The organism is Shinella sp. HZN7, from assembly GCF_001652565.1.
Lineage (GTDB): Bacteria > Pseudomonadota > Alphaproteobacteria > Rhizobiales > Rhizobiaceae > Shinella > Shinella granuli.
Genome location: NZ_CP015741.1, coordinates 57,672 through 114,403 on the forward strand (window position 1 = coordinate 57,672; position 56,732 = coordinate 114,403).

Consider the following 56,732-nt stretch of genomic DNA (forward strand, 5'->3'; position numbering starts at 1 on the left):
AGCCGCCTTGGCCGCCAGGCGCGTGACAGCCTGCTCGGCCTGATGAAGACCTGCCAGAAGCTCGGCCTGTCGTTCTGGCACTATCTCGGGGACCGGTTGGGCATCGGTGATCATCCTATTGCGCCCCTCCCCTCCATCGTTGTGGCACGCGCATAGCGGCTCCTCGCCTTTGCACCAAAGCGCACGCCCTTGATCCTGCTCGCTTTGTCAGCACTGCCACCAAATCTGCCCCGCGTACCCCGCATCAGGGCTGTCGTGCTGATTTTCACGAGATCGTAAGCTATTGAAATCGTGGTAAACGATTTGCTAAACGAACTCTATATTAACGTTACTATTCCTCACTGAGTATGATTGCAGGTTGAGGCCATCACTTCCGATAAGTAACCCTTATCGGAAGTGATTGATCTGACGGCGTTCGACGCCTAAAGTCGTCGCAAATCACGGCGAAAACCACAGCTGGACGAGCAGAACTAGAGGGCTAACAACAGGATGAAGAGCTCAGTCGCTACGAATGGTCGCTTTGTGCCGTTGGCTTCTGGCAAGCTCGACAAACCGGCGCTTCACCTCTTCGAAGAGTGCTGGAGGCAGTGGCCCGTGATATCCGCTCTCGCTGTCAACAGAGCGAACGTCAGGCCCTGGCCAGACGAAGCGGTTGCTTTCAGTCAGTACGATCCACGACCGTTCGTCGTCGAGACCGAGGCGGCGCTTGGTAGCCGGCAGTATTTCGATTGCGTCGTTGGGATCGGACGGCGGGGAATGCGTGATCGGCAGGACACGAACTGCGGGCGCCCCGTCTTCAAGCATAGCAACAATGGCCAGCACGACAGCGGGGCGGTCCTTGTCCCCCTCTTCTCGTCCGTCCAGATGCTGCCAGTGCCAGAGATAGGAATAGCGAAAGACCCAGCCGACCTTGGGTTCAATCGGCAGCATTCTTATCGATCAGCAGTTCGGTATTGAGATGATCCAAGCCAGGCTCCATCGTCGAAGCCCCGATCGCGTCAAGCTCGTCGTCACTGATCGCAGCTGTCAGATCGACCCGCCGATCGCGCTTGGCCAAGCGGACATAATCTTCATAGGCCATGAGCACCGTGCGCGGCCGGCCGTTCTTGGTAATGATGACCGGCTCTCGCACGGCTGCATCCTGGTAGGCGCCGAAATTCTTCGAAACCGCAGCTGCTGTCACAATCGACGTCATGGCAGATCTCCTTTGTTCCGGAATATACGGGCTTTCCGGAACTTTTGCAAACTCCTCAAAGAACCTGGACGTGCAAGATGACGCGGAAAGCTCCAAACGTCCTTCCCAGCAGCGACACACTCGCGCGCCGCGTGGAAGAACTCGATACCATCGCGTCCGTCTTGCCGATGGAGCGGCGTGACGAACTCGCTGAGCTGCTGACGGATCAGGATGTCGAGACGCTGCGCCATCTGGTCAACCAGGGAATGGGAGAAAATACCCTTCGAGCCCTGACGTCAGATCTTGCCTATCTGCAGGCCTGGTCGCTGGCTGCGACTGGCCGTTCCCTTTCCTGGCCTGCACCCGAAGCCCTGCTTTTGAAGTTTGTGGCGCATCATCTTTGGGATCCAGGAAAACGTCTGACGGATCCGGAACACGGGATGCCACTAGATGTCGAGAATAAGCTTCGGCTCCAGGGTTTGCTGCGATCGATCGGCCCTCATGCGCCTGATACCGCGCGCCGGCGTCTTGCAACCTGGTCGACGCTGACGAAATGGCGCGGCCTCGATGGCTTTTTCGGTTCTCCTGCCCTCAGGTCCGCAATCCGGCTGGCCGTGCGTGCGACGCCGCGACCAAGGAAGCGGAAAAGCGCCAAGGCCGTCACAGGGGATATTCTGTCCAGACTGCTCGCAACCTGCACGACGGGAAACCTGCGTGATGTCAGAGACCGTGCGATCCTGATGGTTGCCTTTGCCTCGGGCGGCCGTCGCCGCAGCGAAATCGCGGGCCTCAGGATCGAGCAGCTGCAGCAGGAAGAGCCGATCCAGATTGACGGGGCCCCTCCCCTGCTCTCTCTTTCCATTCATCTCGGCCGTACGAAGACCAGCGGCGCCGACAATGATGAAGTTGTCTTCCTCAGCGGTCGGCCGGTCGAGGCGCTAAACGCGTGGCTTGCGGCTGCAAAAATCGACAAGGGTAGCGTCTTCCGGGCGATCGATCGCTGGGGCAATGTTTCGCGTCGACCGCTGGACCCAAAGGCTATTAACGATATCGTTAAGCAACGTGCCCAAATGGCTGGGTTAGATCCAGGAGAGTTTTCGGCTCACGGGCTGCGATCCGGCTACCTGACAGAAGCCGCCAATCGTGGCATTCCTCTTCCCGAAGCGATGGAGCAGTCAAGGCATCGATCCGTTCAGCAGGCATCGCAATACTACAACAGTGCCCAACGGCGCAGCGGCCGCGCTGCTCGGTTGATGGACTAGCCATGTGGATGAGGGAGCATAGATGAGTGAATTGCAAAACCGCATCGTAGAACGCTTGGGAGCGCTGAACCCTTTGCGGCAGGTGGCGCTCACCCCGGACAAGCGGGAGAGGCTTATGACGGCAGCAATCGGCCTGTTCTACGCCGCAGGAGGAGATAGTGATGAACTGAGGGAAATCGTCCTTAAGGCGAATGAACACAAACGCAGCAACGTGGCAGATGCCGTGGCCCAAGTGGTCGTCGCAACTGCTGCAGTCAGTTACGCATCCGATCTCGACCTGGTCCAGGCGGCCTATAACTGGATTGACAACACACCGGTCTCGCTCTCCGACTGAGCTGTCTGGATTTCCGTTGATCTTTATGTTCCGTCTCGTTAGCTGTCTTCACAATTCATCAACCGGGCCACATCGGGAGGATGGGAGGTGACAACAGGCGAATCTACCCGATCTGTGTCGAAGGTCGCAGCGGTTGCCACCGCGGCGGCTCTAATCGCGCTATTGTCCATACTCGGCACATGGGCCGCACAATCCTATTTTGCAACGATCAACCGGGCCGAAGAGCGCGCCGTTGCATCTGTAAAAATCGTCGTGCGTATTCCGATGATGCCGGACGGTTATTCCGACGCGAAGCCGGACAGGCATTCCAATTTGATGCCGGACACTGTTCCGATCTGAAGCCGGACGCGGCAAGTTGCCTTTGGGTCTGATTGATGATTGCCGTTGAGGCAGTGGTGGGTCAAGCGACGGTTGTGTCGGATATGGACACGGCGCGCTGTTTGCGCAGGCTCTCCCCAGATAATTCGATGCGATAGGCATTGTGCACGAGGCGGTCGAGAATGGCGTCGGCGATGGTGGCGTTGCCGATCATGTCATACCAGTGGTCGACGGGAATCTGGCTGGTGATGATGGTTGAGCGCCGCTCGTATCGATCCTCGACGATCTCCAGAAGATCACGGCGCTGTTCGTCGTTGAGCTTCTCCGGCCCCCAGTCATCGAGGATGAGCAGATCGGTTCTGGCCAGCGACTTGATCAGTCTGGTGTATCGTCCGTCCCCGCGGGCCAGCGCGAGGGCGGCGAAGAGCCGGGGAACGCGGTGGTAGGCGACGGAAAGATCCTCGCGGCAGGCCTTATGCCCGAGAGCACAGGCCAGCCAACTCTTCCCGACGCCGGCCGGCCCGATGAGGAGCAGGCTATGGTGCTGCCTGATCCAGTCGCAACCGGACAGCTTGAGGAAGAGATTGCGGTCGAGGCCGCGGGCAGCGCGGAAGTCGATGTTCTCGACCTGGGCGTCATGGCGCAATTTTGCGGCGCGCGCCCTGGCCTCGAAGCGCTTCTGGCGGCGCGTCGTCATCTCCCGCTCGAGCAGAAGGGTGAGCCACTCTCCATGCTGGAGGCTTTGGGCCTCCGGCTGCTGATCGAGTTCCTGGAAAGCGGACGCCATACCGGAAAGGCCGAGGGCGCGCAGGGTGTCGAGGGTGGGATTGGTCAGCATGGTCGATTGTCTCCTTAGTGAAAGTAGCCGGGGCCGCGAAGATTGGCGTGTTCGCCGACGGCGGCCGGTTCAGCGGAATGGCGGGGTGTTTTGTAGCTTTTGATGAGCGCGCCGATGCTTTTGCAGGTCAGCCCGCCGATCTCGACGGCGCGGGCCGAGACGGCCTCGGCCTGGGCGGCGCTGATGGCGCGGTAGAGCCCGAGAACCCCGAGGCAGGTTCGGAACCCCTGTTCTGGATGCGGCCGGCTGGCAAGGATCGCGACGATCAGGCCCTCGGTGTGCGGGCCGATCGATGCGGCCCAGCGTCGGAAGCGTTCCGGCGACCATTCGGCATATCGGCGATGCGAACTGGGCATGTGATCCGGATCGGTCCCGAAGCGTGAACCGCCGTATCGGCGCTGATGAGCCGCAATCCGCTGGCCTTTGAGGAATATCTCGATGGTGCGGCTCGTGGCCCTGACATCCACCTGCTGGCGGATAAGATGGTGGGGCACGGAATAGAAGTAACGCTCGAACTCGACATGGTAGTCCGTCGAGACCCGCGCCAGACGCCATTCGGCGAACTCGTAATCCTGCGCCGGAAGTGCTGCCAGCGCGGTGCGCTCCATCGCCTCGAACATGTCCCGGCGGCTTTGGCCGAGCCGGCGCATGACATGGGTGTTGATCCGCTCGACGGCTCCGACGATGGCGGCATTGGCCTCGGCCAGCGAGAAGAAGGTCTGGTTGCGCAAGCGGCCGAGAATGCAGGTTTGGGCGAAACGCACGCCACTTTCGACCTTTGCCTTGTCTTTGGGGCGCTTCGGGCGGGCAGGCAGAACGCCGACGCCATAATGCGCCGCCATCATGCCGTAGGTGCGGTTGATCTCGGGATCGTAGAAGCTGGCCTTGTTCACGCCGGACTTCAGATTGTCGGGAACGAGGAGCCGCGGGACGCCGCCGAAGAAGCGGAACATGCGCACATGCGAGCCGATCCAGTCCGGCAGGGCCTGGCTCCAGGTTACCTCCGCGAAGGTGTAGCTCGACGCACCCAGCACGCCGAGGAAGATCTCCGCCTCGCGGATCTCGCCGGTCTTGCCGTCGACGATCGGCAGCGTCTTGCCGGAATAGTCGACGAACACCTTGTCGCCGGCAACATGTTCCTGGCGCATCGTGGGCGAAAGCCGCTGCTCGAAACTGCGGAACAGCTCGCAGAACCGGCTGTAGCCGTAGCCATCAGGATGAATCGCGCGATATTCCTCCCAAAGGATCTGTAGGGTCACGGCCGGCTTCTTCAGCTCGACCGCCAGCGCGCTCCAATCGGGTTCCACCCGCCGGCGCAGGCCCTGCTTGACGCCCTGTCGGGAGAATAGCCGGCGCTCGATGACGTCGTCCGTCAGGTCTCCGGACAAGGGCCAGCTCAGTCCGGCCGCTCTCGCACGCTCAAGGTTATCCTGCACCGTGCTGCGGGCAAGCCCCAGCATCATGGCAATATCGCGCACGCTCACGTCGTCCGAGCAAAGCCGAAGCATTTGTCGTAGTTGTCTCATGGTCAGCCTTCTCTTCGCCGGCATCAGCATCTCCTCGTTCGTCACGAGGAAACACATGCCAAGGTTGCTGACCCAAAGGCATCGGTGGACCGCCTAAACTGTCCGGTTATTTATCGGAATCGCGTCCGGCTTCATGTCGGAATGGCGTCCGGTTTTTGATCGGAACACCGTCCGGTTAATTCCCGGAATCCGCATCGTCGCAAGCCATGTGTCTTGGATCCATCAGATGGGTACGCAGACGGCTCGCCGGATTGACGATGCACTTCGCCTAACGGATCTGAGGTTCGACGGAAATATCCGTGATATGGACGTGGCGACCCAAGGATTGCCGAGCGGCGTTCAGGCCTATGTTGTCGATGCTGAAGGCCGAACGCTTTATTCGACCGACCCCGAGATCAAGCCCGTCGACATCACGGATCGGGACTACTTCACAGCCGTCAGGGATGGACAGACAGAGTATGTTTCCTCCCTCCTCATCAGCCGTCTCAACGGCGACCAAATTTTTGTATTCAGTCGACGCATCGTGCGAGAAGGTAGATTCATGGGCGCCATCATGGTGTCCGTTCCTGCGGGCATCACGCGGCCAATATGGGAAACAGTGGATCTCGGCGGCGACTATGCCATCAGTTTTGTCCGCGATGACGGCATGCTGGTGGCGCGCTACCCTCTGCCCGCAACGACTTTGGACATGTCCGGCTACATCCTCTTCACAAAGTATCTGAAGGAAGCGCCGGCAGGGACGTATCGTGCAGAGACGTCACCAATGGACGGAGTGAGGCGCGTAGTTGCATATCGTCGGGTGGAAGGGACACCCTTCATAGCCGTAGCCGCAGCAGACTACGAGTTCCTCATTCAACCGTTTCGGCAGACGCTGCTGATGCTCGGTGTAGTCGCGTTCATAATCATCGGCGGTGCTGCCATTGCTGGGTGGTGGATCCTGCACCTCCTGAGGGCTCAAGAACTGCAATCTGCGCAACTTGCCAAAGCGCTCGAAACCAACGAGATGCTTCTGCGCGAAATCCATCACCGAGTGAAGAACAACCTGCAATCCGTGATGTCACTGGTCCGACTCCAAATGCGGGGAACAGAAGGGTTTGAAGCGCTCAGCAGCCGGATCAAGTCGATGATCGCGGTTCACGAGCAGATCTACAAGCACGACGCATATGCTGAGATCGATGCCGCAGAGCTCATCCGCGCTGTGGTCTGCAGCGCGATTTCGGCCCATGATGCAAAGTTTCATGTCGATTTTGAACTGCAGTCTGCGCCAGTTTCAGCAGACAAGGCGACAGCACTGGCCTTGCTGGTGAACGAAGTTGTGACGAATGCGATCAAGTACGCCTACCCTGAGAGTGATGAGGGTCGTTTGTTGGTTGCTCTAACCCCATCAGAGGAACCTGGAAAAAGTCTCCTGACCATAAGTGACGAGGGTGTGGGCTTCGACGCCAGCGCGGTTTCGTCTGGAACGGGCACGCGCCTGATAGACGGATCAGTTCGCCAACTAGATGGGACCTATAAATTTCAGTCTCAGGCCGGTACGCAGTTCTCGGCGACCGTGACACTGGTTTGAAGAGGAACTTCAAAAGATGGGTGTGTGGCAGGCCCTATTCGTGGTCGACAAGGTTTTAAGCCGGCTTCTTCACGCGCTCTTCAGCTAGCCTCTGAAACCCGACGCGGTCTCGCCCGGCATCCTTCGCCTGATAGAGTGCAAGATCAGCCCGTGCTACGAGTTCGGCGGGGTTACTCACCCTCGAATCCGACGTAAAGACGGTAGCACCAAGGCTGGCGGTCACGATGCCATACTCGCTGCCTTCGTGCACCAAGCCGAGGTCCCGGATGGACGATCTGACCTTCTCAGCAATCGTGATCGCCGTGTCGCCGTCGGTATCGGGTAACACGATTGCAAACTCCTCGCCACCGAACCGAGCTGCGATGTCGCCAGAGCGCCGGACTGCAGCCGCGATGGCCCCCGCGACTGATTTGAGGCAGCTGTCACCTTCAAGATGACCGTAACGGTCGTTATACGCCTTGAACCTGTCGACATCGACCAGAAGCACAGACAAAGGTCGGTCGGTCTGCCTGGCTGCCTCGAATTCACGTAGCAGGCCGTCATCGAAGGACCGCCGATTTGCAAGGCTTGTCAACGCGTCTGTTTCGGCCAGGCCTTTCATCCGCTCCGCAAAGTTCTTGAGCGAAAGCTCAGACTCCTTCATCGCAGTGATGTCGGACACAAGTGCCAGCACGTGTTGGTCCTCAGTCACCCGCGTTCTCAAGGACAACCAGCGACCATCTGCGAGTGGGATGACTTCGTCCTTATTGATGAAGAGCGTTTGGCCAGCAGCTTGGATGCTATCTTCGTCGAGATCGATGGGCATATCCTGGCGCTCACCATTGCGCACGCTTGCTCTGACGATTTCGGTGATGTGTGCACCTTCCTTGCGGGCGTAAGCTGATCTCGGGAACAGTGCGCGGTAGTGATCGTTGCAGAACACCACTCTCCCATCCGGTCCGAACATCGCGAGCCCATCGGACATTTCGGCCATGGCTTGAGCCATGATGTTTCTGCTGGATCGCAGTTCCTGCTCGAGCAACTTTTTCTCAGTGATGTCGACTGTGACGCCGGCCAGACCGACCATGTCGCCTTGTCGGTTTCTCAAGGGGACTTTCGAGGTCGAGTACCATCGGGGCGGCTTACCTTCTTCGACGAGGAACTCCTCGAAATGGTTCAGCGGCTGGCCGGTTTGCAGGATACCGGCCTCTGCTGCGATCAACTGCTCGGCTCTCGTTCTCGGCGCGAGGTCATAGTCCGTCAGCCCGACCATCTCGGAAGACCGCGATCGCCCATTGTGGCGAGCAACATTAAGGTTCGCGACGACGAAACGGTGGTTGAGGTCTTTGACGTAATGGTAATCAGGAGCCTGCGTAAGCGCCGCATGCAGAATGTCGCGCTCGAGCGTGAACCGACGGAAATACGCCAGAAAAAAGCCAATAGCAGCGGTCGTCGTAAAATTCAGGACGACGATTGGCAGACCGACTTGTGCTGCCGCCCTCTGGAAGTCCGCCTGAGGAAGCAACGCAAGGACCGCAATCGAAAGACAGCCTGCAAGCACAGCGGCACTCAGGATCGACGGCGCATGGCTCAGCGGCTTGCGGCCGCCGAAGAACCAGAGCGAGCTTCCTAGAACGAAAACAATGGCGATCGCGGTCAGCCCAGGCGCTACCCCTGCCCCACCAAGGTAGAAGCGGAAACCCGCTGCCATTATGGCTGTGATCAGTGCAGCTCCAGGTCCACCGAATACCGCGGCCGATTCGATAATCGCAAGCCGAAGGTCGAATATGACCCCGACTCCGAAGCGCACCGAGAGTAGCATTGAGGCTATCGCTGCGAGGCCCATCGTGACCCCGAGGCCGGCGCAGCGCAGCTTGGGAGGCAATTGGTAGAAGCGATAGGAAAGATGTGTCCAGATCGAGACGATCAATGCCACTGCAGCGAGATTGCCAGCAAGAACTTTCCAGACGTCATCCATTCTCAATCACCGTCACGCCACGCCTCGAACACTCAACCGGAAGAGACGACGCTACGCTTTCGATCGCCCGGGGGGACGCAGTGACAAGCCCAAACCGCCAACACAGTTGATTCTCACTATCTGCCAAAAACCTAAAGCAGCGGTTTATGGACAGCGATCTTCGCCTAAAGTCTCAGTCCGTCCGATCAGAGGATACAGCAGCCTGTCGCCAATGGCCTGACAGGATGCAGCTTGTTGCTCGGACGCATGGCGATTAAGGTCGGCGTCTCAATCACCAACAGAGGTACACATGGCGACCGGAACAAGAAAATTCTTTGCTCAGGACAAGGGCTTCGGCTTCATCACCCCGGATGATGGCGGTCAGGACGTCTTTGTGCACATCTCCGCGGTCGGCTTCGGCGAGGCACTTAAAGACGGTCAGAAGGTTCGCTATGAAGTAGGTCAGGACCGCAAGACGGGTAAATCCAAGGCCGAGAACGTTTCAGTGATCTGAGCCGTCGCTTACAACATCCAGCGCTTCGATTCGGTGATACATCAGTCGCCGCGCTTGCTTTATTTGTCAGCACGACAAACAATATTGCCATTTATGTCATGGCAGTGCCGTCTGGATTTCCGGTCTCGCTCAATCGGCAGCGCACTCTGTTCAACACTGAGTCAACGCTTTCTACGGAAACCTCTGCCCCGTTAGCATCGCCACCAGTTGGAACCGGTTTCGAATTCCGCTTTGATATAGGTTTATCAGAACTTTAGCGCTTTCCTGCGCCGGCGGCGATGTTTGAGAGACGCCGCGCAGTTCGCACACACGCGCAAAGGCCGTCTCCAGCAGTGCCAGATCTTCAGGTGTAAGAACTGAATTGAGTTTTTTGGCAACGTCGTGGATCATGAGCCGGAAATAGTAGCTCCTGCGTTCCCATCAAGTCCTTTGTTTTCAATCATGCTGATGGCTCTCGATTGTCATGCCCCTGGCCATTGCTTTCAACTCTTCCTCGCTTCGAAAGCCCGACTTGAAAAGGGCGACCAGTTCCTTTGCCAAGCCAAGCTCTTGATCCGCATTCGAGTCGCCCGATTGATCTCGAAACAGGTCCGCGAGCACCTTGCGTAGCAATGCCAAACCCTGTGGGCCTATCTCCTGCTCGTCATCAAAATAGGTTCCCCCCATCAGCCGGTCCTCTCCCCAAGCTATGCCTGATCACATAGTGACATGACATCACGTCCATAAGCTTCGCAACACATTCTCTACCGAGCTACACGTCTTTCCCGCATCTTTTCGATGAATCAAATGTTTGGTCCCTCATCCCCATAAGCGATTAGCTCGCCGATGCCTCAATCGGCGACCGACCACAGGTGCTTTAGGGTATACCCCCTGAGACAATCTCCATGAGACACAAATTAGCGTCTCATTTGGGTCGGTTTTCGATTTTTGGTGCAGCATCCGGGGCAGGTCTAGAAGCTATTGAGACGTTCCTCGTGTGCTCGGACTCCTAGCAAATCAAGAAACCGTGGAACGAATGCTGCATGAAAAGTGGCACGACTGCCGTACGACTATACCCCCTACCCGTTGCGCCGTTACAACCGCTCACCCCGTTTTCCGATGGCCGTCTACATTGGCACGCATCAGCGACATAAGCATCGGCCCAAGCCCGAACTCCCCTGCCCTCGCTCGACGCGTGAGATCGCGGAGATATCCACCTGCCGAGTTTATATGCCCTGCCCTCTCCAGGATTGCAGCCATGGCAACCGCGGCGTTCTCAGGACCCATAACCTCGCAAGCCTCCTGGTAGGCCGACGGGCTGACGCCAAGCATTGATCGAACCACCACCGCGGCCCCCATCAGCTCGCGCCAATGGGAGATCGCCCCCCCGGGCCCGTAGTCCGAAATCTGCGGGCAGGCTTTCAGGACCATCGACAGCGGGAACGCCTTCATCTGTTCCGGCTTTGCCAACGGCTGAGCAACCGCTTTGGGTGCTACATCCAGCTCGACGGCTCCGCCCTGCTCTTTTCTAGAGCTAGGTTCAAGTTCATAGATGGATTCGGGTTTTGAATTCTGTATGTGGCAGCCATTTTGAACAGCATTGCCGTCCATATTTTGAGAATCTAACTGATTTTCCAGAAGGTTGAGGATTTCGGTACGCAAAAGCTGCATCTCGTCGAGGATTGCCCCCACCTGGTGACGGTCAGGATTGCGGGGAAGTCGGCTGACAATGCCGACATACATGTCTTCGATGGCTTCCCAGTCGCCGTCGGCCCCCTCCTCCATCGCTGCTGAAATCAGCTTGCGCACATCACGCCGGCAGATAGTCAGTGCCTCTTTGGCTCGCCTGAACTGCAGGCGTTCGGCAGCGACTTCCTGTGCCAGAATTGCAAGTTCCGCAGCACGAGCCAAAAGTGGAGAAAGATCGAACCCAAAGGCTTGCTCGATATCGCCACCCTTGTCCCGGTGAGCGTAGCGCTTGCCGTTCGGACTATCCTTGCGCTGAATGAGCCCGGCTTCGACCAAGGCAGCCAAATGGCGCCGCAAGGTTGTTCCTGTGATGCCGTGCGCTCTGACGGAAAGCTGGGTGTTCGAAGGGAAGACCACCAATCCACTATCGCAGTTGAGCTCGCTCTCGGGATAAAACGTCAGCAATGCGTCCAGCACAGTGAGCGACCTGTCCTGGAGGCCAAGGCGTTCGCGGGCCTCACAAGCGTCTCGAAACACTTTCCATTTGTCGACAGGGCGGTTTGGTTTCGTCTCAGACGTCTGGAGCTGCCTCTTTACAAGAGCAAGCACAGCAGGCCGCCGCCCAAAGGGCGTCGTCACATTTCCAGTCTGCATATTCCTTCACCTTTCTTCAGGCAAAAGAAGTCCGCTCACCAAAACGATGCCAATGACTCTTGACTGCGATTCATGAAAATGCGATTCTCAGGCTGCTTAGACCAATGAGAGAGGCTTCCATGACGGCAACGTTTGGGGGCCTTTTTCTTTTGCTATCTCCCTTCAGTCTCTTTGCTCGGAGATTGTGCTTGGTCTTGGAAACTCGAATAGAGTTCCGGAAGCTGCTGCATCACGAATGATGCGAAGTCCTCATCCCGAGTTCGATCAATCTGAATTTTGCAAGATTTGCCAGAAACGGCCAGTCTTGCGATTTCAGTGCCGTCGGACAGTTTCGCGACCAATGCGCGATTTTTGGATGCCGAACTGGCCTCATTCTTCGCCTTCGCAGCACGAAGGACGACCGCGAATCGCTCATCGCTGTCCTTATGCCGAAAAGTGGCGTGCTCGGTGGCTTTCCGGATTTTTGTTTCCGTACCTGCTTCCTTCAATAGTTCGGCCAGCTCCTGCCATCTCGGACGACCAATCTTCGGAGCTCGACCGATCGCAGTGACTATCCACTGAGGAACGGCCCGGGCCACCGTTACAAGCTTCGAGGCTTCCTGGCGATCAACAGAGAGTGCTGTTTGTATTAGAGCCCGTTGGAAACCTCCGTCTTCAAGCCTCAAAGCAAACGTTGCACGTTCGATGAACGTCAGATCTTCACGAGCTGAGTTCTCCACGCCTTGTGCAACGATGAGCCGATCATCGTCCAGCTCCCGGACGTAGGCTTTAACTTTGAGACCAAGATCCGCGGCCGCTTTTACTCGCCGATGGCCATAGGCAATTTGATAGCGACCGGGAGAGGTTGGATGAACTCGAACAAGGATCGGGATTTCCTGACCATGCTCCCGAAAAGACGTTTTCAGCGCCTCGACGGCCGCTAGATCCTGGTCAGCGAATCTGTCTGCGAAAGGGGAGGGGTCGAGCAATTCGGTATCAAGCTCGACAGGAACCGCGCCGCTTGAAACCTGCCGCTTCAGCTCTTCGTAGTCCCTTTCGACCTCGGAAAATGTATCCTTCAACGAGCGAACCGCTCCGGATGCGACCCGCTCAACCGGAGGCCTGGCACCCTCTGCGGACGTGGAGCCGGAATCTGCTGCGAAAAGAGATCGGATCGATTGTGTGCGTTTACTCATCTTATCCTCTCGGGGCCATCAATCCAGAATGCCGTCATCTGTAGTCAGCTGACAACAGCTTAAGCCATTGAAAAATAATGACCCAAACTAAATTCACCGCTGCCATACCTGGTTCAGGAGCCCAACGACTTCTTCGTTTACTGCGTTGATTGACTCCATGGCTCGATCATAAGTGGACCGCCCAACTGCACCTCTGGTCAACTCGTAGAGCGACTGCTTTGTAAGCCCGGCATTGGCAATAGCAGTCGACTTCCATGCGGTCGCAGACATCACGTCGGCACCAAATACGTCTCGCATCAAACCAACAATTTCTTGCTCCGGAACATCACGAGGATCATGCCGCGTGACCAGGAAGCGAAGGAAGTCGTAATCTAGGCGACCGCCGGCTTCCTCGATCACGGAAACCAGATCGGAGGTCATCAACAAGAACTGACTCATGGAAGCGACATCGACCATCTGCGGATGCACGGTGACGATCATGCCAGTAGCGGCGTTCAAGGCCCCCATGGTGAGGAAACCCAATTGCGGTGGGCAATCGACGACGACAACGTCAAAGTCGTCCTCCACCTGAGCGATAGCCCCTGCCACGCGACGGAAGAAGAGATCCTCTGCTTTCCCCCTATTTTGCAGCATGAATCTTGGAGTCTGATGCTCAAATTCCATGAGCTCCAGGTTACCGGGTACGATGCTAATACCGGTGAAATAGGTCGGACGGACCACGTCTTTCATCAGTACTCGTTCTTCATCGTACCGGATGGCACCGTACAGTGTGGTGTTCTCGGCAACGTCAAACTCGGGCTGATAACCAAACATCGCTGAGAGGGATGCCTGCGGATCCAAGTCGATCGCGAGAACTCGGTAACCCTGCAGAGCGAGCCCCTGTGCAAGGTAGACGGAAGTGGTCGTTTTGGCCGACCCTCCCTTGAAGTTTGCGACCGTGATCACCTGCAACTTTTCACCGCTGCGCCGCTGCGGGAAAAATCTTACAGCTTCCTTCGGCCGGGCGGTGGCGAGATAGCGCCTGAGTTCATTGATCTGTTCAAGAGAGTAAGATCGGCGCCCGCCGTTGCCCAAATCCGGTGTTGGCCCCAATCCGTCAATCGAGAGCTGTCGCAGATAGCCGTCCGACACGCCAACAATCTCTGCTACTTCCCCGGAGGTAAATGATCGCAGGGACTTTTGTGCCGTTGGTGGAAATGCGCGCTCTCCTACGGCTCGGAGCCTCGCTGAAAGCGCTTCAGCGCGCTGAGTAATGTTGGCTGAAGTTGATGGTTTTCCGATGTTGCGATCGATCACGTTCACTTCTGCCTCTGTCCTCAGACGGTTTTTTAGCGTCAGACGCGCTATTTCCGTCTCAAGGATAAGTCACGATTCCCGTTGGTCTGCAAGAGAAATAGGGTTAACAAAACCCTAACGGCTCAGGAAGGAGCTCACACCCATATCGTTGGGGTCGGCCATTACCCTTTGCGACCAATAGCTTACGGGATTTTGCGACTTCGCGGTTAAAGCGTCTTACTAACACTTTTGTTAGTCACTGAGGCATCCCGCCGAACCCGAAACGTTAGGCCGGCAGCCGACTGAGCTAGAATCAGCAGCTGACACTTTTGGCAGTAGATCAAAGCTGGATACCCCGGCAAAGCTCCTCGCACCGCCAGAGCAGGGGAGATTTGCCCGATGCGCATCGTTGCGATCAGTAATCCAGAGAACGAAGCAGAACACCGCCTCATTCACGACATGCACCGTCTCCGCGCCCGCATCTTCCGCGGCAGACTAGCCTGGAACGTCCGTTGCACGTCCGGCCTCGAGGTAGACAGCTTCGATGAGCTAAGGCCGACGTACATCCTGTGCATTGACCGTTCCGATGCTGTGATCGCCTGCGCGCGGCTCCTACCCGCAAAAAGCGGCACGATGTTGGAGAGGGTATTTCCGCAGCTTCTAGAATCGGCTCATCTGCGAGTTCATCCCCGCATGATCGAAAGTTCTCGATTTTGTGTGGATACGGAAGCCGCTGGAAGGCAACAGCAGTCTGGCCTTCACACTGCGACGCTCGCGATGTTCGCCGGTATCGTCGAGTGGAGCATACTTAATGGTTACTCCGAGATCGTCACCGCAACGGACGTTCGGTTGGAGCGTATCCTTCGTCGCGCCGGCTGGCCGCTCAAGCGCCTAGGCTCACCCGTCCAAATCAATGAGACGCGAAGTATCGCCGGAGTGCTTCCAGCAGATTGGGTGAGCTTCGATCGCCTTCGCCCCGGCACCTATTCATCAAACTTCGCAACCCCAAAAAAGGAAGCGGCCTGATCATGCTCGGCACACAAAACCGCTCACTACCCCGCCTCGTCAGCAAACTGCAGAACGCGCTGGGAGACCATCTTTGCATAGCTCTCGAAGACCCTGGTGTCGTTGAGATCATGTTGAATCCTGACGGTCGGCTGTTCATCGAAAGGCTTGGTCACGGGATGGCCGCAGCAGGAGAGATGACACGGACTGCGGCAGAAACCGTCATCGGCAGCGTCGCTCATGTTCTAAACTCCGAGGTCGATGATGATCGCCCGATCGTTTCAGGCGAACTGCCAATCGGCGGGCATCGCTTTGAAGGACTACTCCCTCCCGTCGTTTCAGGCCCGTCGTTCACCATCCGCCGTCGTGCGTCGCGCCTCATACCGCTTGACGACTATGTGTCCAGTAAGGTGATGACCGCAAAGCATGCCGACGTCATTCGAAGCGCAATTGCTTCGAAGCTCAATATCCTGGTTGCTGGTGGTACGGGTTCCGGTAAGACCACGCTGACAAATGCCATAATCGCGGAGATCGTTGCGAGTTCCCCCGATGACCGCTTGGTCATTCTGGAAGACACTGCTGAGATTCAATGCGCAGCTCACAATGCAGTCAGTCTGCACACCAGCGATGCCGTCGACATGTCGCGTCTCCTGAAGAGCACGATGCGCTTGAGACCAGATCGGATCATCGTCGGCGAGGTCCGCGACGGCGCAGCACTGACTATGCTCAAGGCTTGGAACACCGGACACCCCGGAGGGGTCGCAACGATCCACTCCAACAGCGCACGATCAGCGTTGCAGCGCTTGGAACAGCTAACAGCCGAGGCCAGTCATCAACCTATGCAGGCAGTCATCGGAGATGCGGTCGATCTTATCATCTCAATCGAACGAACGGCCAAAGGACGCAAGCTCAATGAGATCCTTCATGTGACCCGCTTTGCCGGGGGGCAGTACCTTACTGAAGCTTATGCCGAGGACAGCCGCGATGCAGCTTGAAAAGTCAGCCCCCACCATTGCGGCTATCGCTATCGCAGCAATCGCCGTTGCATCACCGACTTTTGCCAGTTCCGGCGGAAGCCTTCCCTGGGAAGGACCGCTTGAGCAGATCCAGGAGTCCATCACTGGTCCGGTTGCGGGGTATATCGCACTTGCCGCAGTCGCTATCGCCGGAGGTATGCTGATTTTCGGTGGCGAGCTCAACGACTTCGCTCGCAGACTGGTCTATGTCGTGCTGGTCGCCGGAATCCTGCTTGGTGCCACGACGATTGTCGGCCTCTTCGGCGCGACAGGCGCCTCGATTGGCGTCACGGCCGAGCAGATGATTGGGCCTGATCAGAACAGAGAAGGTGAGGGGGGGCTGTGAGCCTCCACCGCAATCGTATCCATCGTGCGCTGTCCCGACCGAACCTCTTGATGGGTGCAGACCGCGAGCTGGTGCTGATCACCGGACTTGCGGCCGTGATCCTGATCTTCGTGGTGCTGACGATCTATTCGGCGCTCTTCGGCGTGGCAGTATGGATCGTCATCGTTGGTTTGCTTCGCATGATGGCCAAATCTGACCCGCTGATGCGGCAGGTCTATGCCCGTCACATTTCCTACAAGCCCCACTACCGGCCAACGGCCGCGCCGTGGCGAAGATACTAGAGGTGTGCTGATGGCTGCCCTCAAACGTTTCCGCGTGACCGGTCCGTCTTTCGCTGATCTCCTTCCCTATGCCGGCCTGGTCGACAACGGCGTCCTCCTCTTGAAGGACGGTAGCCTGATGGCTGGCTGGTACTTCGCGGGTCCGGACGCCGAAAGCGCCACCGACCTCGAACGAAACGAGCTGTCCCGGCAGATCAATGCGATCCTGTCGCGTCTGGGGACGGGGTGGATGATCCAGGTCGAGGCCATCCGGATACCGACGATTGACTATCCTACGCCAGACCAGAGCTATTTTCCGGACCCTGTAACCCGCGCGATAGACGCCGAGCGCAGAACTCATTTCCGGCGTGAGCAGGGGCATTTCGAGAGCAAGCATGCCATCATTCTCACCTACCGGCCGCTCGAGTCAAAGAAGACGGCGCTCACCAAATACATCTATTCGGACGAGGAGAGCCGGAAGAAGTCCTACGCCGACACTGTCCTGTTCGTGTTTCGAAACGCGATCCGGGAAATCGAACAGTACCTGGCCAACACCCTGTCGATCGCACGCATGCAGACACGCGAGGTCCGCGAGAGGGGAGGGGAGCGGGTCGCACGCTATGACGACCTCATGCAGTTTGTTCGATTTTGCATTACGGGGGAGAGCCATCCGGTTCGCTTGCCGGAGGTCCCTATGTATCTCGACTGGCTGGCGACGGCGGAGCTGGAGCATGGCCTGACGCCGAAGGTCGAGAACCGGTTCCTCGCGGTTGTCGCCATCGATGGCCTGCCGGCGGAGAGCTGGCCCGGCATCCTCAACAATCTCGACCTGATGCCGCTGACCTACCGCTGGTCGTCGCGCTTCATCTTCCTTGATGCGGAAGAGGCACGCAAGAAGCTCGAACGGACCCGGAAGAAATGGCAGCAGAAGGTTCGCCCCTTCTTCGATCAGCTCTTCCAGACGCAGAGCAGATCGGTCGATCAGGATGCCTTGACGATGGTGGCCGAGACCGAGGACGCAATCGCCCAAGCATCGTCCCAGCTTGTCGCCTACGGTTATTACACTCCCGTTATCATCTTGTTTGATGGGGACCGCGACGCCCTGCAGGAAAAGGCGGAAGCCATACGCCGGCTGGTCCAAGCCGAAGGCTTCGGGGCGCGCGTCGAGACCCTGAACGCGACAGATGCGTTTCTCGGCAGCCTCCCCGGTAACTGGTACGCCAACATCCGTGAACCGCTGATCAATACGAGCAATCTCGCGGACCTCGTTCCGTTGAACTCGGTATGGTCGGGCAATCCGGTGGCGCCTTGCCCATTCTATCCGCCGAACTCACCGCCGCTGATGCAGGTTGCCTCGGGCTCAACGCCGTTCCGCCTGAACCTGCATGTCGACGATGTCGGCCACACCCTGATCTTCGGACCGACGGGCTCGGGCAAGTCGACCCTTCTCGCTCTGATCGCGGCGCAATTCCGTCGTTACGAGTTCGCCCAGATCTTTGCCTTCGACAAAGGCAATTCGCTCCTTCCCCTGACGCTCGCTGCTGGCGGCAATCACCATGAGATCGGCAATGACCAAAACGGGGAGGGGAGAGCACTGGCGTTCTGCCCGCTGTTCGATCTTTCGACAGACGGAGATCGAGCCTGGGCGACCGAATGGGTCGAGATGCTTGTCGCGCTGCAAGGCGTCACCATTACTCCTGACCATCGCAATGCGATCTCACGCCAGATCGGACTGATGGCGACAGCGCCTGGGAAATCGCTGTCGGACTTCGTCAGCGGCGTGCAGATGCGCGAGATCAAGGATGCCCTCCATCACTATACCGTCGATGGCCCTATGGGTCAGCTTCTCGACGCGGAAGAGGACGGCCTGACACTCCGGGCGTTTCAATGCTTTGAGATCGAGCAGCTTATGAATATGGGCGAACGCAATCTGGTGCCCGTCCTCACCTACCTCTTCCACCGGATCGAGAAGCGACTGGACGGTTCACCTAGCCTCATCCTCCTCGACGAGGCATGGCTGATGCTCGGTCATCCCGTGTTCCGCGACAAGATCCGGGAATGGCTGAAGGTGCTGCGCAAGGCTAATTGCGCCGTTGTACTGGCGACACAATCCATCTCCGACGCCGAACGGTCTGGGATTGTCGACGTGTTGAAAGAATCCTGCCCGACCAAGATCTGCTTGCCAAACGGCGCTGCACGCGAGCCGGGCACACGCGAGTTCTATGAGCGGATCGGCTTCAACGAGCGGCAGATCGAGATTGTCTCGGGCGCCATCCCCAAGCGCGAATACTACGTCGCCACTCCAGACGGAAGGCGGCTCTTCGACATGTCGCTTGGGCCGGTGGCGCTGAGCTTTGTCGGCGCATCCGGAAAGGAAGACCTGAAGCGGATACGCGCGCTGAAGGCGGAACACGGCCAGGACTGGCCTACCCATTGGCTTCAATCGAGAGGGGTCCACGATGCCACGTCGCACTTCAACGTCCAATAACTGGATCGTCGCAACGATGTCAGTGGCAATCGCGCTGTCGCCGATTACATCCGCCCACGCGGGATCTGCAACAGGCGCTGCTACCGAATGGACGCAGCTTGCCAACAATGCTCAGCTCGTCGACCTGCTGAAAAGCTCCGGCCTGCAGGTCGATAACCAACTGACCCAGATCACTCAACTGGCCGAGCAGATCCAGAACCAGCTGAAGATCTACGAAAACATGCTGCAGAACACGACGCAGCTCCCTGAACATATCTGGGGTCAGGTCGAAAACGATCTCAACCGTCTGCGCAACATTGTCGATCAGGGGCAAAGCATCTCGTTCTCGATGGGCAATGCCGACGACGTCCTTCAGCAGCGGTTCAAAAGCTATGCGGACCTGAAGACCAATCTACCCAATGCTGAATCCTTTTCTAACACTTACCAATCCTGGTCGGACACGAACCGAGACACAATCGGCAGCACGCTCAAGGCTGCGAGCCTGACAGCAGACCAGTTCGACACGGAGGAAGGCACAATGAGTTCGCTGCGGTCCATGTCGGAGTCGGCCGACGGCCAGATGAAGGCCCTTCAGGTCGGACACCAGATCGCTGCTCAGCAGGTTTCCCAGATGCAGAAGCTGCGCGGCCTGGTTTCCCAACAAATGACGATGATGGGGACATGGCTTCAGACCGAGCAGACGGACAAGGATCTCGCGCAGGCCCGGCGTGAGAAATTCTTCAATGCCGACGTTTCCACGATCCCGAGCGGTCAGAAGATGGAGCCACGCTGGTGAGCCGCCCGGTCCTGGTCGCAGTGGTGCTGGCCATAGTAACTGTGGCGGCTTCCGGCACCGCTTTCTATCTCGTTCAGGTGAACGCCCTGGCATCCTCCCAGATGAGCGAAGAGCAACGGATCACCCGGGAGAAGTTTTTCGGTACCGCTAAGGAGCTACCGCCGATCGAAAAAGGTCAGGAGATGCGGCCGCGATGGTGAAGCGAAATCTTGAACAGGCTCTCCTACTCGGGGGAATAGCCTGCCTGATCCTGGCTACTCCAGCGTTCGCACAACAGGGACAGGTCCTGACGGAGCTTGAGAACCAGGTCTCTGCTGCCGCGAAGGGATGGGAGACCACCATCATGGACGCGGCAAGGTCGCTGTTCTGGATCCTCGCCGGGATCGAGGTCGGCATCGCCGCCGTCTGGCTCGCTATACAGGCAGCATCCCTTGAAAGTTGGTTCGCCGAACTCGTCCGACGGATTATGTTCATAGGCTTCTTCGCGTTCGTTCTCACCCAGGGACCAACGCTTGCGAGGGATGTCGTCAACAGTCTCTACCAGATCGGTGCGGGGGGCGGCTCCGCCTCACCAGCCGAAGTGTTCGATGCTGGTATCCGGGTCGCATCGCAGATGTCCGAGCAGGCCAAGTTCGGCGTGTTCGAGGACAACGCGCTTGCGATTGCCGCCGTCCTTGCCATGGGCGTAGTCGTCATATGCTTTTCCTTGGTCGCGGCAATCTTCGTCGCGGTGATGGTCGAGATGTATGTCGGACTACTCGCAGGCATGATCATGCTCGGCTTGGGCGGCTCGTCCTTCACAAAGGATTTTGCCGTTCGCTATCTCGTCTATGCCTTTGGCGTCGGCATGAAGCTCATGGCGCTGGTCATGATTGCGAAAATCGGCTCGGAGGTCCTTCTCGGCCTGGCGCAAGCGCCGACAGCGGAGAGCGATCAGTTCATTACCACATTGGCGATCGCCGGCATATCAGTCGTGGTGTTTATCATCTCGATGTACGTGCCAACGATTATCCAGGGGGTCGTTCAAGGCGCGTCTGTCTCTGGCGGCATGGAAGCCATCCGTCACGGTGGTCAGGCCACCTCATTTGCACTTGGCGCAGCGTCGCTCGCGGCAGGCGCCGTCGGAGCCGGGGCTGCTGCAGCCCAATCCGCCCGAGCCGCGGGCTCCTCTGTGGCAGGCGCGACACTGCGCGGTATGGGCGCCGGGATCGGATCAGCTGGGAAGGCGGCCGGCTCGGCCGCCAAGGAAAAGGCGATCGGTTCGCCCGGCGCCTATGCCGGTTCGATTATGGGGCTTGCCAACGCCAAGCTCGACCAGAGCCGCACCGGTCAAGCCGGCCCAAAGACCCCACCCGAACGAAACGACAAATAAACATCAGGAAGGCAAAAAAGCGATGGCAGCAAACCGGCCGCCCGACAGCCCTTACCTTGCCGCACGGCAGGAATGGACGGAACGATATGGATCTTATGTCCAGGCCGCGCGCGCATGGCGGATCGTCGGCATTCTCGGACTATCGATGGCCGTGATCGGCTTTACCTATGCCATGTATCTCAGCACGCAGGTCAAGCTGGTGCCCTACATCGTCGAGGTCGACAAGCTCGGCACCTCGGTGACGGCAGGGTTCCCTCAGCAGATCGAGTATGCCGATGCCCGCGTCGTCCGCGCGACACTCGGCAATTTCATCACCAGCCTGAAGTCGATAACGCCGGATGCGGTGGTGCAAAAGCAATATATCGATCGGACCTATGCGCTTCTCAGGACATCCGATCCTTCGACCCAGAAGATCAATGCCTGGTTCCGCGGCAACTCGCCGTTTGAGAAGGCGAAGACATCGACCGTCGCCATCGAGGTCAACAATATCGTCGCGCTCTCCAACCAGACCTATCAGATTGACTGGACCGAATATGAGCGCGACCGCAAGGGCAAGGAGACCGGTACGCGCCGGTTTCGCGGGATCGCGACGGTCGCGCTCACCGCGCCACAGGACGAGGCGATCATCCGCCTCAACCCGATCGGTCTTTATGTCCAGGACTTCGACTGGACCGCACAGCTTTAAGGGCAGGGGATTTTACATGCACATAACAGGATTGATAGCGGCCGCCGGCTGCATGGCCGGGCTCGCCCTTGCGGATTGCACGATGGCGCAAAGCATGACGTCAAACGAGGTGAAGGGGACCAATATCTCGCGAAAGTGGAGGGGAACGTCCGGTCTCGTCACGACAGGGCCAGATGGGAAAGTCATCTTTCTGTTCGGCGAAACCCAGCCCTCCGTCGTCTGCTCGCCGCTTCAGGTCTGCGACATCGAGCTGCAGGGCGGCGAGATCGTGCGTGATGTGCTCGTCGGTGACACGGTCCGTTGGAAAGTCGAGCCGGCGACGTCGGGTGCGACCGGCGGGCAGGCGATCCACCTGATCGTCAAGCCCTCGGAGGCCGGCCTCGTCACGTCTATGGTCGTCACGACCTCCCGGCGAACCTATCACATCCAGCTCAAATCCCATCCCAGCCAGTACATGGCCCGGATCGGCTTCGAGTATCCGGAGGACGTGTCGACGAAACTCGCAGACGTCAATGCCCGACTTGAGACCGGCGGCATCCCTGGAGCCGCACCGGACAAGCTAAATTTCTCCTATTCCATCAGTGGTGGCGCCTCGTGGCGGCCGAAGCGCGTCTATTCCGACGGCGCCAAGACCTACATCCAGTTCCCCCGATCAATCTCCGGTCAGGACGCGCCTGTCCTTTTCGTCGTCAGTGGCGGCCAGAACCGCATCGTCAACTACCGGATGAAGAACGACATGATGATCGTCGACTACGCCGTCGACAAGGCTGTGCTCGTGTCCGGGGTCGGCTGGCGCCAGCAAAAGATCATGATCCGGCGGGGAGGCTGACCGATGAACAAGACCATCGCCGCCATCATCATCACCGCCGTTCTTTCCGGTTGCCAGACTGCGGATGAAACGCTGGCCACAAGTTCCACTCCGACTTCTGTCACAGGGGCCACCGCAAGCGCAATCGCCGGCGACATGGCAAGCCGGCTTGCAGAACAAGTTGGACCTGCCGGCACCACGACGCTGAAAATGGAAAAAGATAACTCCGAATACGCCGCCGCTCTTGAGGCCGCGCTAAAGGGATGGGGGTACACGGTCGTTACCGATAAGAAGGTCAGTGATGATCAGAAGCCTGTCGAATTTGCTTGGTCAATCGACAGTTTCGACGGTCAAGTACTGGCGCAAGTCAGCACACCAGCCGTTGCGCTTGGTCGGGTCTATACGGCGACGTCATCGGGCGCGACGCCCGCCAGTCCACTTTCGATCATGCAGCGAAATTGAGGGGAGGGGATAGCATGGTTCAATCGCTCCAACTCGGCACGACGGGCAACGCTGACGATCAACAAAGCATGCGGCGCCTCAATCGCCTGCCGATCATCGTCGCAATCGTCATCATCGTTCTGTTCTTCGGCGTCGTGATCATCGGCCTGTCCTGGCGTGGTCTCTCCTTCAACCGTGGGAACGAGCTCGACACCACCTCCGCGTCGCCGGCGACAACGTTTGGCGATCAGCTGAAAAGAGGCGTGTCGGACGGCATCATAGGTGAACCGGAGCAACGCGAAGTGTTTCAGCCAACGCCCGTCGTTGTCGAACGCGAGCCGGTGAGAGAGGCCGGTATGGAGCAACAGAAGGAGGTCCAGACGGAACGGCGATCGCAACTCGAACCGGAAGCCGAGTGGAAGGCTCGGCTGAAGCGGGAACAGGACGAGCAGATCCTTCGCGAAGGGCAGCGTCAGAGGATGGCGAGCCTCCAGGCACGGGCGACAGCGCTCGATTCTCCACTCAAGGTAGACGTCTCTGAGGTCCAGAAGAGCGCTTCCGAAACGAGGGCCGACGCGCGCCAACCGTTCAATTCCGCGACGAACAGCGCATCCGATCTCTACAGCGCCGCAATGAAGTCCGGACTACTCGGACAGAACGCCGATCAAAACGGCCAGACCTCAAAGGAAGACTTCTTCAACCAGGACATCAAGGATCTTGGCTATCTGCCAAACCAGGTGGTCCCGCAGCTCTCGCCCTACGAGCTGAAGCGTGGATCTGTCATCCCTGCGACCATGATCACGGGCCTGAGCTCCGACCTTCCGGGACGGATCTCGGCGCAGGTTAGCCAGAATGTCTATGACAGTGCCACGGGCTACCGGCTGCTCATCCCGCAGGGGGCGAAACTCTTTGGGCGGTACGATTCCAAGGTATCGTTCGGGCAGGAGCGCGTGTTGGTCGTCTGGACGGACCTCATATTCCCGAATGGATCGACACTTCAAATCGGCGGCATGGCCGGCACGGATGCCGAGGGCTATGGCGGCTTCAAGGACAAGGTCGATCGCCACCTCTGGCGTACGTTTGGCTCTGCCGCGCTCGTTGCCATTATCGGCACAGGCATAGATATGTCGATGCCTGAAAGCTCGACTCTCGCGACGCAGGATACCGCGTCTGACGCGGCCCGTCGGAATTTTGCCGAGAGCTTCGGCCGAGTGGCCGAGCAAAGCATCTCAAAAAATCTGAACGTCCAGCCGACTGTCAGAATACGGCCGGGCTACAAATTCAACGTGTTGGTAGATCAGGACATCGTCTTTCCAGCCGCGTATCGCGATTAGCCGACCAGTCATGCCCTGCAAATGCCGCAGTCAGATTGAATCGTTATGACCTAATGCAATCTTGCATGGCTAAAAACTATCATTTAATGGTCAACTTTAACGCCGCATGCTTCTGTGCGGCGACTTACCTCGGAGCCATCACGCCCTCAGCCAAGGGCATCTCTGGATGACTGCAACTGTGCTGCAGTCACACCCTCAGTCGAAGGAGGCTGTAAATTGAATCAATGGTTTGAGCGTTTGACCGAGCAGGTCGCCCTGGCTCACGACGAAGCTGCAGTGAGGGCCACCCTGGAAAAACTCAGTCAGGAGGCAGGTTTTGGCGCCTATGCGTATCTGAGCCTTCAGGCAGAAACCCACACGGCAATCTCAAACTATGACATTGAGTGGCAGCAGCGATATCTCGAAAGAGCATATGCCTTGATTGATCCAGTCGTGCGAAACGCCCGCGACAAGCTTGAGGCCTTCGCGTGGACCAATGCAGCATCGCTGCGAATGAGCAAGGAGCGCAGGGCCTTCTACGGAGAGGCCGGTGAGTTCGGAATCCGATCAGGGATTACCATTCCGATCAAGGCGGGCTTTGGGCGCATGGCGATGCTTACACTTGCTTCCGAAGATACGGCCTTCGCCCTAGGACAACAGCTGAACCCGGTCCTTGCGGCTTCGGCAGTCGCGCAACTGCATACGAGGCTCGAAGGCTTGGGAGCCAAGCCAACCTTTCGAACGCCAATTCGATTGAAGGCGGATGAATTAACCTGCCTGCGATGGTCGGCCGAGGGCAAATCGATGCGTGCGATCGCGATCATCGAGAACACCACCTATGCCAATGTCGCGTTCTTCGTTCGCAATGCCAAGGCGGCATTGGGCGCGACGACCTTGCCGCAGGCGACAGCCATGGCCACAAAGTTCGGCCTTATCTGAATTAGTGTCCCTTTGATCTCGGCATGTCTGGAATATAGCCCAGAATGTCGAGAAGCGTGGACACGACCGTCTGCTGGGCATGCACCGCAATCATCGCCTGTATATAATCTTGGTTTGCCTCGCGCGCCGTGGCTGAGTCGGTTGCGGCAGAAACTTTCGCTTCGAGCATCACTGCATCGCTGCGCAAGCGGCGATGTTTCTCAATCTCCCGCACAACGTGGCGTTCGATCTCCTCAGGCGGTTGATCACTCATTAAACCGATGAGTGGACGCAATATGAGTTTATTGTCAGACACAGGCCCGGCTGCACTTGTTTTTAACATTATCGATCCAGTTACTGCCCTTATGCGGTCTGTGTAAACCGTCTTGAAAATCTGACATGCAGCGGGGCAAGCCGATATAGAAATCAATTACATACTATAGTTGATAAACTTAAAGTATGTAAACGGTGATCTTCCGCGCATGGATATGCGCAAGCTGGTCGGCCGAAATTTCGCCCGCCTTCGTCGGGAAAAAGGCCTGACGCAGGAGGATGTCGAAGCGCGCTCGGGCTTCAGCCAGCAATATCTGAGCGGTCTCGAACGGGGGAAGCGAAACCCGTCCATCGTCACGCTTTATGAAATCGCCCAGGCGCTCGGAGTGAGTCATGTTGAACTGGTCACGCCCGACAGCGAGACTTGAAGCAAATGCCCTGAGCCCACTCGCTTTTCGGGACCACTGGCTGGCCTCTTCACTTCCCGCCGCAAAACTATTATATATTCTCCACAAGGAGAATGATTATGGCTCAGATGACACGCGCTTATACTCCGGCAGAAGCGGCTGCCGTCAGCGAAATTGCCGTCAAGTCGGTGCATAACGCAATCGACAAACGGATCATCGCCCGACGTCTTGCTGAAGATGAAGGGCGAGCGCTGTCCGACGATGACTTGTTGCGGCTCAAGCTCTGGTACGGGGTCGGCTCGATCCTATCGGCTGAACGCCGCCAGCGGCTCTTCGACACCATAGACCAGAATCCAGATGCCGATACTGTTCGAGCAGACGATTATCTGATCGTGGATGTTGCCCGCGCCCGCGAGCAGCTTGCTGCGCGCGCGGAGGCGCTACGGGAAGCAGAACGGGTTATCGAAAGCGTCAAGGGTGTTCTCGGCGGCGAACCAGTTTTCAGCAAAACCCGCGTTCCAGTCAGGACGATTGCTGCCATGAAGGCTCAGGGTGCGACCACCGAGGAAATTGTCGAGGGGTATCCTTCGCTCACCGCACATATGGTCGAACTTGCGGAGATCTGGACTGCTGCTCACCCGGCCCGGGGTCGGCCTCGCAAACTTTCCGACCTTGGCGCGACCGTGAAATCTTCAAAGCGTCTCTCGCTGCCGAGGGCCAACAGATCGCCCGGCAGCTGATAGCGTGAAGTTTCTGATTGATGAATGCCTGCACACATCTCTCGTGGCCGTTGCTCAGGATAACGGCCACGACGGGTTCCATGTGAGCTGGTTAGGCTTGAGCGGCGAAAAGGACTGGGACCTGATGCCGCGCATCGTTGCGGAGGACTACACCTTCGTTACCAACAACGCGCGCGACTTCAGAAAACTCTACGGCAATGAAGAGATCCATGCCGGATTGGTCATCATCGTGCCTCAAGTCGTTCCGGCATTGCAGCGCGACCTGTTCACACTCATCCTGGAGGAAATGGCCGGCGACGAAGAGCTTCTGAACGAGGTGATCGAGGTCAGCATCGAGGGCGATGAGGCAGTTCTCACACGGTACTCTCTGCCGGCAATCTGAGAACATCCCAAACTCGCCCATTCCAGAAGCGGAAGTCCGGTCCGGCCGCTATTTCTGGCCTCCGATCCTCGTCAGATCGATCCGGATACCAGCGTCGTCGGGTTTGATCGGAGTCTCCTTCGGCATCTCCGGGGATCCGTCCTCCTCAACTTCTCCAGCATCGTCTGCCTCCACCACCGAACGCTGCACGACCGCGCCACCCGGATCCTCAGCCTGAAACACGCTCTCACCCTCGAACTTGCCGGTCCGCCAGGCGTGGATCGCATCATCGAACAGCTGCGGGAACACCTCCTCGCTCGTTGGATTTCCATACCACTTCGCAACGATGCGAAGGATCTTGCCGAACATTGCCGTACCCGTCCGCAAATTGTTGCAGGGATCGACGAGATCGACCTTCAGCTCCGACACGTCGTTCAACCCGATGCCCGCGGGGATCTGGGTGAGGCCAACCCGCACGACAGAGCCGCCGATGCTCTCACGGACGATATCGATCGCTTCTTCAGGCGTCTTCGGTTTGGGAACGAGGATCAGTCGGCTGCCGGATCTCACTGAGATCGCAAGCGGGTCCTCCGAGCCGACGGCCTGGACGAACTGCTCGACGATCGCCGGCTTCAACGATGGGTCGGCACATTCCTTGATCAGCGCAGCATCCAGCATGCGAGCTCCATGTTTCAGATGTTGAATGAGATGACGAGAGGAAGATCGAACAGGCGTGCCCAGGCCTCGCTGCTCGCCCGCTGAATGTCGATGATCGACGTCCCCGCAGTCCACCAGCCGTTCCCGACTGTGACGATGGCCTTGGGCCGGTGGAACGCCGATTGTAGCACCGGCCAGAGGAGGAGCTGCTCGTAGCAGATCAGTGGCGCGACTTTCGCAGTGCCGACCTCGACGACGGGGTTGGCGAAGAAATGCGCCCGTGCGCCGCCTTGTTCGCCGATCAAGCCCCGCCAGGGTTGCCACATCGATCCGGGGACAGGCATCCGCTCCCGATAGAGAACCTGGCTCCCATCAGCCGACAGTTTTACCAGCACATTGTCGTAGCCTTGGCTGTCGACGATTGCCGCTCCCGCGATGACAGTGATGCCCGTTCCAGTTAGAGATCGCTGCCAGACGCGGCCAACCGTCGGCGTCCAGAAGCCGAGAGCGCTTTCTGGCAGCACGACCGTTGTGCCCGCCGGGTGGGCGCGAGCGATGTCGATCAGTTCTTGTTGCCGCTGGAGGCCCACTTCGCGGCCGAGGGATGCACCCATTTCCAGATCGACACCCATCCACGACGAAGGTAGAATCGGCGTCGTCCACTCAGCGGCGGACCAGAGCCAGAAGCCTGCCAAGACCATGGCTGTAGCCGGCCGAAATGGCGTCGTTATCACGGCCAGGCCGGCTGCCATCGCTGCCAGACCCCACCATCCCCAGCCAGGGAAAAGAACGCCCGCAGCCGTGATCGGATGCGCCCATCCAAGAATGCCGAAGGGCGGAACCGCCATCGCAAAACATGCAGCCATGTATCGGAGCGGCCTCTGCCATCCTGTCCGATCCGTCCAAAGCACAGAATGGACTGCCACGAATGCGGAGGAAGCGACCAGCCATAGCAGAAGACCTGGCCAGATATCCTGACCATAAAAATTCGCCACGCCCTGTGGCAAACCACGCGATGCGGCGAGGAAGTAGGCAGCAGAGACCCCCGCCGCCTGCAGGCGCGTCCGTGCTAGGGACCAGAGCAGCGTGAAGGTTACTGCGACCGGAAGAAGGAGCACATGACCGCTCCAGCTGATCCAGCCAGCGCAGGTCGACAGTGCGACTAGCATGCCCCCTCGGAAAAATTCACGGCGCATAGGTCAAGACCTCCTGCGCCAATCCGAGGATCCCATCCATCGGCAGAGGACCGAAATATCGACTATCGAACGATCCCGGAAACTGGGAATGCACGAAGACCATGCCCGGCGGAACAACACCACCGTCGTAATGCCCCATCTCACGTCCCTGACCATCCAGCCGTGCGACACGCGAATGAGGCAGCGTGCGGCCCTCAACATGCACCTCATCTTGGATCTCGATCGCTTGTCCGGATGATGCCACAACCGTCTTGATCAGCGGCGCGACGTGGCCGGCGCAGAGTCCAAAGCGCAGATATCCACGCGCACGCGCCTCACGCATTGCGTCGGTGGACGGTGGGCAAATGAAGATCAGATCGCCAACCAGTATCGGACGATCGGGTTCGACGATCCGCCACAAGCCCAGCGGCTCGCTCGGCGTCAGATTGATCCGGAAACCTGCATCTCCGAGCAGCACAATGAAGCCAAGCGTGAACAGGCTGACACTGCTGATCCTATAGAACCAGACGAGCCGTTTCATGCGCCGCAACACTCTATGTCGAAGACTCATCTTCATTTGAGGGTGAGCCCTTGAGATCTGGTCTGACGCAGTGCTTCAGTCTGTTTGAGTGCCGTCACACTGCGCTCGTGGGCGGACAACTGCTGCACCGTCCGCATCGTGGTCCAGCCCTGTTGCACTTCGCTCTTCTGGGCGGCATTCATTCCTGACGTGACCCGCTGGAACGCCTCGCCATTGGCGTCCTTCGCAGCGAGGGGCAGGAAGGTCCTTTCTCCGAAACGTTCGGAGACGGCCTTGGCGAAACCCTCGAGTTCTGCCTTCACCATTTTGTCGGCGAGCGCATATTCGAGACCCGAGGGAAGGTCGTTACGGTCGATGGAATCGCGGACGCGTTCCAGCACGCTTTTCGCATTGGACGAGAGAGCGGGGATTTCCAGCGCAACCTGCCTGCGCACCGCCAGCTCCTCGGCGTGATTTCGCCGCTCCGCATCGCCGCGCTGGCGGAGATAGTCGCTAATGCTGTCGGCGAGCGGCGTCACGTTCTTCAGCGCCCGGTCCCGCTCCGATTTGTCAGCGCGGCTCGCGAAGACACCCGTCTTACCCTTGAGGGCACCGAAGGTTTCAGGCTCGCTGGCAATCCTGGCGATCGTCTTCGCCGCGGCCGCCTGATCGCGCAACATCGCGGCAACATCGACTGCTTTGAACGCTGCTTCCGGCCTTGCATAGACATGGTGGAAGCGCATCGAGACTTCTTCCCATTGCTTCTTCAATGCCGGATCGGATGCAAGCTTGTCCTCCACTGCCTGATCGATCGATTTCGGGAATGTGGTGATACCGGCCACCATGGGGTTGGCCTCCTTTGCTGAAGTTTGAATTGTACTGGCCGCCGACGTTGCGAAACCGAGCCTGGCGCCGAGGACTGCAAGCCGGCCGGCGAGATCGACAAGCTTTTGCTTCTGCCGAGCCGTCCATTCGAGACGATCGCGCGCAACCGTTCTGGCGACGTTGACGACGTGCATCCCGCGCGCTTCGGCAAAGCGGAGGGCTTGGCCGTAGATGCTGCCGCCGGCATAATCGAGGGTTGTTTCCTTGGAATTCCTGCGCGACAGGATCTCGACCAGACCGCCGGCCTTGGCGAAGGATCGGCTGCCGTAGTAGACGCCGAGATCCTCGCGGTGGCGGGTCATCGCGACATAGGTCAAGTGACGATCGAGGGAGACGGATGCCAGCACCTTGACTCGGTCAACGGTCGCACCCTGGCTCTTGTGCACTGTGGTGGCGTAGCCGTGATCGACATTGGTATAGAAGCGTTGCTCCACCGAAACCTGGCGCAGATGTTCGCCCTCGCCGATCACTGCCACGATGCGACCGGACGCTGCTTCCACCACTTTGCCCAGCATGCCGTTCTTGACGCCGATCGAGCCTTCGTTCTTCAGGAAGACGATCTGGTCGCCGGCAGCAAAACTTCTGACACCGTCGGCGGTCTTGAACGGCGAACCGTGTTCGATGATGCCGCGCTCGATCAGCTTTTTGCGCGCCAGCTCATTCAGCATGCGGACGTCACGGCGCAGGTGTGCGAGGATTAATGTGGACTTGGCAGGATCGTAGTCGCGGTTCCAGTCAGCGATGAGGTTGGTGACAGCATCGGCCTTCAGCTCCGAGCCGATCATCTTGCCATTCGACTGATAGGCTGAGACGGCTTTGCCGACATTGCCGCGCGCGAGATCGAGCGATGCGTCGCGCATCCATTGCTCGCGCTGGCGATAGATGGTTTCGAGCTCCACATAGCCGATGCGATCGGCGATCGCCCGGAACGCAGCGCCCGCCTCAATCGGCTGAAGCTGCTCCGGATCACCGACGAGCACGAGCTTGGCACCGGCTCGGGTGACGGTTTCCACGAACAAGGCCATCTGACGCGACGACACCATGCCGGCCTCGTCCAGCACGAAAACCGTCTTGTCGTTGAGCTTCCCGCGACCTTGGTTCCAGCGGAGTTCCCAGGACGACAGCGTGCGTGAGACGATGCCGGCTTCCTTCTCCAGACCTTCAGCCGCCTTGCCGGCGAGCGCGCCACCAACAACGCGATAGCCGGCCGCTTCCCAAGCCTCGCGCGCCGCCTTCATCATTGTGGTTTTGCCGGCGCCGGCGAGACCGATAACAGCGGCGATCCGCTCACCACTGGCAACATGTTCGATTGCGGCGCGCTGCTCATCCGACAGCCGTTCGTGGCGCGCGAACGTTGCTTCGAGCACTGTCTTGCGGACGCCATACGAAGACCGCTGCGAGAGCCAGATCGCGCGGTTCGCCATCTCAGCCTCGAGCCGGATCAGCTCGCGTGTGGTGTATTTTGCCGGCGCCCGCATCCCGGTTACGAAGTCAAGCCGCTCGCAATCGAGACGCAGGGTATCCGGGCTCTGGAGGATGCGCGCCATCAGGTTTTGGAAGAGACCCGCATCATCGATATTCCGATGCAGGATCTTGGCGACGTCGCGTTCGTCGAAGACGCTCTTCTCCCGCATGATCAGGTCGAGCACGATCTCCGGATCGCGCTGGATCCGGCGGGCGTTCTCAGCTCGCCGCTCTTCCTGCAGCTCCAGCCGTTCGAGCGCAGCCTTCTCTTCAGCACCCTCTGCCTTCCGCTCGATCGCCTTCGTGCCGACGCCGAGATGGATAGTCGGCGTGAGCTCGATGCCCTGCTTCTCGAAGGACCGGCCATCAATCCTGATATCGAGGCAGGCAAGCGCCAGATGCCGGTTCTGGCAGGCGAACCAGCCGTCTCGAAACGCATTGAAATCATCGAGGCCACCGGCCCAAAGCTCATAGACGATCTTGCCGCTATCGTTGCGCAGAGCTTTGCCGTCCGGTCCCACGACGGCCACCTTTTTCGAACCGAAACCGTCTTCGGTCAGCGGCCGCAAGGTAGTCATCAGATGGATATGCGGATTGCCCGGCGCATCGTGGAAGACCCAGTCGGCCACCATGCCCTCGGCCGTGATGTGCCTCGCTACGAAGTCCCGCACGAGCTCGATATTTTTGTCGGCCGACAGCTCTATCGGCAGGGCAATGGTGACATCCTTGGCGAGTTGCGCATCCGACCGTTTCTCAAATTTCTCGACCTTGTTCCAGAAGGCTTCCGACGCTCCCGAGACAGACCGATCGGCAATCATCGATTGCAGCCATTCAGGCGCGTCGACCGGAATGACAAACTCCTCGTGCAACAGATCCTGCTTGCGGGTGTAGTCGATCGTGCGGGCTTCCCGCTCATAGTCCATCTTGGCGCAGTGCCGATACGCCGCCGACAGTACCGCACTGCGGCCGGAGCCGCGAGCAACGATACTGACTGAGAAATGCGGGACGGCCATAACCAGGTAAGCACCTTCGATTGAACAAAATCAATGTGTTCGTCAGGATCGGAAGGCCCCGCCAGGGGGCAAAAGCAGAGCGTCGCATCAGCGACGTATAATTGCGCCCTTCGGATCCGTCCTTGCGAACGGACGGGATGATGCTCAAAAGCGTAGGCTCCGCCTACTCGCATTTCTGTTAGTAGATCGGCACGCCGATCTGAACGACTCTGGCTGCGTGAACGACGATATGCAGCAGCAGAGGACAATCCAGAGATGAAGAAGCCATCCTCCAAGATCCGCGAAGAAATCGCCAGGCTCCAGGAACAGCTCAAGCACGCGGAGACGAGAGAGGCCGAGCGCATTGGCCGCGTCGCGCTTCGGGCAGGCCTTGGCGAAATCGAAATCGAGGAAACCGCGCTTCAGGCGGCTTTCGAGGAACTGGTGAAACGGGTTCGCGGAGGCAAGCCCGGCACGAGCGGAAGGAAAGGGGCTGGGGAAAGCAGCACGCTCAGTGGCCAATCCGAGGCGGTCGCGAATGGCGCGGCTTCGGGCGGCAATACTGAGGCTTGAGCGCATGAGCAGGAGCGTAACGTCCGACGCCCGGAAGAAGGACACGCGAGACAAGATCGAACTTGGTGGCCTGATCGTCAAAGCCGGCCTTCGCTTCGAGAAGCGGGCGCTTCTGCTCGGCGCGTTGATGGACTTGCAGCAGCGGCTGAAGTCAGACGACAGCGAACGGACACGGTTGACGGCAATCGGGACGAAGGCGTTCGGCAATGAAGGCGAATAGGATAGTTCTCGTCTTTTTGCCCGTGGCCATGATGGGTGCGACCATGTTCGCGATGACCGGGATCGAGTCCTGGCTTGCCGGGTTCGGAAAGTCCGAAGCGGCAAAGCTTGCTCTGGGACGGGCAGGGCTCGCAGCACCCTACATGACGGCGGCTGCGCTCGGCCTGATTTTCCTGTTTGCGACGGCTGGATCGGCAAGCATTCGCGCCGCAGGCGTTGGTGCTGCAATCGGAAGCGCTGCGGTGATCTTGATGGCTTGCTTGCGGGAAGGCATCCGGCTTGCTGCGCTATCGTCCCAGGTGCCGGCGGGGAAATCCGCGCTATCCTATCTCGATCCTTCGACCATGATCGGCGCGGGGGCAGCACTGATGTCTGGCTGCTTCGCACTTCGCGTGGCGATCATCGGCAACGCCGCCTTCGCTCGGACAACGCCGAAACGCATCACTGGCAAACGCGCCTTGCACGGCGAGGCTGATTGGATGACGCTCACCGAAGCCGACAAGCTGTTCCCTGGTACCGGCGGCATCGTAGTCGGTGAACGGTATCGCGTCGATCGCGACAGTGTTGCCGGCGTCTCGTTCCGTGCCGACACCAGCGAGACATGGGGCACTGGGGGCAAATCCCCGCTTCTCTGCTTCGACGGATCGTTCGGTTCTTCGCACGGCATCGTCTTCGCTGGATCGGGCGGTTACAAGACGACGTCGGTGACGATCCCGACAGCACTGAAATGGGGTGGCTCACTCATCTTGCTCGATCCCTCGAACGAGGTCGCGCCCATGGTCTCGAGACATCGCGAGGCCGCAGGCAGGCGGGTCAGGATTCTCGATCCGCGCAAACCCGCGACGGGCTTCAATGCCCTCGACTGGGTCGGCCAGTATGGCGGGACGAAGGAGGAGGATATCGCCTCGGTTGCCTCTTGGATCATGAGCGATAGCGGTCGCGCGAGCGGCGTCCGTGACGACTTCTTCCGTGCCTCAGGTCTGCAACTCCTGACCGCGATCATCGCCGATGTCTGCCTGTCCGGCCACACGCCGAAGGAGCGGCAAACGCTCCGCCAGGTCCGCGAAAACTTGTCTGAACCCGAGCCGAAGCTGCGACAGCGTCTGCAGGACATATACGACAATTCGGGATCGGACTTCGTGAAGGAAAACGTCGCCGCCTTCGTCAACATGACGCCGGAAACCTTTTCCGGTGTCTATGCCAATGCGATCAAGGAGACGCATTGGCTGTCATACCAAAACTATGCAGCGCTCGTGTCCGGTTCAACGTTCCGGACGGAGGATATTGCTTCCGGCAAAACCGACGTGTTCATCAACATCGACCTGAAGACGCTGGAGACCCATGCCGGGCTGGCACGGGTCGTAATCGGCTCGTTCCTCAACGCGATCTACAATCGCGATGGCACCATGGACGGTCGGGCCCTGTTCCTGCTCGATGAGGTCGCTCGTCTCGGCTACATGCGCATTCTGGAGACCGCGCGGGACGCGGGTCGGAAACACGGTATCACGCTAACGATGATCTATCAGTCGATCGGCCAGCTACGCGAAACCTATGGCGGGCGCGACGCCTCTAGCAAATGGTTCGAAAGCGCGAGCTGGATCAGCTTTGCAGCCATCAACGATCCGGAAACAGCAGACTACATCTCGCGTCGTTGCGGCATGACGACGGTCGAGATCGAGCAGGTCAGTCGTAGCTTCCAGTCGCGCGGCTCGTCGCGGACCCGGTCGAAACAGTTGGCCGCCCGGCCGCTCATCCAGCCGTACGAAGTGTTGCGCATGAGGGCGGACGAGCAGATTGTGTTCACTGCGGGTAACCCGCCGCTGAGGTGCGGTCGCGCCATCTGGTTCCGGCGAAACGATATGAAAGCTTGCGTTGAGCAGGGCAGGTTCTCACGGCGCGAAGCGTCCGCCCATGAACAATGAAGAGCATCGGAGAAATCAAGCGACGACCGCCAGGGCGTGATTTCGGGAATTCTCGTCATGCTTCGGTCGGATACCGGGCAGCCGCAGGAGGCTTAGCATAGATGTCCGCCGAGACATCACGAAATTGAATCGATTGCGTCTGAACGATTCAAAACTCTCGTTGGACGGGAAGCGTGGGAGACAGGATCATGCCGGCATGATCACCCAGCCTTACCATCTCTACGTCGAGAGAACGGACGCCACAAAAAACATGGCCCGTTTCTATGCGATGGCCATCGAGCCCAACCTGTTCGGCGAAGCGTGCCTGACACGATGTTGGGGACGTATCGGAACGAACGGCCAGACCATGAGTCATCATTTCGAAACCGAGGGAGAGGCCGTGGCCCTCTTCCTCGATCTCCTCCGGCAGAAGAAGCGCCGCGGCTACTCAGCAACTGTCCGTCGATCATGCCCCGATGTGCGGTAGATGGCGCCGGAATTGGAGTGACAGGCATGGAAAACGCATCAGATAATGTTGTGCATGGGCAAATGCGGAGCGTCATAAATTAATTCTGTCGCTGATGTTCGCAGTTCCTCCAGCTGTCTCTGTTTCGGCTGAGGACAACGTTTATGCGTCCGGGGCCACATCGAAGGTGAGCGGGGTCTTCCAAAAATGTGCCACTGGCACGCGCCAAGCATGCGTCGTCGACGGAGACACGATCTGGTTAAGTGGCCAGAATGTTCGTGTCGCGGATATCGACACACCAGAGGTGAGTGAGCCGAAATGCTCGTCTGAGCTGGTTCTTGGGAAACGCGCCATGGACAGAATGCTTGAACTCATCAACGAAGGTTCGTTCGACCTCAAAGGATGGCCGGCTCGGGACACCGACCGTTATGGGCGCAAGCTTCGCGTGCTGGTTCGCGACGGTCGGAGCCTCGGCGATGTCATGGTTTCAGAAGGTCTCGCCAGGGCATGGAGCGGGCAGCGAGAACCTTGGTGTTGAGTTGTAGATACCGGCCCGGCGAACCGGGCCGGTATGGCGTTTAACGCCGTCGGTTCCAGTCGGTCACGAATTTGATCTCGACCTCGACGAAGAACGGGATCTTGATCGCGATTTTCAAACCGAGCTTGCCCTTGCGGAAGAAGTGAAAGATCACCCTGGCGAGGATGCGAAGGCGGCGGCCGGTCGCCTTGAGGAATTTGGCGAGTTGTTGCATTTGGTTTCTCCTGTCGATTGCGTTTCGTCGCGGGGATGAAATGCGGATCGGGAAGGAGTGCTGCACCGGTCACGGCCGAAGCGCAGCGCAGGACCTGAGGGCGGCTGAATTTTGCTGCGCGAGGAGCCAAAGGCGGGGAAAATTCGGACGGCATCCGGTTGCGGCGGGACGCACGATCCGCATCATTCCCAATGTCGATGGAACGGGATCGACCGGAGCAGTGGAACAGATCGACGTCAAAGTGAAGCGGGCGATAACAGCCTCCTCAAAAGGGCGGCTCGGCTTCTAGAAGGCCATCCATCTCGGCAGCCGCGATCGCCAGTTCCGCTTGGGCGATTTCGAGCTCGGCCAGGATCTGACGGCGCTCGGCGCCATCGACAGCATTGCGCAGCTCGGCCCGCAGTTCTTCGATCTGGATTTCGATTTCATAGGTCATCTTCGTCTCCTGACGCTTGTGAAGGATGACCGGCGGGTCCGAGAGGGGATGGCGGGGTCAAAGATCGCGCCAGCGACCGGCAGAGCCGGGGAGTGGGGGAGCCGATTTGCGCAATCTGCCCTTGAGGGTAGGTGGAGCAAATTGATGATGTGGACGGCCCTCCGAACCCGTCGCGCGAGATGCTAAGATCATTCTGCGCAACTCAGAGAAGGAACCGTGTCATGACTTTCGAGAAGATCACTGTCGTCGGCCTGGATCTGGCCAAGAACGTGTTTCAAGTTCATGCTATCGATGACGTCGGCAATGTTATTGTCCGGCGGCAGCTTCGCCGAAACCAGCTCCTGCATTTCTTCGAGCAGTTGCCACCCTGCCTGGTCGGCATGGAAGCTTGTTCGACTTCACATTACTGGGCGAGGGAACTCGGTGCCTTAGGCTTCGATGTGAAGCTTATGCCTCCGGTATATGTAAAGCCGTATGTGAAGCGTGGGAAAAACGATGCAGCAGATGCCGAAGCGATTTGCGAGGCAGTCACCCGTCCCACCATGCGCTTCGTACCGGTGAAAAATTGCGAGCGTCAGGCTCTTCTTATGCAGCACAAGACCCGAGATCTTTTCGTGCGGCAGAGAACGGCTCTGATCAACGCACTCCGAGGCCATTTGGCCGAATTCGGTATCATCACGCCTCAAGGAAAGTTCGGGCTGAAAGCTGCTCTCGAAGCCTTACACGTCGCGAAAGACCATCTTCCTGAACCGTCGTGGCAACCCTTCAAGCACATTCAGATGCAGCTAGAAGAGCTGAGCAATAAGATCGCCGAGCTTGATCGCACCATAATGCAGTGGTGCCGGGACCAAGCTGCCGCTCGGAGGCTGATGACCATCCCAGGCGTCGGCTTTCTCACCGCGGCAGCAATCGCGGCTTCGGTCGGCAATGCCGAGGAATTCAAATCAGCGCGACAGTTCGCGGCTTGGCTTGGCTTAACGCCGCGACAAAATAGTAGTGGCGGAAAGGAGAGGCTAGGGCGGATCAGCAAGCAGGGCGATCGGACAATCCGACGCTTGCTGGTAGTCGGCGCCACTGCCGTCATACGACGGGCGCGCATTGATGCCCCATCATTCCCATGGATCGCGAAGCTCTTGCAGCGCAAACCGGCACGCATGGTGTCGGTAGCGATCGCAAACAAGACCGCCCGCGTCGCGTGGGCTCTTCTGAGAAGAGAGGAGACTTACCGGCACGCAGCCGTTTGAAGGAATCCGGCTCGGCAATCGTCGACCGGAGGAATGAAGGACTGAGTAATGATGGCGAACCGGTTGGACCGGGGATGGAGCAAAGCCTAGGTTCCCCCAGAGCCTTGAGCTCGACAAATTGATTGGCTCTCCATCCGCGGACTTCATCAGGGCCAGTGGCTACAATGCCACGATAGAAGGCCGGACACATGACTGAACCTGACCGATCCCATCGATACAAAAGTCTTGCATTCCACGGGCCGTCCACACATGGGGGAACCGCTCATCCTTGAGGCCGGCATTGCCGCTTGGCACAATCCTGCATTTTGAGCAGCTTCTCCCCCTCACCGCAGACCACCAAAAAAGCCGGACCTGGCTCGATGCCAGATCCGGCTTTGATCTCTCGACGGGAGAGAAGGCCCCGCCGGTGGCAGAGCCTCGTGATCCTGATCAGTCCCGGTTCGGGCGGGACCAGATGAGTTGGAGACCATCCTCGCCTTCGACCTCGGCGAGCGTCGCGTAGATCGGAGCCGGGAAGCTCGGATCGTCAAGCTTGACCGAGAGGTAGTCGCGGCCCTCACCGGAGGTCTTCTGCCAGGCCGCGCCGAGTTCAACGCTACCGGCGTAGACGCGGAACTGCGGGCCCTTGTCGGAGGGGTTTTCGACCCGGGCTATGCGGGCTTTGACGTTGAGAGCGAGCGTGCGGATGGAGCCGGTGAAGCCGTTTTCGGTGGAGGTGAATGTGCCGATGGTTGCCATTGTCGTATTCCTTTTCTCGTGTTCGGGCCGCGCCCATCGCGGCCTCGATAGCTGTCAAAAGACCGGTGATGATCGGACCGCACCCAATAGGGCCGGAATGAAATAGAGGGCGGCAAGTCGCAGATTTGTTAGTGGGCGAGGAGAAAGGCGCAGCCTTCCGGGGTAATAAATCTGCGGCTAGCCGTTGCGGGAAAACGATCGAGGCGCAGCTGGTCTCCGGTCAGACATGCCTTATCGAGCCCGCAGATGGGTTGCCGGAAACTCTGACGTGCAGGGATATGGCAATGGTGTTCCGGCGCTCTCGCCCGGGCACAAATGGCATCTTGCGCCATCCCCCCGCTTCGACCGTCGTTGCTTGGTTCAGTCGGGGACACGAGCACCTCCCATAATAGGCCCGCTTGCCCAACTTACCCTGTGCGATATCGTTGCACTCGCGAATCGCAGCCTGGAGGATCAATGCGCCAGCAGACCAAGCCCTTCATCATTGAGCGCAAGCCATCCCGCAAACCCAAACCCGACGCTCAAAAACCGTCAATCTGGGGAAGGCTGGGCGGTGACATCGCACAAGGTCTCAAGGACGAACGGGATGAGGAGCACGCGGTCGCCACAGGTGGTGACAACCGCGACTGAGCGTCAGGCCGCAGCCTTCACCTCCGATTCCGGCTGCAGGGAATGCAGGAAACTCACCGCGCGCTGCGCATGGGCTGCCGCCTGGAAGATCGCCCGCTTGTCGTTGGCCAGCACCGATAGCCAGGACTGCAGGTAGGACGCGTGATCGGGCCGCGGCTCGAGCTCTGGCGCAATGCCGAGATCGGCGCAAAGGAAGCAACTTCCAAGCTCGGCAATGAGCTCTTCGCGGGCGCGGTCCGTCCGGTCCTTGGTATAGCGCGAGAGATCACGTCCGACGCGATGCGCCGTCGCTGTCCAATGGGTCAGCTCATGGCTGAGGACGGCCGCGTGCCCAGCAGCATCGCGAAACGCTTCGAAGGGCGGCATCTGGATAAAGTCCTTGATCGGCGAATAATAGGCCTGGTTGCCGCCATGCCGGATCACGGCGCCGGTGTTGCGGAAGAAGAGATCGGCGCGCGCTATTCGCTCGACAGGATCCCGGACCTTGGCCGGCGGGGCATGATAGGTGTCGGGCAAACCATCGATTTGCTCGATATTGAACACAGAATACGCCTTCAGGAACGGGATTTCCCGATCGACATCATTGCCGTTTCCGTCGGCCACCGACTTGGTGAACCGGCTGGCGAAGACAACCGTCGAGCCCGTTTCGCCTTTCCGCACGGCCCCGCCCAGTTCGAGGGCCTGTTTGAAGGTCATCCACATCGAGGAGGAGAAGCCCCGCGATACCTGCTCTGACCACAGGAGCAGCACATTCATGCCGGAATAGGGCAGGCCGTTGTGACGCACAGGCCGCGTGATGCGCCCATCGGTGTTGGCCGCACTCCATGGTTTCATCCAGGGGCGCACGCCCTGTTCGAGATCCTCTACGATCCGTTCGGTGATCCGCGTATAGATGTCGATGCGATCGTTATCCGTTTTCCTGCCCATGACTTCCTTCTCCATTTCTCAGAACCGCGCCTTTCGCGGTCCGTCACGGAGGTCTGAAGTCAGGGGCCGATGGTGCGCCCATGCACCGGAACGGCCGCAACAGCGTGGAGGACGGCGAAGCCGTTGCTTGGGTGCCCGGCTCCTGCAGGACCGCCGAGCGGGACGGGCCGCGACAGGCACGTCTCCAGCTTTACTTTTCGACAAGGAAAAGCCGGCGCTGTCTGGCGTCGGCCCCGGGGAAGAGAAAGGGGCGGGGTCATCACCGCCGGTGGTGTTATCCGAGAGCCGCCATCTGCGCTTCGGCAGCCTTACGATCAAGAGAGGCGCCGGGGTTCTCGACCGGCCGGTCGAAGGGCTTCCAGGTCTCGCCGACCACATGCTCGTAGGCGGCAACTGCGCCTTCGGCTGCCATTCGGAGCGCGTGGGACTGGACACCCATGTCGGCCGCGAATTCCCGCTTGCGCTGGGCAGCACTATCGTATCCGACCGGACCGTCGAGGTCCTCATCGCGGGCGTCGTTGGACGCCTTGGCCGTTGCGTCGCGCGCCTCGGTGACGGCGCGGGAGTAAAACTGCCCGGCGCCATGCGCGGATCCGACAAAGGCTCCGACGATACGCTGCAGATGGATCTGCATGGCCTTCTCGCCGAGGCCTTCAGAGAGGCTCTCGGCGGTTTCGACGATCAGCCGCTCATGCAGGCTGCGGATGCCATCGCTGTCGACGATTGCCGTGCCGAAGCTTGTCGCGATCTTATGCGCCTGGATTGCATCGGGGCAGGAGAGGCGGACCATTTCGAGGGTGGTACCGCGGCGAGATTGCGAGACCCGTGCGTTGGAGCGGTTGGGGGTGGCGGGCTTGGCCATGTCTGTTCCTTCCTTGGCTTGCGAAGCGGTTCCGGCCCGTGCCGGTCTGCCCTTCGATGCGGACGACCAGGAACCGGCAAAGGACGGGCGGCTTCAAAGGTCCGATCCGGCTGAGCCAGCGGGGCAGGGTTGCGAGCCAGCAGGTCTTGACCTGAGCAGACCGCGAGCCTGCCCTCGCGCAGAGAGGCTGGATCGGCCGCCACGCGGCGCGACAGCGGCCTTGAAACGATCGGCCGCCGGTTCAGACCGCAGCAACAAAGAAGGGCAGTCCGGCTCGGGTCCGATATCAAATGCAAGCCCGAGAGGGACGGCATGGCCAAGCCCGCCACCGAAATAGACGCCAAGACCGTATGATGGTGACCAAGCCGCCCCGCTACTCCGCGTCAGATCCACCTATCCCGCGAGAGGCAAAACAGGCGCGTGACCGTGAAGCTCGAGCGCGTTGATGATCTGCTCTTGCACCACCAGCCTACATGTGAGCGTGTCGAGTTCGCTCCACCGCTCGAAGGCCAGGCGCTCGACAAGCTCCTGATGATAGAGACGGTGACCGGATCGCCGGCGCGCCCGGCTCCTGGTCTTCACCGTGATCGCCTGCCGTCCGGCCCGCGCCGCAATCTGGCGGGTCAGACAATCGAGATGCCGCAGGGTCTCACGCCGGGCACTGACTGCCGTCGCCAGCGATCTCGATGCGAGGACATCAATCATGACCCGATCCCCCGGCTTCGCCAGCCGAGGAATGAGGATGGCCCATGATATTCGGCATGACGGTCGGGATCGATCACAAATCCGAACCTACCGCGCCTGGCATATTCGTCGCTCGGCACAAGGAAGCGACGTTCATTATCCCAGGCCTTTCGGTCACCCGCCCCTCTATCACCGGCGACGACCGCCACGACCTCAGTCATTCCGGGGTTCTTATCGGAGAAGATTGCCGAGGTGACGACATAGTCTGACGCATGACGTTCATCGAACGCCCGGCGATCCTTGGCCCAGCTCTCACCCTCAGCCAGCTTGCAGCTGCGGATCGCCTCCCATTCATCCGGCCAGGTATTGCGGATGGTCTTATTCGCCAGGGACCGCTCATAGCCGGTGAAGAGGTCCGGAAATGTGATGGCGACGATCGCCCATTCGCAGTCTTCCTCGTACCAAGTGGTGTTCTTCCGCAGCAGCGGATGGACTTTGGAATTGCGGTCGGAAGAGAGGTGAAAGCCGCCGTGGCCGGCCGTACTGTGGGCGACAACGCCTTCGGCGTAGACGACCGCCATCTGTGAACCGCCCCAGGGCGTGCTCGCCGACATGCGGGTCTGCACGCGGTTGAGCTTGGCCAGATCGTGTTTATGACCGGCCGTCTCGGCGACGCGCATTCGAAACTCGGCCTCATTGGCCACCCGGCCGTCGTGGCCGATAAAATCGGCGCGCGTCAGCTCTGCGAGCGGGCGACCGAGAGCGGTGGCACTCGCGAGATAGGCGAACTTGCTGTTCGACGTGACCATGGCAAGGACCAGATCATCGATGCGAGCGACGGGCATGCCATCGGCGCTGGTGGCAAACTCCACCCCCGAAAGATCGGGCGTGGGTGCTGCGATCTTCGACGTGAGGGCGGCAGTCATGCTGCTGCCCTCTGATCGAAGTCCTGGTCGCGCTCGTCATCGGCTGCGACGTCTGTATCCTGCAGAGCATCGTGATCTGCATCCTCGTCGATCTGCTCTTCCTGTTCATCAGCTGGGTCCTCAGCTTGTCCGCCGTCGCCCCCGCCCGCGCCGATGACATCCGTAGCGGAGCTTGCCCGGATCCAGTCGAGCAGCTCGTCGCCCGGCGGTGCGAAGCGGCCGGATGGATGGACGAAGTGCTCGTTTGCGAAATGCTCCACAAGCGCTGCACGGGTTTCGCGGACCTTCTGCCGCGGCTGGACCGATGCCTCGGCGCAAGACGCTTCCAGTGCCTGCCGCGACAGGCACAAGAGGAAGTCCTCGGAACCCATGTTCGGCAGGAATTCGTCGGCGCCGATCGCCTCGCCGGCGATGCGCGCGACCATGCCGCTGTTCGACATGCCACGGCGGCACGAGAGCACATCGATCAGCACAGAGCGAACGGCGACCCGGAGCGTATCCTGATCGAACGCGAGCTTTCCATGCTCGTCGAACAGGCCGACCGCATGCCGCGAGAAGCGCTTTCCGCCATAGAACGTCCCGTCGGCGCCGGAGTCGACGCGAACGTTTTGCCCGGCGAAGGCCAGCACCATCAGCGCCATCAGCATGCCGTCCTCGATCGGAGCGCGGCCGAGCGCGTCGTGCAGCGCATCGGTGCGGAAATCACCGATCATGTCGTGACCCTTCTGGGTCACATCGGGCCGGACCTTCGGTGTGGCGATTGCATCAGCTTCATCACCACCAGTGGCCGATCCATCACCACCGGCGCCCTTCGGCTTCGCCGCCTCGGGCATGCGGAAGTGAACCGCCTGCACCTTGCCATCGCGATCGAGATACATCGCCTGATGGTCGGACTTTGACGGCTTGCCGTAGACCTGGGAGGCTTTCTTCGGCAGCTCCGGCTGGCCCCAGTTGTTGACGTCAACGATCGCACCGTTCTTCGGCAGATTGTTAATCATCCACTCGTGCTGGGCACCGAGGAACCCTTCGACGTTCGTGGTGTAGCGACCATCCTGATCGGCCGGCGCGAAGAGGTCCTCGACCCATTCGATACCGTAGGCCTGAGCGAGATCGTCGCCGAAGCTCGCATCTCTCGCGTACATCCGCTTCTTGGTCAGCGCGTTGGCGATCTGCCACCAGGGCGCAGTGTCGCCCTTCTTCGGCTTATGCGCTTTCCAGACCTCCATCTGGTCGACCTGGACGGCGGCGGCAATCACACGCAGTTGCTGCTCTGACGGCATGTCGCCGAGCGCCATCTGCTCGAGCATGGCCGGAAACACATTGGCGAGCAGGCGCAGCTTGCGGATCTGGCGGACGGGAAGGGCGAGAGCAACGGCGATCGCTTCCTCCGTCCAGCCGAGAGCGACGAGCCGTTCGATGCCGCGCCATTGATCAACCGGGTTGAGCGCTTCGCGGACGCTGTTTTCGACCATGGAACGCATCGCACCATTGTCGCTGGCGGCGTCCACGACGAGGATTTCGATCTCCTCTAGACCAGCGGCGATAGCCAGCCGGACACGGCGATGGCCGGCGTCGATGATATAGCCGTTGCCACCATCGGTTTCCGGCGCGACGACGGGTGGCTGGACGATGCCGACGGCCTTGATTGTCGCCAGCATCAGCGCATCCGCCTGCGGCGAAGACTTAGACTGACGCATCCGGTCGGGGTTTTCCTTCAGGGCGCGCGGGTCAACCTTCATGATCTGCATGGTATATGTCCTTTCAGGAGCGTTCCGGACCGGCGCCTTGCCAGCCCTTCCTGTCTTCATTTTTCTCGAAGACACCTCCCGGACCGGCGATCGGCCGGACTGGCGCAACTGCGACCGAGCATCCCTGCGGCGAAGGACAAGCGGGGCTGACAGCCCTGCGAAGGACAAGTGGCCGGGATGGCGCAGGTGGCGGTTGAGCGACAGCGGCGGCAGGACGGCAGATCGGCGACCGGTTCCTTCCTCCTCCCTCTCGTCCGTTTCTCTCTTGCAAAACCGCCGCGCACACGCTGCGGCCAGAACAGTACGTGAAAACCTCGGCTGGAAGCAGAAACGCAAAAAGGGCGCTCGACCCGCGAGGGAAGCGCCCTTTTTCTTATCCCGGACGACATCGAAAGCCACCGCAAGAACGGCGGCAGGACATCATCTGAACGGGAAGTGAACCTCAGATATTATCGGGGTTGAGGAATTTCAAGGATCGGCCTGTCATCTGGTCAAAGCCTTGACGAGTGTGGAGCCCAGGCGACAAGAGCGGCCTGGGCTTACGAGTGTCATGCGGCGATCTGGTCTGCTTCGGTCATGGCAGAGGCCGCCAGTTCTTCCTCGATCTCGCGAAGTTGCTTCCTTTTTGCGCCAAGCTCCTCAGCGAACTGGAAGGTAGCGCCGATGCGTGATTGATACGAATTCAGCCGGCGTTCGGCCTCTTCGAGCCGCCGGCGATACTGGCGCTGCTCCTCGTCAAAGCCATCAAGCCCATGCTCCAAACGTGAGATCGCGCCAAGGGGCGTCACCGTAATCGCGAGGTCGATCTCGTAAACAGCCCCGGTACGCTGGAGTACGGTCTCGTAGCGATAGCCGTCACCCTTGCCGACGCGCTCGCCCTCGTAAACAAGGTCGAACCCGCTGATCGTGGCCAGATGCACCTCGCCCTGCTCCTGACGTTGGAGCAAGGTCAGGATTTCCTTCATCAACGCGCGACCGGCTTCCTTGCGCTCGGCATGTTCTTTGCCGAGCACCGTCATGGTGAAGGCGTCGCCTGTGGTCGACTGTAGCCGCGCGATGTCCTGGCCGATTTCGTCGATCCGCCGGGTTGAGACCTCGATCTCGCGCTCGGCGTCGCGCATCTGCCGGCGGACGGCGTATTGATCGTCCTCGTGGGCCGCCCGCAGCCGTTCCAGTCGTGCAATGTCGGCCTCAAGCCCAGCCTTCTGCATCAACCGTTCATCGCCAGAAGCGATGGCTTTGGCCATGGCGAATTGGTTGGCCGCGCCTTCACCGACATCTTCCAGTCTGCGGATCGAGGTGTCGCCGGACAGCGCTGCGGCAATGAACCGTGCCTTGCGCTCGTTGTTCTGCCACATCGAAGCGTCGAGCGATCCTTCCGTGGCGTAGGCGAAGATATCGACCTCTTCGTGCTGATTGCCCTGCCGTACGATCCGGCCCTCGCGCTGCTCGATCTGCGACGGCAGCCATGGGACATCGAGATGGTGGAGGGCCTTGAGCCTCAGCTGGGCGTTGACGCCGGTGCCCATCGTCTCCGAAGAGCCGATGAGAAACCGGACCTTGCCGGCACGGACATCGCCGAAGAGCCGCTGCTTGGCCTCGGCCTTTTTATAGTCCTGCATAAACGCGATCTGCGCGGCGGGCACGCCGAGCTTGATCAGCTCGTCGCGGATAAAGCGATAAGCCGAGAAGCCACGCGATTTTTCGACATTGATCGTGCCGAGATCGGAAAAGATCATCTGGGCGGCACCCGGCAGATCGAAGTCTTTTCCGTCGGGGCGGCGATAAATGGCGTTGCCGGTTTGCTTCCATATCCTGTGGGCATTGCGGACGAGTAGATTTAGCTTGTTGCCCGCCTCGTTCTCGGCCGCCGGCATGACGAAGCGAAGATCGATGGCGGCGTGGCGCCCATCGGTGATGACCGAAAGCAGAATATCGTCCCCCGGCTTGGCTGGTCCTTCCCGCTTCTCGATCGCCTTGATCCGGCCTTCGAGCATCTTCTGATAGGTCTTGAACAGCGACGTCGGCTTGGCTGTCAGGATCTGACGTCGGCCGCTCGAGATGTTGGGGACTTTGACAATTTGCCGGAGATCGTCCGGCATGACGACGTCGGCGAAGGAGCGGAACATGGCGATCAGCTCCGGGACATTGACAAAGCTGGCGAAGCGGCTGACCGGCTTGTATTTGCCGGATGGCTGGATCTCGAGTTCCGTCGTCGTATCGCCAAAGCAGGATGCCCAGGCGTCAAACTCATGCAGTCCGCGCTCGGCAAGCGCGGAATGGCCGAGCAGGCGCTGGATCGAGAACATCTCGCCGAGCGTGTTGGTGATCGGCGTGCCGGATGCCAGGACCAGCGCCCGGCCGGGATTCCGTGTTTCGATATAGCGGGATTTGACATAGAGATCCCAGGCACGCTGCGAGCCGTTCGGGTCGATGCCCTTCAACGTCGACATGTTAGTGGCAAACGAGAGCTTTCGAAATTCCTGCGCCTCGTCTACGACGATTTGATCGACACCGATCTCAGAGATGGTGAGAAGATCGTCCTTGCGGGTGGCGAGACCTTCCAGGCGCTCCTGCAGACCTTCCTTCAGCCGCTCAAGGCGCTTGCGCGAGACGCGGTCCTCGCTATCGACCTTGGCCAGCAGATCCTCATAGAGCTGCAGCTCGTCCTGGATCATCTCCTGTTCGAATACCGATGGAACGGCGATGAAGCGGAAAGCGGAATGGGTGATGATGATCGCATCCCAGGTGGCGGTCGCCGCCCGAGACAGGAAGCGAGCACGCTTGTCCTTGGTGAAGTTCGTCTCGTCGGCAACCAGGATCCGCGCATTCGGGTAGAGCGCCAGAAATTCACGCGCTGCCTGCGCCAGGCAATGGCCCGGCACTACCAGCATCGCCTTGGCGATCAGGCCGAGCCGGCGCTGTTCCATGATGGCGGCCGCCATGGTTATCGTCTTGCCGGCGCCAACGGCATGGGCGAGATAGGTGGAGCCATCGGCGATAATGCGCCAGATGCCGCGTTTCTGGTGCCCATACAAAGTAAAGGCGCCAGAGGCGCCGGGAAGTTTGAGATGCGAGCCGTCGAATTTCCGCGGCGCAATATTGTTGAAGCGGTCATTGTAATCTCGGGCCAGCCGGTCGGTACGGTCAGGATCAGTCCAGATCCAGTCCTGAAACGCCTGCTTGATCCTCTGCAGTTTATCGCGGGCGGCCTCGGTATCGACGACGTTGAGGACGCGACGCTCTCCATCGACATCCTTGAAGGTGTCGAAGATCTGCGGAACCCGGCTGTTGAGCGCATCGGCGAGCAGATCGCCGGCATGGCGGCGGCTGGTGCCCCATTCGGATGTACCGGCGGCGCTATAGCCGAGCTGGCGGGCCTCCACTGTCCAGGAGCCGAGCTCCGGCATGTGATGGATGCGGATATCGGCTTCCATTTTCTCCTTCACGAACGCCACGACGTCAGCAGCCGGGATCCACGGCGCACCGAGACGAGCCGTGATGTCGGAGGGACGAAGGTCTGCAGGCTGGACATCAACCAAGGCGCGGACATTGCGCTGATAAGCCGGATCGAGCTCGGCCGCCGCCTGCGCGGCGGTGAGCTTCGTTCGGACGGCCCCTGAGAGATATCCGTCAACCGTCTTCCACGATCCATCGGCGGGATCGCGGAACACGGCCTCGCCTAACGCGTCGATCACATCAGCCGGATCGCTATGGAGCAGCTCAGCGATATGGTCGATATCGACGGCGCCGCGTTCATTCAGCACGACGGCGAGTGCATCCGCGGGAGATGTGATCGTCGGGGCAGCCGGCGGCGCGATCACGCGTTCGGAAAAGATCGGACCGGGCTTCGCCGTGTCGGTCTCCAGATCATAATCTTCGATCGAGGCGACCAGCCAGCAATCCGGATCATCGCGGAAGGGAACCAAGTTCGGCTGGCGGTGGGTCTCCTTGACCTCACCCGTCTCGGCATCTTCCTGGATCGAGACTGTTGTGTGGTTGATCGGCCCGAAATCGCGCACAAAACTAGACCAGGCAATGCGCAATCGCACCTGGAGATCGCGCCATGGCCGATCGGTTTCCTGCGCCTTCAGCACCTCGCGAACCGCGTCGCGGATAGGGATCAGCGTTGAGATGATCCGAACGTGTTTTGCCGGCATCCCATCGCCCGAGCGACCTCTCCGGACCGTGACCGGCACGGCCGATCCATCGAGCATCTGCATCAAACCCTTCGACCGGTCGAAGAAGAAGCTGCCTTCGCGGACAGCGCTGCCCTTCGGCTGCAAATCGACGATCTCGGCGAGTTCGTCCTCCAGTTCGATATCGATCGGTGTCGGCTCGCCGTCATAGAGATCGGACGGCAGGAGATCGATGGCAGTGGCAAGGGCGGTTTCGAGGTCCTCTCCATCGCTTGGGCGGCATGTGTAGGTCTCGCCGAACGGGCCGGAGGTCAGCGCGTGGGTGCCGAGCACAAAGTCCGGATGCCGACCAAACCAGCGATTGACCCTGATGGCACCGTCGTCGTCGGTGGCCGCCCTGATCTCATCGACATCGAGCCACAGCTGATTTCCCTCCGGCTCTCCGGGCTTCCGCTTGCGGAAGAAGAGGATGTCGACGACGACATCCGTGCCGGCGTCACAGCGAAAGCTGCCCTCGGGCAGACGGATGGCGGCGATCAGGTCGGCGGATTTGGCGATATGCTCCCGCGCCGTGGTATCGGCCTTATCCATGGTGCCATGCGATGTGACGAAGGCGGCGAGCGCACCGGGCTTCAGCAGGTCAATCGACCGGGCGATGAAATAGTCGTGCAAACGAAGGCCGAGCGATCGGTAAGCGCGGTCCGAGCGGACGGTGCGATCGGAGAAGGGCGGATTGCCGATGGCGAGATCGTAGATTGGAGCCAGATCGGTACGGGCAAAGTCGCCGTTGATGATCCGCGCCTTCGGCTGAAGCAGGCGGGCGATGCGGGCGGTGACCGGATCGAGCTCGATCCCGGTCACATAGGCGACGTCGCGATACGGCTTCGGCATCAGGGCAGGGAACAAGCCCGTGCCGATTCCCGGCTCTAGCAGCCGACCACCGCGCCAGCCGAGTTTTTCGATCCCGGCCCAGATCGCCCGGATGATGAACTCCGGTGTGAAGTGGGCATATTGGGTGCAGCGCGCGAGCGATGCATAGTCTGCGTCGGAGACCGCGTTCTCAAGCGAGGAGCCAAGATCGTCCCATCCCTGGCGGAAATCGACCTCGCCAGGCCGGCGAAACATGCCGTTCGCCAGTTCGCCGGCGCCAAAGCCGGTGAAGCGGATCAATTGCGCCTGTTCCTCTGCCGTCGCAGGCCGGTCCTGCTTGGCGATACCGTCGGCGACGAGGATCGCCGCGACATTGGCGCGGGCGCGATCCTTCCAGGAGGCGGCCAGCCCGCGGTCGCGGTCGCGGTCGCCGTCGCCGTCGCCGTCGAGATAGAAGTTTGCCCGAAGCCTCGCACGCCGGACAGGTGTGGCCGCGAGGGGAAGGGCGGGTGCTGGCGCCGGCGGCAGGGGATCGGGATCGTCGTCATTGGCGGCATCAGGCGAAAACCTGCCGAACGCTGTCACGCCAAGTCCGAGGCCGGACGAAAGCGCGCTCGAGCCGAACATGTCGAGCGAAAAGGGATCGTTGCTCATGAGAAAAGCTCCTTTGGGTTGAGAGCGTGCGCCATCGCTCGGCCATCGAGAAGGCCGCTTTCGGCGCGAAATTTCCGAATGATGATCCGGCTCAGGCGGCCAGCGATGCGGGGAGGTGACGCAGATGGACCGGCAGCTTGGCCGCGATCTCGTCGTCGGACAGGGTATCGAGCAGTTTCAGGAACGTACCTTCACTGCTGCCATAGAGCATCACCGTCCGACGGCCCTGCATCGCCGTCGGCCAACCCTCACCGGCATAGCCACGATAGTCGTCGGTGGTCGTGCTCCAGATGTGCTCCAGCCGTTCTTCGCGGCTCATGGCCCGGACCGGTCGGGTTTCGCGGTCGACGATCGCGACCCGCATCGCGCCCACAGAATTCGGGTCCGCGAGATCGCAATAGGTATGAAAGTAGCGGACCGCTTCATCAATCCGGATCGCATAAAACACCGATGTCACCGAACCGGTAATGAACTCCCGCATCGCAAAGATCGGCCCGCGCATCCAGAGCGGCGGCAGAATGTCGAGCATGTAGGAATAGGAGGTCTCGTCGATCTCGAACCATTCGCCCGCATAGACCGCAGACTGGTCACCACCAAAGCGGTCGGGACGCCTCGCGTACCTGTCGAACATCCGGAATAAGTCGGTGCGCTTGGCCACGCCTTGGAAAATTTTGCGGGGAAGGGCTATCGAGGTCATCAGCTTGATCCTTTCGGGGTTTTGGACCGAAGGCAGCACAAGTCGTTTCGACCTCGCCAATCTCTTCAGTCCTTCATGACCCCTCCCGCGTTGCTGCGTCCGTGTCCGGCCGGGTCAAGGGCCGGCGCATGCCGGGCGGAGCCTCCCTTGATGCGGCCGGCGCGCATGCGGCAGGCCCCACCTTTTTCTCGATGCTCCTTTTTCGTTTCTCCTTCTCCTCGGCTTTCAGAACCTCGTTCCAATCCTCCGCCGGCGGACATAGCCGCTGCCAGTCGCAGCCGGACGCTTCAGCGAGCGCCCGCAATCGTTCTCCGTAGACCTCCCCTTGGGAATTGGCATCCGTCGCCGCGACCAGTGTTAGTCCCGGCCGCGCAGCAAGTTCTGCAAGCGCCGCATCTGTCGCCGGAGACCACCCACCGCCAGTGCTGAGATAAAGAGTTTGCTCCCGCGGACCTTCGAGCGCCGCGAGACTCATCGCGTCGATCGCAGCTTCTGTGACACAGAGTCGGGACGCATCGCCTGGTCCAAAGCGGAAAAGAACCTTCGAGCCCCCTGTGGCAAAGCCACGCCAGTCGGGACCGCGCTCTTCCCAACCCACCACCCGGCCGAGGCCATCGATATGGGCCGCCCACAGACTGCCGAAGGGTCCTTCCCGCAGGACACCCTCTCGAATGGCCTTCCGGACGATGGCTGTCGGGATCCAGCGCGCCCAGCACAGATAGCGCCAGGCATCGGATCCGGGCGAAGGCGTGCGCCGGCTGCGCCAGCGGTCGGCAATATCTTCCAGCGGCACGGAAGACCGCGAGGACCTCCATTCCGGCCGGGAAAGTTGATACCCGACAATTGACGCAACCGCCCCCGCTGCGGACGGGAATGGAATTCCCTCCAGGAACATGGCAAGGCCGAAGACATCGCCCTTTTCGTCACTGAGGGGATCGAACCAGCCGCGCCCGTCATGCGTGACAATGACGATGTTGCCGCCGCGCCGGTATTTTACGGCGCGGCGGGTGCTTTCCTTCAGATCGATTTCGTAACCGGCCTGCTCCAGTAAGGCCTCGCAACTCACCTTGGCGCGCAGCGCCTCCAACTCTTCTCGCTTCATCTTTTTTCCAGCCGCCTAGCGGCCGTCCCTTCTTCTTCCCGTAACTTGCGGGTTACCTTCCACCCGCCGCGAAGAGCGAAGGGGGCAAGGGCGCAGCACGCAACTGACAAAAGTTGCAGCGACGTGCTGCGGCAAAGCTTCCCTTGCGGCCGACAGATCGCCAGCGGCAGGAACAAGCGGGTCTCAATGAGACCCGCGCGGGAAATATTCATGCACGATCTCAAGATCGTCTTCGTCATCGAGTTCGTCTGACGGAAGGACGCCGAATTCGCCGCCGGATTTGAACAGTGTCACTGGAACCATAAGGATGCGGGAAAGCGAAAATGCGTGGCTTTGAGCGAGTGCAAGATCCTGTGCCATGTGAGAAACCTCCGTCTGGAGCGGGCCGATCCCGCTCGATGGCTCCTCAAAAGACCGGGGACGGTCGCGATCACCGCGCAGTCGAAGACAAGCGGCGGCAGCTTGCTAGCCGACCCCGATAGTGGGTTGATCGACGGAGATCCGGACATGGTCCAGGACGCCATCCATAAAGAGCGGGATTGGTTTGCTTCGGCGGGAATTGAGGTATTCGGCACAGATCGGTCACGGAAGCCAGCTCAGCATTTGTTGCCGAGAACCTGTCTGACCAGCCCGCCAGTCAGCGACGACGTGCTTTCTCCTGATCGGACAAGGCTTCGACAACAGAGAAGTCCATCTCAGCGCGTGGCTCTATCCGGGCTATCTCGCTGGCGACTTTCGACCAGTGCCAGAACTCGTCGAGATCACCAGTGGACCGGCTATGGAACGCACGGCGCTGTGCTTCGTAGTAGGATCCGGCTGGATCCGAAATTGCGAGAAGCCTTGCATCAGCCTGCCATCGCCGCCGTATTGCCCGGCGATGTGCGAGCCATCGTGTGAGGAATCGGATCATCAATGGCTCGAGACCGGTGGCGATAGAGGCACATTACCACAAAATCCGAATGACAGGGAGGCGAAATTATATAAACTATTTCAATATTTTATCAAAAATCGCATAAGATAAATTATGGAACAAATGAAACTTTTGCGTACTTTAATTGAAGCAATCCTAGATTGAAAATCAGGATAGTCCATCTTTCCGTGTCCGCGCCCCGTTGCGGAAATTGATGCCGATGAAGAATTGCCCCGTGATACCTTCGACTGACAGATATTAACCGTTATCAGCACCATACCAGCGTGCAAACCGTACACATTAACTGTCCTCAATTGCTGAACTTTGGCGATGATCAAATCTGATTTCGCGGATGTGGAGACGGGCAACCGGTCGACACAATTTTTATCCGCCAGTCTGGTCCATGACGCGGAGCAGACCGGCATCCGCCAAGATTTTAAGATACACCTTCCAGCTATCAGCCTGTCGCGACGCGCGTGCCCGCACGACCTTCCAGAATGGCGACCGCGTCTTCCAGCCGGCCGATGCCGGTGAAGCCGCCGGCCTCTGCAAAATCACCTGCGGCGGTAACCTTCGGCCCCATCGACCCTGCGGGCGCGCCGAGCGTGCGGGCCTCCTCCGGCGTCAGCTCCGCAATCGGCGCGGCGCTGTCGCTGCCGAAATCGCGATAGACCGCATCGACATCGGTCAGCAGCAATAAGGCATCAGCCCCGAGCTGATGGGCAAGCAAGGCACTCGCCGCGTCCTTGTCGATTACCGCCTCGACACCGATTAGGCTGCCATCGTCGCGCCGCACGACGGGGATGCCGCCGCCCCCGGTGCAAATGACGATGACTCCCTGATCCAGCAAAAGCTGGAGGACCTTAAGATCGGGAATCTCGACGGGCTTCGGCGACGGCACGACCCGCCGCCATTTGTCGCTATCGGCGGCGATCGTCCAGCCGGCGGCCGTTGCCCGCGCTTCCACCTCGTCCTTCTCATAGACGGGGCCTACGAACTTCGTCGGCTTGGCAAAGGCCGGGTCGCGGCTATCCACCACGACCTGTGTCAGGAGCGTTGCCACGGGCTGGGCGTGATCCAGCGCATTCTCGAGCTCCTGTTCGATCATGTAGCCGATCATGCCCTCGGTTTCCGCGCCGAGAACGTCGAGCGGATAGGCCTCGTTGGGCTTGTAGGCGGCGCCCTGCAGCGCCAGGAGACCGACCTGGGGACCATTGCCATGGGTGACGACCAGACGGTGGCCGGCATTGACCACTGCGGCCAGCGACCGGGCCGCGACCCGCACGTTCTCCCGCTGCGCCTCGGCCGTCAGCGGCTCGCCCCGTTTCAACAGGGCATTGCCGCCCAGCGCCGCGACCACGAGCATCTCAGGCTCCCAGGGTGGCGACAAGCACCGCCTTGATCGTGTGAAGGCGGTTCTCGGCCTGATCGAAGACGATGGATGCCGGGCTTTCGAAAACCTCCTCGGTCACTTCCATCGCGTCGAGGCCGAACTCGGCCAGAATATCGGCGCCGACGCTGGTCTCGGTATTGTGGAAAGCCGGGAGGCAATGCATGAAGCGCACGCGCGGATTGCCCGTCTTGCCCATCAGCGCCGCATTCACCTGGTAGGGCGTGAGCAGCTTGATGCGCTCGGCCCATTTCTCCTTCGCCTCGCCCATGGAGACCCAGACGTCGGTATAGACGAAATCGACGCCTTTGACCGCGGCATCGATATCCTCGGTGATCATGATCCGTGCACCAGTCTCGGTGGCGACGGCCTGGGCCTGGTCCTGGATCTCCTGCGAGGGCCAGCACGCCTTCGGCGCGCAAAGCCGCACATCCATGCCCATCTTGGCGCCGCCGATCAGCAGGCTGTCGCCCATGTTGTTCCCGGCGTCGCCGATGAAGACATAGGAAATCTGATGCAGCGGCTTTTCGACATGTTCCTGCATCGTCAGGAAATCGGCGAGAATCTGTGTCGGGTGAAACTCGTTCGTCAGACCGTTATAGACCGGCACGCCGGAATATTTGGCCAGTTCCTCGACGATCTCCTGGCCGAAGCCCCGATATTCGATCGCATCGTAGATCCGCCCCAGAACCCGAGCAGTGTCCTTTACCGATTCCTTGTGGCCGATATGGCTGCCGGTCGGCCCCAGATAGGTGACCCGCGCGCCCTGGTCATAGGCCGCCACCTCGAAACCGACGCGGGTGCGGGTCGAATCCTTTTCGAAGATCAGGGCGATATCCTTGCCCTGAAGCTTGGGAACCTCGGTTCCGGCGTACTTCGCCGTCTTGAGGTCGGCTGCGAGCTTCAGCAGGAAGGCGATCTCGCGCGGTGTGTAGTCGCGAAGTGTCAGGAAGCTGCGATTTTTCAGATTGAAAGCCATGGTGTTTACCCCTTGAGATCAGATCGCATCGCGGATTGTCGGGCAGCTCATGCAATGTCCGCCGCCGCGACCGCGGCCAAGTTCGGCCCCTGGAACGGCCAGAACCTCGATGCCGACGGCCTTCAGCGCGGCATTGGTATCGTCATTGCGATCGTATCCGATCACCACGCCGGGACGCAGCGCCAGCACGTTGTTGCCGTCGTTCCACTGCTCGCGCGCGCGCTCTTCGTCGGTATTGCCGCCGGTGGGCACGATTTGTAGTTTCTTGTAACCTAGGACCTCGGCCACGATGTCGAAGATCGGGCGCGGGTCGTGGCGGAACGACAACGGCGCCTTGCCTTCGCCCGGCCGTATGTCATAGCAGACCAGTTCGTCCGCGACCTCCTTGAAGGTCGTCACCACATCGCCGCCGCACAGGGTGAAGACCGTGTCCAGATGCATGGCCGCGCGCGACTTCGGAATGCGGAACGCCAGCACGCGGTCGACGACACCCTTGGCAAACAGAGCCTCGGCGAGTTGCCCAATTCCTTGTGGCGACGAGCGCTCCCCCATGCCCACAAGCACCGTGCGGTTGCCGACCGGCATCACGTCGCCGCCTTCCAAAGTCGCCAGCCCATGCTCCTTGGTCGGGTCCCCCCAATGGATCTCGACCTTGCCGGCGAATTTCGGATGGAACTTGTAGATCGCGGTATTGAGCAGCGTTTCCGGCCGACGGGCGGGCCAGTACATCGGGTTGACCGTCA

58 protein-coding genes (2 of these 58 cut by a window edge) are annotated in these 56,732 nt (G+C 59.7%); 29 read left to right on the forward strand and 29 right to left on the reverse strand.

Annotated elements, in window-relative coordinates:
• Positions 1-156, forward strand: partial view of a transposase gene (locus tag shn_RS30390; protein ID WP_064334265.1) — the 3' portion only. 1,506 nt of this gene lie to the left of the window's left edge; only the last 156 of its 1,662 coding nucleotides appear in the window; the start codon falls outside the window, past its left edge; the stop codon is at positions 154-156.
• Positions 157-498: 342 nt separating this feature from the next.
• On the opposite strand, the gene shn_RS30395 is transcribed toward shn_RS30390, so the two are convergent.
• Positions 499-930 (reverse strand): hypothetical protein, encoded by a 432-nt coding sequence (locus tag shn_RS30395; RefSeq protein ID WP_064334266.1) that lies wholly within the window; start codon positions 928-930, stop codon positions 499-501.
• A complete protein-coding gene (locus shn_RS30400) occupies positions 917-1,195 on the reverse strand; it encodes a type II toxin-antitoxin system Phd/YefM family antitoxin (protein ID WP_064334267.1) in 279 nt (92 codons plus the stop codon). The genes shn_RS30395 and shn_RS30400 overlap by 14 nt, the downstream gene beginning before the upstream one ends.
• 77 nt (positions 1,196-1,272) lie before the next feature.
• Between shn_RS30400 and shn_RS30405 the strand changes: the two genes are divergently transcribed.
• The 3 genes from shn_RS30405 (at position 1,273) to shn_RS30415 (ending at position 3,109) form a co-directional block, all read left to right on the forward strand.
• The gene (locus tag shn_RS30405) at positions 1,273-2,436 is read left to right on the forward strand and encodes a site-specific integrase (protein ID WP_064334268.1); all 1,164 of its coding nucleotides are present in this window, start codon (positions 1,273-1,275) and stop codon (positions 2,434-2,436) included.
• 22 nt (positions 2,437-2,458) lie between these two features.
• On the forward strand, positions 2,459-2,770 hold the full coding sequence (locus tag shn_RS30410) for a hypothetical protein (RefSeq protein WP_064334269.1): 312 nt from the start codon (positions 2,459-2,461) through the stop codon (positions 2,768-2,770).
• A gap of 87 nt (positions 2,771-2,857) precedes the next feature.
• The gene (locus shn_RS30415; protein ID WP_145926111.1) at positions 2,858-3,109 is read left to right on the forward strand and encodes a hypothetical protein; all 252 of its coding nucleotides are present in this window, start codon (positions 2,858-2,860) and stop codon (positions 3,107-3,109) included.
• Between the two features lie 61 nt (positions 3,110-3,170).
• On the opposite strand, the gene istB is transcribed toward shn_RS30415, so the two are convergent.
• Positions 3,171-3,926, reverse strand: a complete 756-nt coding sequence (istB, locus tag shn_RS30420) for an IS21-like element helper ATPase IstB (protein ID WP_035089229.1) — start codon at positions 3,924-3,926, stop codon at positions 3,171-3,173.
• 14 nt (positions 3,927-3,940) lie between these two features.
• Entirely contained in the window at positions 3,941-5,452 is a 1,512-nt protein-coding gene (istA, locus tag shn_RS30425) for an IS21 family transposase (protein WP_371328596.1), read from the reverse strand.
• A 226-nt stretch (positions 5,453-5,678) separates the two neighbouring features.
• On the opposite strand from istA, the gene shn_RS30430 reads away from it, so the two are divergent.
• Positions 5,679-7,019, forward strand: coding sequence for a sensor histidine kinase (locus tag shn_RS30430; protein ID WP_168168998.1), 1,341 nt, complete (start codon positions 5,679-5,681; stop codon positions 7,017-7,019).
• A 55-nt stretch (positions 7,020-7,074) separates the two neighbouring features.
• On the opposite strand, the gene shn_RS30435 is transcribed toward shn_RS30430, so the two are convergent.
• A complete protein-coding gene (locus tag shn_RS30435) occupies positions 7,075-8,976 on the reverse strand; it encodes a diguanylate cyclase (RefSeq protein ID WP_064334272.1) in 1,902 nt (633 codons plus the stop codon).
• 289 nt (positions 8,977-9,265) lie between these two features.
• Between shn_RS30435 and shn_RS30440 the strand changes: the two genes are divergently transcribed.
• Entirely contained in the window at positions 9,266-9,469 is a 204-nt protein-coding gene (locus shn_RS30440) for a cold-shock protein (RefSeq protein WP_064334273.1), read from the forward strand.
• A gap of 435 nt (positions 9,470-9,904) precedes the next feature.
• Here shn_RS30440 and shn_RS30445 read toward each other — a convergent pair whose 3' ends face one another.
• The 4 genes from shn_RS30445 to repA all read right to left on the reverse strand — a co-directional run bounded on the left by shn_RS30445 (position 9,905) and on the right by repA (position 14,268).
• Positions 9,905-10,135 carry a hypothetical protein gene (locus shn_RS30445; RefSeq protein WP_064334274.1) on the reverse strand — a complete coding sequence of 77 codons (231 nt, stop codon included), beginning with the start codon at positions 10,133-10,135 and terminating at the stop codon, positions 9,905-9,907.
• Positions 10,136-10,552: 417 nt separating this feature from the next.
• Positions 10,553-11,791 (reverse strand): plasmid replication protein RepC, encoded by a 1,239-nt coding sequence (gene repC / locus shn_RS30450; protein WP_064334275.1) that lies wholly within the window; start codon positions 11,789-11,791, stop codon positions 10,553-10,555.
• Between the two features lie 152 nt (positions 11,792-11,943).
• A complete protein-coding gene (gene repB, locus shn_RS30455) occupies positions 11,944-12,966 on the reverse strand; it encodes a plasmid partitioning protein RepB (protein WP_064334276.1) in 1,023 nt (340 codons plus the stop codon).
• 93 nt (positions 12,967-13,059) lie between these two features.
• Positions 13,060-14,268, reverse strand: a complete 1,209-nt coding sequence (gene repA / locus shn_RS30460; RefSeq protein ID WP_064334277.1) for a plasmid partitioning protein RepA — start codon at positions 14,266-14,268, stop codon at positions 13,060-13,062.
• A 372-nt stretch (positions 14,269-14,640) separates the two neighbouring features.
• Here repA and traI point away from each other — a divergent pair, with 372 nt between their 5' ends.
• The 13 genes from traI to shn_RS30525 all read left to right on the forward strand — a co-directional run bounded on the left by traI (position 14,641) and on the right by shn_RS30525 (position 25,689).
• Positions 14,641-15,267 (forward strand): acyl-homoserine-lactone synthase TraI, encoded by a 627-nt coding sequence (traI, locus tag shn_RS30465; RefSeq protein WP_064334278.1) that lies wholly within the window; start codon positions 14,641-14,643, stop codon positions 15,265-15,267.
• Between the two features lie 2 nt (positions 15,268-15,269).
• Positions 15,270-16,241 (forward strand): P-type conjugative transfer ATPase TrbB, encoded by a 972-nt coding sequence (trbB, locus tag shn_RS30470; RefSeq protein WP_064334279.1) that lies wholly within the window; start codon positions 15,270-15,272, stop codon positions 16,239-16,241.
• Positions 16,231-16,608 (forward strand): TrbC/VirB2 family protein, encoded by a 378-nt coding sequence (locus shn_RS30475; RefSeq protein ID WP_064334280.1) that lies wholly within the window; start codon positions 16,231-16,233, stop codon positions 16,606-16,608. The genes trbB and shn_RS30475 overlap by 11 nt, the downstream gene beginning before the upstream one ends.
• Positions 16,605-16,889, forward strand: a complete 285-nt coding sequence (locus shn_RS30480) for a conjugal transfer protein TrbD (RefSeq protein WP_064334281.1) — start codon at positions 16,605-16,607, stop codon at positions 16,887-16,889. The genes shn_RS30475 and shn_RS30480 overlap by 4 nt, the downstream gene beginning before the upstream one ends.
• A gap of 10 nt (positions 16,890-16,899) precedes the next feature.
• Positions 16,900-19,356, forward strand: a complete 2,457-nt coding sequence (locus tag shn_RS30485; protein WP_064334282.1) for a conjugal transfer protein TrbE — start codon at positions 16,900-16,902, stop codon at positions 19,354-19,356.
• The gene (gene trbJ / locus shn_RS30490; protein ID WP_064334283.1) at positions 19,328-20,131 is read left to right on the forward strand and encodes a P-type conjugative transfer protein TrbJ; all 804 of its coding nucleotides are present in this window, start codon (positions 19,328-19,330) and stop codon (positions 20,129-20,131) included. Before shn_RS30485 ends, trbJ begins: the two co-directional genes overlap by 29 nt.
• A complete protein-coding gene (trbK, locus tag shn_RS30495; protein ID WP_064334284.1) occupies positions 20,128-20,331 on the forward strand; it encodes an entry exclusion protein TrbK in 204 nt (67 codons plus the stop codon). The genes trbJ and trbK overlap by 4 nt, the downstream gene beginning before the upstream one ends.
• On the forward strand, positions 20,325-21,503 hold the full coding sequence (gene trbL, locus shn_RS30500) for a P-type conjugative transfer protein TrbL (RefSeq protein WP_064334285.1): 1,179 nt from the start codon (positions 20,325-20,327) through the stop codon (positions 21,501-21,503). The genes trbK and trbL overlap by 7 nt, the downstream gene beginning before the upstream one ends.
• A 22-nt stretch (positions 21,504-21,525) precedes the next feature.
• Positions 21,526-22,188 (forward strand): conjugal transfer protein TrbF, encoded by a 663-nt coding sequence (locus shn_RS30505; protein ID WP_062428114.1) that lies wholly within the window; start codon positions 21,526-21,528, stop codon positions 22,186-22,188.
• Positions 22,189-22,204: 16 nt separating this feature from the next.
• Positions 22,205-23,017 (forward strand): P-type conjugative transfer protein TrbG, encoded by an 813-nt coding sequence (trbG, locus tag shn_RS30510; RefSeq protein ID WP_064334286.1) that lies wholly within the window; start codon positions 22,205-22,207, stop codon positions 23,015-23,017.
• A 3-nt stretch (positions 23,018-23,020) separates the two neighbouring features.
• The gene (gene trbH, locus shn_RS30515; protein ID WP_064334287.1) at positions 23,021-23,458 is read left to right on the forward strand and encodes a conjugal transfer protein TrbH; all 438 of its coding nucleotides are present in this window, start codon (positions 23,021-23,023) and stop codon (positions 23,456-23,458) included.
• Positions 23,459-23,472: 14 nt separating this feature from the next.
• A complete protein-coding gene (trbI, locus tag shn_RS30520; protein WP_064334288.1) occupies positions 23,473-24,771 on the forward strand; it encodes an IncP-type conjugal transfer protein TrbI in 1,299 nt (432 codons plus the stop codon).
• A gap of 216 nt (positions 24,772-24,987) precedes the next feature.
• Positions 24,988-25,689 carry an autoinducer binding domain-containing protein gene (locus tag shn_RS30525; protein ID WP_168168999.1) on the forward strand — a complete coding sequence of 234 codons (702 nt, stop codon included), beginning with the start codon at positions 24,988-24,990 and terminating at the stop codon, positions 25,687-25,689.
• 1 nt (position 25,690) lies between these two features.
• Here shn_RS30525 and shn_RS30530 read toward each other — a convergent pair whose 3' ends face one another.
• Complete coding sequence (locus shn_RS30530) at positions 25,691-26,011, reverse strand: transcriptional repressor TraM (protein WP_084438680.1); 321 nt, start codon at positions 26,009-26,011, stop codon at positions 25,691-25,693.
• A gap of 139 nt (positions 26,012-26,150) precedes the next feature.
• Between shn_RS30530 and shn_RS30535 the strand changes: the two genes are divergently transcribed.
• The 3 genes from shn_RS30535 to shn_RS30545 all read left to right on the forward strand — a co-directional run bounded on the left by shn_RS30535 (position 26,151) and on the right by shn_RS30545 (position 27,470).
• Positions 26,151-26,369, forward strand: coding sequence for a helix-turn-helix domain-containing protein (locus shn_RS30535; protein WP_064334290.1), 219 nt, complete (start codon positions 26,151-26,153; stop codon positions 26,367-26,369).
• Positions 26,370-26,467: 98 nt separating this feature from the next.
• Positions 26,468-27,088, forward strand: a complete 621-nt coding sequence (locus tag shn_RS30540) for a DUF433 domain-containing protein (RefSeq protein WP_064334291.1) — start codon at positions 26,468-26,470, stop codon at positions 27,086-27,088.
• Between the two features lie 4 nt (positions 27,089-27,092).
• Complete coding sequence (locus shn_RS30545) at positions 27,093-27,470, forward strand: DUF5615 family PIN-like protein (protein WP_064334292.1); 378 nt, start codon at positions 27,093-27,095, stop codon at positions 27,468-27,470.
• 48 nt (positions 27,471-27,518) lie between these two features.
• On the opposite strand, the gene shn_RS30550 is transcribed toward shn_RS30545, so the two are convergent.
• From shn_RS30550 to traA, 4 genes are read right to left on the reverse strand one after another with little or no spacing between them, the layout of a single operon-like run.
• Complete coding sequence (locus tag shn_RS30550; RefSeq protein WP_064334293.1) at positions 27,519-28,127, reverse strand: TraH family protein; 609 nt, start codon at positions 28,125-28,127, stop codon at positions 27,519-27,521.
• A 14-nt stretch (positions 28,128-28,141) separates the two neighbouring features.
• The gene (locus shn_RS30555) at positions 28,142-29,302 is read right to left on the reverse strand and encodes a conjugal transfer protein TraB (RefSeq protein ID WP_064334294.1); all 1,161 of its coding nucleotides are present in this window, start codon (positions 29,300-29,302) and stop codon (positions 28,142-28,144) included.
• Positions 29,292-29,822 carry a conjugative transfer signal peptidase TraF gene (gene traF, locus shn_RS30560; RefSeq protein ID WP_245337521.1) on the reverse strand — a complete coding sequence of 177 codons (531 nt, stop codon included), beginning with the start codon at positions 29,820-29,822 and terminating at the stop codon, positions 29,292-29,294. Before traF ends, shn_RS30555 begins: the two co-directional genes overlap by 11 nt.
• 32 nt (positions 29,823-29,854) lie before the next feature.
• A complete protein-coding gene (traA, locus tag shn_RS30565) occupies positions 29,855-33,163 on the reverse strand; it encodes a Ti-type conjugative transfer relaxase TraA (protein ID WP_064334296.1) in 3,309 nt (1,102 codons plus the stop codon).
• Between the two features lie 255 nt (positions 33,164-33,418).
• On the opposite strand from traA, the gene traC reads away from it, so the two are divergent.
• The 5 genes from traC (at position 33,419) to shn_RS35360 (ending at position 36,839) form a co-directional block, all read left to right on the forward strand.
• Positions 33,419-33,715: a conjugal transfer protein TraC gene (traC, locus tag shn_RS30570; RefSeq protein ID WP_064334297.1), complete on the forward strand. Its 297-nt coding sequence runs from the start codon at positions 33,419-33,421 to the stop codon at positions 33,713-33,715.
• Between the two features lie 4 nt (positions 33,716-33,719).
• Complete coding sequence (traD, locus tag shn_RS30575; RefSeq protein ID WP_064334298.1) at positions 33,720-33,935, forward strand: type IV conjugative transfer system coupling protein TraD; 216 nt, start codon at positions 33,720-33,722, stop codon at positions 33,933-33,935.
• Positions 33,922-35,856, forward strand: coding sequence for a Ti-type conjugative transfer system protein TraG (gene traG / locus shn_RS30580; RefSeq protein ID WP_064334299.1), 1,935 nt, complete (start codon positions 33,922-33,924; stop codon positions 35,854-35,856). The genes traD and traG overlap by 14 nt, the downstream gene beginning before the upstream one ends.
• A 196-nt stretch (positions 35,857-36,052) precedes the next feature.
• The gene (locus tag shn_RS30585; RefSeq protein ID WP_064334300.1) at positions 36,053-36,322 is read left to right on the forward strand and encodes a WGR domain-containing protein; all 270 of its coding nucleotides are present in this window, start codon (positions 36,053-36,055) and stop codon (positions 36,320-36,322) included.
• Between the two features lie 94 nt (positions 36,323-36,416).
• Positions 36,417-36,839 carry a thermonuclease family protein gene (locus tag shn_RS35360; RefSeq protein WP_084438681.1) on the forward strand — a complete coding sequence of 141 codons (423 nt, stop codon included), beginning with the start codon at positions 36,417-36,419 and terminating at the stop codon, positions 36,837-36,839.
• A gap of 40 nt (positions 36,840-36,879) precedes the next feature.
• Here shn_RS35360 and shn_RS36645 read toward each other — a convergent pair whose 3' ends face one another.
• Both shn_RS36645 and shn_RS36650 read right to left on the reverse strand, forming a co-directional pair.
• Positions 36,880-37,053, reverse strand: coding sequence for a hypothetical protein (locus shn_RS36645; protein WP_168169000.1), 174 nt, complete (start codon positions 37,051-37,053; stop codon positions 36,880-36,882).
• Positions 37,054-37,318: 265 nt separating this feature from the next.
• On the reverse strand, positions 37,319-37,489 hold the full coding sequence (locus shn_RS36650) for a hypothetical protein (RefSeq protein WP_168169001.1): 171 nt from the start codon (positions 37,487-37,489) through the stop codon (positions 37,319-37,321).
• Positions 37,490-37,710: 221 nt separating this feature from the next.
• On the opposite strand from shn_RS36650, the gene shn_RS30590 reads away from it, so the two are divergent.
• A complete protein-coding gene (locus shn_RS30590; RefSeq protein WP_036567425.1) occupies positions 37,711-38,733 on the forward strand; it encodes an IS110 family transposase in 1,023 nt (340 codons plus the stop codon).
• A 429-nt stretch (positions 38,734-39,162) separates the two neighbouring features.
• On the opposite strand, the gene shn_RS30595 is transcribed toward shn_RS30590, so the two are convergent.
• Positions 39,163-39,471, reverse strand: a complete 309-nt coding sequence (locus shn_RS30595; RefSeq protein ID WP_003585013.1) for a DUF736 domain-containing protein — start codon at positions 39,469-39,471, stop codon at positions 39,163-39,165.
• Between the two features lie 456 nt (positions 39,472-39,927).
• Here shn_RS30595 and shn_RS36655 point away from each other — a divergent pair, with 456 nt between their 5' ends.
• A complete protein-coding gene (locus tag shn_RS36655) occupies positions 39,928-40,101 on the forward strand; it encodes a hypothetical protein (protein ID WP_168169002.1) in 174 nt (57 codons plus the stop codon).
• Positions 40,102-40,104: 3 nt separating this feature from the next.
• Here shn_RS36655 and shn_RS30600 read toward each other — a convergent pair whose 3' ends face one another.
• The 12 genes from shn_RS30600 to shn_RS30650 all read right to left on the reverse strand — a co-directional run.
• Positions 40,105-41,028 carry an ArdC family protein gene (locus tag shn_RS30600; protein WP_064334339.1) on the reverse strand — a complete coding sequence of 308 codons (924 nt, stop codon included), beginning with the start codon at positions 41,026-41,028 and terminating at the stop codon, positions 40,105-40,107.
• A 274-nt stretch (positions 41,029-41,302) separates the two neighbouring features.
• Positions 41,303-41,890: a hypothetical protein gene (locus shn_RS30605; RefSeq protein WP_064334301.1), complete on the reverse strand. Its 588-nt coding sequence runs from the start codon at positions 41,888-41,890 to the stop codon at positions 41,303-41,305.
• 393 nt (positions 41,891-42,283) lie between these two features.
• Positions 42,284-42,595, reverse strand: a complete 312-nt coding sequence (locus shn_RS30610; RefSeq protein ID WP_064334302.1) for a hypothetical protein — start codon at positions 42,593-42,595, stop codon at positions 42,284-42,286.
• A complete protein-coding gene (locus shn_RS30615; RefSeq protein ID WP_064334303.1) occupies positions 42,592-43,500 on the reverse strand; it encodes a hypothetical protein in 909 nt (302 codons plus the stop codon). The genes shn_RS30610 and shn_RS30615 overlap by 4 nt, the downstream gene beginning before the upstream one ends.
• Positions 43,497-45,248 carry a ParB N-terminal domain-containing protein gene (locus shn_RS30620; protein ID WP_064334304.1) on the reverse strand — a complete coding sequence of 584 codons (1,752 nt, stop codon included), beginning with the start codon at positions 45,246-45,248 and terminating at the stop codon, positions 43,497-43,499. The genes shn_RS30615 and shn_RS30620 overlap by 4 nt, the downstream gene beginning before the upstream one ends.
• 548 nt (positions 45,249-45,796) lie before the next feature.
• Positions 45,797-50,911 (reverse strand): DEAD/DEAH box helicase family protein, encoded by a 5,115-nt coding sequence (locus tag shn_RS30625; RefSeq protein WP_064334305.1) that lies wholly within the window; start codon positions 50,909-50,911, stop codon positions 45,797-45,799.
• 91 nt (positions 50,912-51,002) lie between these two features.
• Positions 51,003-51,608, reverse strand: coding sequence for a DUF1419 domain-containing protein (locus shn_RS30630; protein ID WP_064334340.1), 606 nt, complete (start codon positions 51,606-51,608; stop codon positions 51,003-51,005).
• A gap of 73 nt (positions 51,609-51,681) precedes the next feature.
• Entirely contained in the window at positions 51,682-52,710 is a 1,029-nt protein-coding gene (locus shn_RS30635; RefSeq protein WP_145926112.1) for a DUF3991 and toprim domain-containing protein, read from the reverse strand.
• A 183-nt stretch (positions 52,711-52,893) separates the two neighbouring features.
• On the reverse strand, positions 52,894-53,070 hold the full coding sequence (locus shn_RS36660; protein WP_167495054.1) for a hypothetical protein: 177 nt from the start codon (positions 53,068-53,070) through the stop codon (positions 52,894-52,896).
• Between the two features lie 1,007 nt (positions 53,071-54,077).
• The gene (arcC, locus tag shn_RS30640) at positions 54,078-54,986 is read right to left on the reverse strand and encodes a carbamate kinase (protein ID WP_064334306.1); all 909 of its coding nucleotides are present in this window, start codon (positions 54,984-54,986) and stop codon (positions 54,078-54,080) included.
• 1 nt (position 54,987) lies between these two features.
• The gene (locus tag shn_RS30645) at positions 54,988-55,989 is read right to left on the reverse strand and encodes an ornithine carbamoyltransferase (RefSeq protein ID WP_064334307.1); all 1,002 of its coding nucleotides are present in this window, start codon (positions 55,987-55,989) and stop codon (positions 54,988-54,990) included.
• A gap of 18 nt (positions 55,990-56,007) precedes the next feature.
• A protein-coding gene (locus tag shn_RS30650) for an arginine deiminase (RefSeq protein ID WP_064334308.1) crosses the window boundary here: on the reverse strand, positions 56,008-56,732 show its 3' portion. It continues 508 nt past the right edge of the window; the window shows 725 of its 1,233 coding nt (coding positions 509-1,233); the start codon falls outside the window, past its right edge; its stop codon occupies positions 56,008-56,010.

Coding starts and splice junctions, on each gene's coding strand:
- shn_RS30395 (WP_064334266.1), bottom strand. CDS start 930: ATGCTGCCGATTGAACCCAAGGTCGGCTGGGTCTTTCGCTATTCCTAT.
- shn_RS30400 (WP_064334267.1), bottom strand. CDS start 1,195: ATGACGTCGATTGTGACAGCAGCTGCGGTTTCGAAGAATTTCGGCGCC.
- shn_RS30405 (WP_064334268.1), top strand. CDS start 1,273: ATGACGCGGAAAGCTCCAAACGTCCTTCCCAGCAGCGACACACTCGCG.
- shn_RS30410 (WP_064334269.1), top strand. CDS start 2,459: ATGAGTGAATTGCAAAACCGCATCGTAGAACGCTTGGGAGCGCTGAAC.
- istB (WP_035089229.1), bottom strand. CDS start 3,926: ATGCTGACCAATCCCACCCTCGACACCCTGCGCGCCCTCGGCCTTTCC.
- istA (WP_371328596.1), bottom strand. CDS start 5,452: ATGAGACAACTACGACAAATGCTTCGGCTTTGCTCGGACGACGTGAGC.
- shn_RS30430 (WP_168168998.1), top strand. CDS start 5,679: ATGGGTACGCAGACGGCTCGCCGGATTGACGATGCACTTCGCCTAACG.
- shn_RS30435 (WP_064334272.1), bottom strand. CDS start 8,976: ATGGATGACGTCTGGAAAGTTCTTGCTGGCAATCTCGCTGCAGTGGCA.
- shn_RS30440 (WP_064334273.1), top strand. CDS start 9,266: ATGGCGACCGGAACAAGAAAATTCTTTGCTCAGGACAAGGGCTTCGGC.
- shn_RS30445 (WP_064334274.1), bottom strand. CDS start 10,135: ATGGGGGGAACCTATTTTGATGACGAGCAGGAGATAGGCCCACAGGGT.
- repC (WP_064334275.1), bottom strand. CDS start 11,791: ATGCAGACTGGAAATGTGACGACGCCCTTTGGGCGGCGGCCTGCTGTG.
- repB (WP_064334276.1), bottom strand. CDS start 12,966: ATGAGTAAACGCACACAATCGATCCGATCTCTTTTCGCAGCAGATTCC.
- traI (WP_064334278.1), top strand. CDS start 14,641: ATGCGCATCGTTGCGATCAGTAATCCAGAGAACGAAGCAGAACACCGC.
- trbB (WP_064334279.1), top strand. CDS start 15,270: ATGCTCGGCACACAAAACCGCTCACTACCCCGCCTCGTCAGCAAACTG.
- shn_RS30475 (WP_064334280.1), top strand. CDS start 16,231: ATGCAGCTTGAAAAGTCAGCCCCCACCATTGCGGCTATCGCTATCGCA.
- shn_RS30485 (WP_064334282.1), top strand. CDS start 16,900: ATGGCTGCCCTCAAACGTTTCCGCGTGACCGGTCCGTCTTTCGCTGAT.
- trbJ (WP_064334283.1), top strand. CDS start 19,328: ATGCCACGTCGCACTTCAACGTCCAATAACTGGATCGTCGCAACGATG.
- trbL (WP_064334285.1), top strand. CDS start 20,325: ATGGTGAAGCGAAATCTTGAACAGGCTCTCCTACTCGGGGGAATAGCC.
- shn_RS30505 (WP_062428114.1), top strand. CDS start 21,526: ATGGCAGCAAACCGGCCGCCCGACAGCCCTTACCTTGCCGCACGGCAG.
- trbG (WP_064334286.1), top strand. CDS start 22,205: ATGCACATAACAGGATTGATAGCGGCCGCCGGCTGCATGGCCGGGCTC.
- trbH (WP_064334287.1), top strand. CDS start 23,021: ATGAACAAGACCATCGCCGCCATCATCATCACCGCCGTTCTTTCCGGT.
- trbI (WP_064334288.1), top strand. CDS start 23,473: ATGGTTCAATCGCTCCAACTCGGCACGACGGGCAACGCTGACGATCAA.
- shn_RS30530 (WP_084438680.1), bottom strand. CDS start 26,011: ATGTTAAAAACAAGTGCAGCCGGGCCTGTGTCTGACAATAAACTCATA.
- shn_RS30535 (WP_064334290.1), top strand. CDS start 26,151: ATGGATATGCGCAAGCTGGTCGGCCGAAATTTCGCCCGCCTTCGTCGG.
- shn_RS30540 (WP_064334291.1), top strand. CDS start 26,468: ATGGCTCAGATGACACGCGCTTATACTCCGGCAGAAGCGGCTGCCGTC.
- shn_RS30550 (WP_064334293.1), bottom strand. CDS start 28,127: ATGCTGGATGCTGCGCTGATCAAGGAATGTGCCGACCCATCGTTGAAG.
- shn_RS30555 (WP_064334294.1), bottom strand. CDS start 29,302: ATGCGCCGTGAATTTTTCCGAGGGGGCATGCTAGTCGCACTGTCGACC.
- traF (WP_245337521.1), bottom strand. CDS start 29,822: ATGAAACGGCTCGTCTGGTTCTATAGGATCAGCAGTGTCAGCCTGTTC.
- traA (WP_064334296.1), bottom strand. CDS start 33,163: ATGGCCGTCCCGCATTTCTCAGTCAGTATCGTTGCTCGCGGCTCCGGC.
- traC (WP_064334297.1), top strand. CDS start 33,419: ATGAAGAAGCCATCCTCCAAGATCCGCGAAGAAATCGCCAGGCTCCAG.
- traD (WP_064334298.1), top strand. CDS start 33,720: ATGAGCAGGAGCGTAACGTCCGACGCCCGGAAGAAGGACACGCGAGAC.
- traG (WP_064334299.1), top strand. CDS start 33,922: ATGAAGGCGAATAGGATAGTTCTCGTCTTTTTGCCCGTGGCCATGATG.
- shn_RS30585 (WP_064334300.1), top strand. CDS start 36,053: ATGATCACCCAGCCTTACCATCTCTACGTCGAGAGAACGGACGCCACA.
- shn_RS35360 (WP_084438681.1), top strand. CDS start 36,417: ATGTTCGCAGTTCCTCCAGCTGTCTCTGTTTCGGCTGAGGACAACGTT.
- shn_RS36645 (WP_168169000.1), bottom strand. CDS start 37,053: ATGCAACAACTCGCCAAATTCCTCAAGGCGACCGGCCGCCGCCTTCGC.
- shn_RS36650 (WP_168169001.1), bottom strand. CDS start 37,489: ATGACCTATGAAATCGAAATCCAGATCGAAGAACTGCGGGCCGAGCTG.
- shn_RS30590 (WP_036567425.1), top strand. CDS start 37,711: ATGACTTTCGAGAAGATCACTGTCGTCGGCCTGGATCTGGCCAAGAAC.
- shn_RS30595 (WP_003585013.1), bottom strand. CDS start 39,471: ATGGCAACCATCGGCACATTCACCTCCACCGAAAACGGCTTCACCGGC.
- shn_RS36655 (WP_168169002.1), top strand. CDS start 39,928: ATGCGCCAGCAGACCAAGCCCTTCATCATTGAGCGCAAGCCATCCCGC.
- shn_RS30600 (WP_064334339.1), bottom strand. CDS start 41,028: ATGGGCAGGAAAACGGATAACGATCGCATCGACATCTATACGCGGATC.
- shn_RS30605 (WP_064334301.1), bottom strand. CDS start 41,890: ATGGCCAAGCCCGCCACCCCCAACCGCTCCAACGCACGGGTCTCGCAA.
- shn_RS30610 (WP_064334302.1), bottom strand. CDS start 42,595: ATGATTGATGTCCTCGCATCGAGATCGCTGGCGACGGCAGTCAGTGCC.
- shn_RS30615 (WP_064334303.1), bottom strand. CDS start 43,500: ATGACTGCCGCCCTCACGTCGAAGATCGCAGCACCCACGCCCGATCTT.
- shn_RS30620 (WP_064334304.1), bottom strand. CDS start 45,248: ATGCAGATCATGAAGGTTGACCCGCGCGCCCTGAAGGAAAACCCCGAC.
- shn_RS30625 (WP_064334305.1), bottom strand. CDS start 50,911: ATGAGCAACGATCCCTTTTCGCTCGACATGTTCGGCTCGAGCGCGCTT.
- shn_RS30630 (WP_064334340.1), bottom strand. CDS start 51,608: ATGACCTCGATAGCCCTTCCCCGCAAAATTTTCCAAGGCGTGGCCAAG.
- shn_RS30635 (WP_145926112.1), bottom strand. CDS start 52,710: ATGAAGCGAGAAGAGTTGGAGGCGCTGCGCGCCAAGGTGAGTTGCGAG.
- shn_RS36660 (WP_167495054.1), bottom strand. CDS start 53,070: ATGGCACAGGATCTTGCACTCGCTCAAAGCCACGCATTTTCGCTTTCC.
- arcC (WP_064334306.1), bottom strand. CDS start 54,986: ATGCTCGTGGTCGCGGCGCTGGGCGGCAATGCCCTGTTGAAACGGGGC.
- shn_RS30645 (WP_064334307.1), bottom strand. CDS start 55,989: ATGGCTTTCAATCTGAAAAATCGCAGCTTCCTGACACTTCGCGACTAC.